This window comes from Rathayibacter sp. AY1C9 (genome assembly GCF_002932315.1).
Lineage (GTDB): Bacteria > Actinomycetota > Actinomycetes > Actinomycetales > Microbacteriaceae > Rathayibacter.
On the sequence record NZ_PSVZ01000017.1, the window covers coordinates 1 to 55750 of the forward strand.

Below are 55750 nucleotides of genomic sequence, written 5' to 3' on the forward strand. Positions count from 1 at the left end.
CGCTCTCGTCGCGGATGTTCCGCGAGATCAGGCGGCGTGGGGCCTGCAGAGGGCGGGGCCGGGTCCCGCAGGCGCTTGGTGCGACCCAGTGAGAGTCGACGTCACGCTCCAGGGGCTGCCGCGGCTACCGGCGCCGTGGGCGCCGGGGCCGGCCGCCTTGCGTGACGCTCCGCGTCACGCGTCGTGGTCGGTGGTGAGGAAGGTCGCGAGCTCCTCGAGCACGGCCTGCTCGTTGTCGCCCTCGACGCTGACGGTGAGCTCGTCGCCGTGCTCGATGCCGAGCGAGATGATCCCGAGGATCGACGCGGCGTTGACCGGGGTCGCGTCGCCCTTGGCGACGAGGACCTTCTGACCCGACTTCGCCGCGGCCTGGCTGAAGAGCGAGGCGGGGCGGGCGTGGAGGCCCTTCGACGATGCAACCTGCACGGTGCGCTCGACCATGAACGTTTCTCCTTGATCCTGCAGTCGCGACTGCATCAGTGGTGCCCGGAGTCGGGCTCGCCCGGACGGACCGGGCGGGTGGAGGAGTCCCCGTCCGCGCCTGCGACGACCGCGCGAGCGGCGAAGAGGACGGGCAGGGTCTCGAGCACGGCATCGGCACCGTGCGCTCCGAAGACATCGGGCGGGAGGAGGGCGGCCGCGGCTCCCACGAGCTCCGCACGGTGGCGGAGTCCGTCGAACTGCGACTCGAGGTGCGGCCCCACGAGGAGGACGTCGGCCTCGGGGAGGGAGTGGTCGAGACCGGTGAGGGTCTCGGAGCGGAACACGGCATCCATGCCGCGCTCCTTCGCGCCCGCTCGCAGCCGGTGGGCCAGGAACGTGCTCGACGCGCCTGCACCGCAGACGATCAGGATCTTCCGCACCTCGTTCGCCTCCTCGCGTCCGGGTCGTGATTCATCCAAGCATCCCCTCGGAGGGGCGGCACCCTCCAGCAGACAATCTTCCGCGGGGGCGGAAGACGGCCCCTTCCACCCGCGGCGCGGGGGCTCCCGGGCGCGTCGCCGGGGTGATTGACTGACGGGACGTACGACTCGCCGCCCGCGTACTGCGGGCCCGCGGCAGGGTCGTGGCGCTCCCGGCGCCCGCCCCGACCGCACGCCTGGAGCCTGATGCTTGACAACCGCGAACGACTGCTGGAGTACCTCTCCCGCGCCGACGGCTGGGTGACGGCGCACGAGCTCGCCGACAGGCTCGGAGTCACCACCCGCAGCGTCCGGAGCTACGTCACCGCGGTGAAGGCGCAGGCCGCCCCGCTGGAGCCGGTCGAGTCCTCCGCGAACGGCTACCGCCTCGCGCGCGAGGCGTACGCGGCCTACCTGGAGGCGCAGCGCAGCCGCGACGTCGAGCCCGACACCCCGCGCGACCGGCTGTACAGCATCGTCCGCCGCCTGGTCGACTCCGACGAGGGCCTGGACGTCTTCGCCCTCGCCGACGCGCTGTCGGTGAGCGAGTCGACCGTCGACGCCGATCTGCGCCGGGTGAAGGCCCTCGCCGACGAGGCCGGCCTCGGGCTGGTCCGGCGCGGCCCGTCGGTGCGCCTCGAGGGCAGCGAGGAGGCCCGCCGCCGCCTGATCTCGCGGATGTTCCGCGACGAGAGCGCGCAGGGCGTCTTCACGCTCGACGACGTCCAGCGCGAGTTCGCCTCCCCCGGCCTCGGCGCCTTCAAGACCGAGCTGCTGGCCGAGCTCGAGACCCGCGGCTACTACATCAACGACTACGGCGTGAACAGCGTCCTCCTCCACATCGCGATCGCCGTCGACCGCGTCGCCCGGGGCATCGGGGACCCCGCCGGCTCCCGCCCCTCCCCCGCGATCCACGGCGAGCTCGCGGCCCTGCTGGCGGAGCTGGTGGAGCGGCACTTCGCGACGCGCCTGACCGACGCCGAGCTCGCCCAGCTAGCGATCCTGATGACGACGCGGGTGGCGACGCCCGGGCAGAACGAGCCGGTCGCCGCCGTGGTCGAGAACTACCTCGACCCGGAGGACCTCGCCGTCGTCCGCGAGCTCGTCGCCGACGTCAACCGCGAGTACCTGGTCGACCTCGACGACGAGGGCTTCATCGTCCGCCTCGCCCTGCACGTGCGGAACCTGATCGCCCGGGCCGCCGAGGGCGGCTACTCCCGCAACCCGCTCACCCGCTCGATCAAGACCAGCTACCCGATGACCTACGAGATCGCCGTGTTCCTGGCGAGCGGGTTGCAACGCCGGCGGGGCGTCGTGGTCAACGAGGACGAGATCGCCTACATCGCCCTCCACGTCGGCTCGTTCCTCGAGCGGGTGTCCCGGCGGGAGGAGCGTCTGTCCTGCGTGATCGTCTGCCCCAACTACTACGACCTCGCTCACATGCTGCGCCTGCGCGTCGAGCGCTCGCTCGGCACCGAGGTGGAGGTGCGCTCGCTGATCACGCGGAGCGACGTCGACTGGGACCGGCTCACCGCCGACCTCGTGATCACCACGATCGACGAGCGCCCCGCGTCCGATGACGTCGTGGTCGTGCAGCCGTTCCTCACCGACCACGACGTCGAGACGGTGCGCCGGGCCATCGCCCGCGTCCGCCGGCACCGCCGCCGCGCGCAGATCAAGGACGAGCTGCTGCAGTTCTTCGACGAGGAGCTGTTCTTCCGCAACGTGCACGCGCGCGACGAGGCGGCGATGATCCGGATGCTGGGCGAGCGGATGATCGCCGGCGGCATCATCGACGAGGACTACGTCGACGGCGCCATCGAGCGCGAGCGGATGAGCTCCACGGCGTTCACCGACAACCTCGCGGTCCCGCACGCGATGGCGATGAGCGCCCGCCGCACCTCCATCGCGATCGTCGTGAACGACACCGCGATGGAGTGGGGCGAGCAGCGGGTGAACGTGATCGCGATGATCGCGTTCGCCTCGGCCGGCCGCAGCACCTTCCAGTCGGTGTTCGACCAGTTCGTCGAGGTGTTCGCCGACCGGGCGGAGGTGCAGCGACTCATCCGGCGCTCCACGGACTTCGGCGGCTTCATCGAGGAGCTGGTGCGGGTGATCGACAGCTAGCCGACTCCCGCACTCCGGGTGGAGCCGGAGGGCGCTGTCGTCCTCCCGCTCCCGCGCTTCGTGGGCGCCCGGCGGACCCCCGCCGGGCGCGAGAGGCCACGAGGAGCCTCCTCCGCATCGGATCGAAGGAGCTCCGCGTCGGGGCCTCTAGGCGAAGGGCGTCGGCACGATCCCGTAGGGGGCGAGGCCGGCCGCGCCGCCGTCGGCGAGCGTGGTGACCCAGATGCCGTCGTGGTGCACGGCGACGGAGTGCTCCCAGTGGGCGGCCATGCTGCTGTCCTCGGTCGCGACCGTCCACTCGTCCTCGCGGACGAAGGTCTCGGCGCTGCCCGCTGTGACCATCGGCTCGATCGCGACGACGAGTCCCGGCTTCACCTCGGGGCCGCGCTGGCGCACCCGGTAGTTGAAGACCGGCGGAGCCTCGTGCATGGTGCGCCCGATGCCGTGGCCGATGTAGTCGGTGAGGATGCCGTAGACGCGGCCCGAGCGCTCGGCCTCGTCCTCGATGTACTCCTCGATCGCCGCGCCGACCTCGTTGAGGTGTCGGGCGGAGGCGAGGGCGGCGATCCCCCGCCACAGGGATCCCTCGGTCACCCGCGAGAGCTCGGCGCGTGCCGCGACCTCCTCCGGGCGGGAGGGATCGGGCAGGACCACCGTCATCGCGGAGTCGCCGTTCCAGCCGTCGATCTCGGCGCCGCTGTCGATGGAGACCAGGTCGCCCGGCTCGAGCACGCGCCCGCCGGGGATGCCGTGGACCACCTCGTCGTTGACCGAGGCGCAGATCGTGTGCCGGTAGCCCGGGACGAGCTGGAAGTTCGAGTGGCCGCCGAGCGCGACGATCGCCGCCTCGGCGATCGCGTCGAGCTCGAGCGTGGTGACGCCCGGGCGGACCGCCGCGCGGACCGCGTCGAGCGAGGCGGCCGTGGCGAGGCCCGGAGCGAGCATCGACCGCAGCTGCGCGGGCGTCTTGTAGAGCGAGGAGCGGAACGCCACGGCTCAGGCGGCCGGGGTGTCGAGGCGGCCCACGCGGTGGCCCTCGAGGGCGACGACGATCCGCTCGGTCACCTCGTCGACCGGTCCGAGGCCGTCGACCACGACCACGAGCCCGCGGGCCGCGTAGACGTCGATGAGCGGAGCGGTCTGCTCCTCGTAGAGCGCGAGTCGGCGCCGGATGACGTCCTCGGTGTCGTCGCTGCGCCCCTGCTCGAGCGAGCGCTTGAGCAGGCGGCCGACGACCTCGTCGGGATCGGCCGTGAGCTGGACGACCGCGTCGAGCCGGTTGTCGTCCGCGGCGAGGATGCGGTCGAGCTCGTCGACCTGCTCCGTGGTGCGCGGATAGCCGTCGAGCAGGAACCCGGTCGACGCGTCCGCCTCCTGGAGGCGGTCGTGCACGATCGCGTTGGTCAGCTCGTCCGGCACGTAGCGCCCGTTGTCGAGGTAGGCCTTCGCCTGGAGACCGAGCTCGGTCTCGTTGGCGACGTTCGCGCGGAAGATGTCCCCGGTGGAGATGGCGGGCACCCGGAGGATGTCGCTCAGCCGAGCGGCCTGGGTCCCCTTGCCTGCGCCGGGAGGGCCTATCAGCAGGAGACGGAAGCCGATCGGGTGCGACGTCATCGGAGGAGTCCTTCGTAGTGGCGCTGCTGCAGCTGGGAGTCGATCTGCTTCACCGTCTCCAGGCCGACTCCGACGATGATCAGGATGGACGTGCCGCCGAAGGGGAAGTTCTGGTTCGCACCGACCAGCGCGAGAGCCACGAGGGGCACGAGCGCGATGAGGCCGAGGTAGACCGATCCGGGCAGCGTCACCCGGGTGAGCACGTAGTTGAGGTACTCGGCGGTCGGGCGGCCGGCGCGGATGCCGGGGATGAAGCCGCCGTAGCGCTTCATGTTGTCGGCGACCTCGTCCGGGTTGAAGGTGATCGCGACGTAGAAGTAGGTGAAGCCCACGATCAGGAGGAAGTACAGCGCCATGTAGAGCGGGTGATCGCCCTTGGTGAGGTAGTTCGTGATCCAGGTGACCCAGACCGGGGCCTCCTGGCCAGCGGCGGGCTGGTTGAACTGCGCGATGAGCGCGGGCAGGTACAGCAGCGACGAGGCGAAGATGACGGGCACGACGCCGGCCATGTTGACCTTGATCGGGATGTAGGTGTTGTTGCCGCCGTAGGTGCGGCGGCCGACCATCCGCTTGGCGTACTGCACGGGGATCCGCCGCTGAGACTGCTCCACGAAGACCACGGCGACCACGAGCACGAGGCCCACGCCGAGGACGAGGAGGAAGGTCTCGAAGCCGCGCGACTGCGCGATCGACCACAGGGAGGTGGGGAACTGGGCGGCGATCGAGGTGAAGATCAGCAGCGACATGCCGTTGCCGATGCCGCGCTCGGTGATGAGCTCGCCCATCCACATGATGATCCCGGTGCCCGCGGTCATGGTGATGACCATGAGGAGGATGGAGTACCACTCGTCGGTGATGATGAGCGCCGAGCACTCCGGGACGCCGGAGTTGCCGAAGAGGGCGCCCGAGCGGGCGACGGTGATCAGCGTCGTCGACTGGAGGACGCCGAGCGCGATGGTGAGGTACCGCGTGTACTGGGTGAGCTTGCCCTGACCGGACTGCCCCTCCTTGTACAGGGTCTCGAAGTGAGGGATGACCACGCGCAGCAGCTGCACGATGATCGACGCCGTGATGTACGGCATGATCCCGAGCGCGAAGATCGACAGCTGGAGCAGTGCTCCACCGCTGAAGAGGTTCACGAGCTCGTAGAGACCCGAGGTGCCCTGGTTGCCGGCGAGACAGGCCTGCACGGCGCTGAAGTCGACGAACGGAGCAGGGATGAAGGATCCCAGCCGGAAGATCGCCACGATCGCGAGGGTGAAGCCGATCTTGCGGCGGAGGTCGGGGGTGCGGAAGATCCGCGCAACGGCGCCAAACACTACCTAAGGTCTCCTGCTCAATTCTGTGGTGCGGGATACAGGTCGAGCTTGCCACGCGCTCCCGGAGGGAGTCGGCGTGACAAGCTCGACCGACAAGCTGCTGGTGCTACTTGATGGATCCGCCCGCAGCGACGATCTTCTGCTCGGCAGAGCTGGAGACCTTGTCGACCGCGACGTTCAGCTTAACCGCAATGTCGCCGTCCCCGAGGACTTTGACCTTCTCGTTCTTGCGGACAGCACCCTTGGCGACCAGGTCGCCGATGGTGACGTCGCCGCCCTGGGGGTAGAGCTCCGCGAGAGCGGACAGGTTCACGACCTGGTACTCGACCCGGAACGGGTTCTTGAAGCCGCGGAGCTTCGGGGTGCGCATGTGCAGCGGCATCTGCCCACCCTCGAAGCCGACGCGCACCTGGTAGCGGGCCTTGGTGCCCTTGGTGCCGCGACCGGCGGTCTTTCCCTTGGAGCCCTCACCGCGACCCACGCGGGTCTTGGCCTTCTTGGCTCCGGCAGCGGGGCGGAGGTGGTGGACCTTGAGCACGTGCTCCTTGGTCGCCGGCGCCGCCGCGCCCTTCGTGGTGGTCGCCTGCGCGGGAGTCGTGGACTCCGCGGCGGCGGCCTTCTTCGTCTCAGCCATTAGTCAATCTCCTCGACCTTCACCAGGTGGGCGACGGTCTTCACGTATCCGCGGTTCTGGGCGTTGTCCTCGCGGACGACGCTCTGACCGATCTTCCTGAGGCCGAGCGAGCGCAGCGTGTCGCGCTGGTACTGCTTCTCGCTGACCTTCGACTTGATCTGGGTCACCTTGAGCTGGGCCATCAGGCACCTGCCTTCGCGTTGGACGCGGCGGCGAGGGCGTCGGCCTCGGCACGGACGAGACGTGCCGGCGCGACCTGGTCGAAGTCGAGACCACGACGAGCGGCGACGGCGCGCGGCTCCTCGAGCTGCTTCAGAGCCTCGACGGTCGCGTGGACGATGTTGATGGTGTTCGACGAGCCGAGCGACTTGCTCAGGACGTCGTGGATGCCGGCGCACTCGAGGACGGCGCGGACGGGACCGCCGGCGATGACACCGGTACCCGCGGCGGCGGGGCGCAGGAGCACCACACCGGCGGCGGCCTCACCCTGGACGGGGTGCGGGATGGTCGAGGCGACGCGGGGGACGCGGAAGAAGTTCTTCTTCGCCTCCTCGACGCCCTTGGAGATGGCGGTCGGGACCTCGCGGGCCTTGCCGTAGCCGACGCCCACCAGTCCGTTGCCGTCTCCGACGACCACGAGCGCGGTGAAGCTGAAGCGACGGCCGCCCTTGACGACCTTCGACACGCGGTTGATGGTCACGACGCGCTCGAGGAACTGGCTCTTCTCGGCGTCACGGCCACCGCGGTCGCGGCCACCCTGGTTGCGGTCGCGGCCGCCGCGGCGGGGCTCACGAGCCTCCTGCTGCGGCTGCGTGGACGCAGCGGTCTCGACGGGGGCCTCCGACACAGCGGCGACCTCGGGTTCCTTGTTCTCTGCGGCGCTCACAGGTTGAGCCCTGCCTCTCGTGCTCCATCGGCGATCGCGGCGACGCGACCGGCGTACTTGTTGCCTCCGCGGTCGAAGACGACCGCCTCGACACCGGCGTTCTTGGCGCGCTCGGCGACGAGCTCGCCGACCTTGCGGGCCTTGGCGGTCTTGTCGCCGTCGAACACGCGCAGGTCGGCCTCGAGGGTCGACGCCGACGCGAGGGTGCGGCCCTGAGCGTCGTCGACGACCTGCACGAAGACGTGGCGGGCCGAGCGGTTGACGACGAGGCGGGGGCGCTCGGCGGATCCGACGACCTTCTTGCGCAGACGGTCGTGACGACGACCGCGCGCAGCGGACTTGCTCTTTCCTCTGGTTCCGAGTCCCATGATCACTTACCGCTCTTTCCGGCCTTGCGGCGAACGACCTCGCCGGCGTAGCGCACGCCCTTGCCCTTGTAGGGCTCGGGCTTGCGGATCTTACGAATGTTGGCGGCCACCTCACCGACGGCCTGCTTCGAGATGCCGTGCACGGTGAGCTTGTTGTTGCCCTCGACCGTGAACGAGATGCCCGCGGGCGGGGTGACGACGACGGGGTGCGAGAAGCCGAGCGCGAACTCGATGTCCGAGCCCTTCGCCAGCACGCGGTAACCGGTTCCGACGACCTCGAGGCCCTTGGAGTAGCCCTGCGTGACACCGATGATGTCGTTCGCGATGAGCGTGCGGGTGAGGCCGTGGAGCGAGCGCGACTCGCGCTCGTCATCGGGACGCGAGACCAGCACCTGGCCGTTCTCGACGGACACCTGGATGGGGCTGGCGACCGAGACGGTCAGCTCGCCCTTGGGGCCCTTGACGGTCACAGCGGATCCGGCGACGGAGACGTCGACGCCCGCCGGGATCTCGATGGGGAGTCTTCCAATACGCGACATGAGGGGTTACCACACGTAGGCGAGGACTTCCCCACCCACGCCCTTCTTCTCGGCCTGGCGGTCGGTCAGGAGACCGCTCGAGGTGGACAGGATGGCGACGCCGAGGCCGCCGAGCACGGTGGGGATCTCGGCCGACTTCGCGTACACGCGGAGTCCGGGCTTCGAGACCCGCTTGATGCCGGCGATCGAGCGCTCGCGGTTCGGGCCGTACTTGAGGGAGATGGAGAGCGTCGTGCCGACGCGCGCCTCCTCGACCTTCCAGTCCGCGATGTAGCCCTCGGTCTTGAGGATCTCAGCGATGTTGGCCTTGAGCTTCGAGCCCGGGAGGGTGATGGAGTCGTGGTGCGCGGAGTTCGCGTTACGGATTCTGGTCAGCAGATCTGCGACCGGATCAGTCATGGTCATGGCTGATGGTGCCTTTCTCGCCTGGTTTCGGCACCCTTTACAAGAGTGACGACCTGTGGTGTGGGACGGCGCCGACGACGTCGACGCCCATGCGGCCGCGCGAACGCAGGCCAACGAGCCATGCTACATGGCCGAGGTCCTGCGGTCGAGGGCCGATCGTGCACGGGATCCGGGGATCCCGCGTGGCGCCCGCCGCCGGCTCCGGACGGACCGGTCCGGCGGCGGACGCACGACGAGGCCGGAGGGCGGTTCTCACCGTCCCCCGGCCTCGAGGCTTGCTGCTTACGCGTTGTCCGACGACTTGAACGGGAAGCCGAGCTGCTTGAGCAGCGCGCGACCCTCGTCGTCGGTCTTGGCGGTGGTCACGACGGTCACGTCGAAGCCGCGGACGCGGTCGATGCGGTCCTGGTCGATCTCATGGAAGATCGACTGCTCCGTGATGCCGAAGGTGTAATTGCCGTTGCCGTCGAACTGGCGGTCCGACAGCCCGCGGAAGTCGCGGATGCGGGGCAGCGCCACCGAGAGCAGGCGGTCCAGGAACTCCCAGGCGCGGTCGCCCCGGAGGGTGACGTGAGCGCCGATGGCCTGGCCCTCGCGCAGCTTGAACTGCGCGATGGACTTGCGGGCCTTGGTGACCTGCGGCTTCTGACCGGTGATAGCGGTGAGGTCCTTGACCGCACCGTCGATGATCTTGCCATCGCGGGCGGCCTCACCGACACCGGTGTTGACGACGACCTTGACCAGGCCGGGGACCTGGTGGACGTTGCCGAAGCCGAACTGCTCCTTGAGAGCGGGGATGATGTCGGCCTGGTACTTGGCCTTGAGCCGCGGCTGAACCTTCGCAGCCACTGCGGTGGTGTCAGTCATTACAGTTCCTCACCCGACGCCTTCGCGTAGCGCACGCGAACGGTCTTGGTCACGCCGTCCTTGGTGACGGCCACGTTGCGGTGGCCGACCCGGGTCGGCTTCTTGGTCTTCGGGTCGACGAGCGCGACGTTGGAGATGTGGATCGAGGCCTCGACGGTCTCGATGCCGCCCTCCTTCGAGCCGCGCTGCGTCTGGCCGACGCGGACGTGCTTCTTGACGAAGTTCACGCCCTCGACGACGACGCGGTTGCGCTCGACCAGCACCTCGAGGACCTTGCCCTGCTTGCCGCGGTCTCCACCGCGGGCCTGGGTAGCGCCCGAGATGACCTGGACGAGGTCACCCTTCTTGATCTTGGCCATGACTAGATAACCTCCGGTGCCAGCGAGACGATCTTCATGAACTTCTTGTCGCGGAGCTCGCGACCGACCGGTCCGAAGATGCGGGTGCCACGGGGGTCCCCGTCGTTCTTGAGGATGACGGCGGCGTTCTCGTCGAACTTGATGTACGAGCCGTCGGCGCGACGGGTCTGCTTGATGGTGCGGACGATGACGGCCTTGACCACGTCGCCCTTCTTCACGTTGCCACCGGGGATCGCGTCCTTGACGGTGGCGACGATGATGTCACCGAGGCCCGCGTAGCGGCGGCCGGAGCCTCCGAGGACGCGGATGGTGAGGAGCATCTTGGCGCCGGTGTTGTCGGCGACCTTGACTCGGGATTCTTGCTGAAGCATGTGTCTCTCCTGCTAACTCAAGTAGGCCGCGGCCTACTTGGCCTTCTCGAGGATCTCGACCAGGCGCCAGCGCTTGGTGGCGCTGAGGGGACGGGTCTCGCTGATGACGACGGAGTCGCCGATGCCGGCGGAGTTCAGCTCGTCGTGGACCTTGACCTTGGACGTACGGCGGATGACCTTGCCGTACAGCGGGTGCTTCACCCGGTCCTCGACCTCGACGACGATGGTCTTGTCCATCTTGTCGCTGGTGACGTAGCCGCGACGGGTCTTGCGGTATCCGCGAGCGCCCGCCTCCTTCACGTCGTGGGCGGCCGACTCGTGGCCGGCGCTGTCATTGACGGTTGCCATTACTTGGCCTCCTCGTTCGACTCGGTCGCCTCGACCTCGGCCTTGGCGGCCTTCTTGGTCTTGGGCTTCTTCTCCGCCTTGGCCGGGGCCTCGACGGGTGCGGGGGTGGCGCGGATGCCCAGCTCGCGCTCACGGATGACCGTGTAGATGCGGGCGATGTCGCGCTTGACGGCACGCAGGCGGCCGTTGGTGTCCAGCTGACCGGTGGCCGACTGGAAGCGGAGGTTGAACAGCTCCTCCTTGGCCTTCTTCAGCTCGGTGACGAGACGCTCGTCCTCGTAGGTGTCGAGCTCGGCGGGGGCGAGCTCCTTGGATCCGATCGCCATTACGCGTCTCCCTCCTCGCGCTTGATGATGCGTGCCTTGAGGGGCAGCTTGTGGATGGCACGGGTCATGGCCTCACGAGCGAGCTGCTCGTCGACGCCGGCGACCTCGAAGAGGACGCGACCCGGCTTGACGTTCGCGACCCACCACTCCGGCGAGCCCTTACCGGAACCCATGCGGGTCTCGGCGGGCTTCTTGGTGAGCGGACGGTCGGGGTAGATGTTGATCCACACCTTTCCGCCGCGCTTGATGTGACGCGTCATCGCGATACGAGCGGACTCGATCTGACGGTTGGTCACGTAGGCGGGGGTGAGGGCCTGGATGCCGAACTCACCGAACGACACCTTGGTGCCACCGGTGGCCTGGCCGGACCGGCCCGGGTGGTGCTGCTTGCGGTGCTTGACTCGACGCGGAATCAACATGGTTATGCCTCAACTCCTGCTGCGACGGGCGCCTCGCTCTGCTGGCGGGGTGCACGGCGCGGACGGTCGCTGCGCTCCGGGCGCGACGACTTGCTGTTCGCCTGCTCGCGGGCGAGCTCCTTGTTGGTGATGTCGCCCTTGTAGATCCAGACCTTCACGCCGATGCGGCCGAAGGTGGTCTTCGCCTCGTAGAAGCCGTAGTCGATGTTCGCGCGGAGGGTGTGCAGCGGCACGCGTCCCTCGCGGTAGAACTCCGAGCGGCTCATCTCGGCGCCGCCGAGGCGGCCGGAGACCTGGATGCGGACGCCCTTGGCGCCGGCGCGCTGAGCACCCTGCAGGCCCTTGCGCATCGCGCGGCGGAAGGCCACGCGGGCGGAGAGCTGCTCGGCGATGCCCTGGGCGACCAGCTGAGCCTCGGCCTCGGGGTTCTTGACCTCGAGGATGTTCAGCTGGATCTGCTTGCCCGTGAGCTTCTCGAGGTCGGCACGGATGCGCTCGGCCTCGGCGCCGCGGCGGCCGATCACGATGCCCGGGCGGGCGGTGTGGATGTCGACGCGGACCCGGTCACGGGTGCGCTCGATCTCGATGCGGGCGACGCCCGCACGGTCGAGCTGCGTGGCGAGGAGTCGGCGGATCTTGACGTCCTCGGCGAGGTAGTCGCTGTACCGCTGGCCCTTCTTGGTGCTGTCGGAGAACCAGCGCGACACGTGGTCGGTGGTGATTCCCAGACGGAAACCGTAGGGGTTTACTTTCTGACCCATTACTTGGTCCCCTCCTCAGGAGTGGCCAGCACGACGGTGATGTGGCTGGTGCGCTTGTTGATGCGGAAGGCACGACCCTGAGCACGGGGCTGGAATCGCTTGAGGGTGGTTCCCTCATCGACGAAGGCGCGGGACACGATCAGGTCCTGGTCGTCGAGGTACTCGTTCGAGGCATCGGCCTTGACGCGAGCGTTGGCCATCGCCGAGGCGACGAGCTTGTAGACGGGCTCGGACGCACCCTGCGGCGCGAACTTCAGGATGGCCAGTGCCTCCTGAGCCTGCTTCCCGCGGATCAGGTTCACGACACGGCGAGCCTTCTGGGGGGTGACGCGGATGTGTCGCACGCGTGCGATCGACTCCACCATTTCTCTCCTCCTTCTCGTCGCCGCGTCAGCGGCGACGGCCCTTCTTGTCGTCCTTCTCGTGACCGCGGAAGGTCCGAGTGGGGGCGAACTCGCCGAGCTTGTGGCCGACCATGGTCTCGGTCACGAACACGGGGATGTGCTTGCGACCGTCGTGGACCGCGATGGTGTGACCCAGCATCGCCGGGATGATCATCGAACGGCGCGACCAGGTCTTGATGACGTTCTTGTTGCCGGCTTCGTTGGCCGTGAACACCTTGCGGAGCAGGTGGTCGTCAACGAAGGGGCCCTTCTTGAGACTGCGAGGCATCTTCTACAACTCCTACTTGCGCTTCTTACCGGCGGTGCGGCGGCGAACGATGAGCTTGTCGCTCTCCTTGTTGGGGCGACGGGTGCGTCCCTCGGACTGACCCCACGGGCTGACCGGGTGGCGTCCACCGGAGGTCTTGCCCTCTCCACCACCGTGCGGGTGGTCGACCGGGTTCATCGCGACACCGCGGACGGTCGGGCGGACGCCCTTCCAGCGCATGCGGCCGGCCTTGCCCCAGTTGATGTTCGACTGCTCGGCGTTGCCGACCTCGCCGATCGTGGCGCGGCAGCGCGCATCGACGTTGCGGATCTCGCCCGACGGCAGGCGGAGCTGCGCGTAGGGGCCGTCCTTGGCGACGAGGCGGACCGAGGTGCCGGCCGAGCGGGCGAGCTTGGCGCCGCCTCCCGGCTTGATCTCGATGGCGTGGATGACCGTACCGGTCGGGATGTTGCGCAGCGGCAGGTTGTTGCCGGGCTTGATGTCGGCGCCGGCGCCCGACTCCACGACGTCGCCCTGCGAGAGCTTGTTCGGGGCCAGGATGTAGCGCTTGGTGCCGTCCACGAAGTGGAGCAGCGCGATGCGCGCCGTGCGGTTAGGGTCGTACTCGATGTGAGCGACCTTGGCGTTGACGCCGTCCTTGTCGTTGCGACGGAAGTCGATCAGACGGTACTGGCGCTTGTGGCCACCACCGATGTGACGCGTCGTGATGCGGCCGGAGTTGTTGCGGCCACCGGTCTTGGACAGCGGGCGCAGGAGCGACTTCTCGGGCGTCGAGCGGGTGATCTCGGCGAAGTCGGCAACGCTGGAGCCGCGGCGACCGGGGGTCGTGGGCTTGTACTTACGAATAGCCATTGTCTGTTTCCTCTACGCTTCTTCGGCTCAGCCGACGCTCGTGAAGATGTCGATGGAGCCGGACTTCAGCGTGACGATCGCGCGCTTGGTGTCCTTGCGCTTGCCGGTGCCGAACTTCGTGCGGCGGGTCTTGCCCTGGCGGTTCAGCGTGTTGATCGACGCGACCTCGACGCCGAAGATCTTCTCGATGGCGAGCTTGATCTCGGTCTTGTTCGAACGCGGGTCGACCACGAAGGTGTACTTGCCCTCGTCGATCAGGCCGTAGGACTTCTCCGAGACCACCGGGGAGATGATGACGTCGCGGGGGTCCTTGTTGAACGCGGCGGACTGGCTCATGCGTTCACCTCTTCCTTGTTGGACTCGACGCCCGACTTGGCCGCGATGAACGCGTCGAGCGCGCCCTTCGAGAACACGATGTCGTCGGAGACGAGCACGTCGTACGCGTTGAGCTGGTCGGCCGGCAGGATGTGCACGAACGGCACGTTGCGGAGCGAGAGCTCGGCGATGTAGTCGTCGCGCTCGAGCACCACGAGGACGTTGCGCGACACCGAGAGGGCGTCGAGCAGGACGAGGACGTCCTTGGTCCGGGGGGTGTCGCCGAGGGCGAGGGACTCGACCACGTGGATGCGGGCACCGCGGGCGCGGTCCGAGAGAGCGCCGAGCAGAGCCGCGGCGATCATCTTCTTGGGGGTGCGCTGCGCGTAGCTGCGGGGGGTCGGTCCGTGGACCACGCCACCACCGGTCATGTGCGGGGCGCGGATCGAGCCCTGACGAGCGCGACCGGTTCCCTTCTGCTTGAACGGCTTGCGACCGGCTCCGGAGACCTCACCGCGGTTCTTCGTCTTGTGGGTTCCCTGGCGCGCCGCGGCGAGCTGGGCCACGACGACCTGGTGGATGAGGGGGATGTTGGTCTGGACGTCGAAGAGCGCGGCGGGGAGCTCGACCGAGCCCGCCTTCTGGCCCTTGACGTCGATGATGTCGACAGAGGTAGCCATGGAACTACGCTCCCTTCACGGCGTTGCGAACGAACACGAGGCGACCGCGGGCACCGGGGACGGCGCCCTTGACGAGCAGCAGGCCCTTCTCGGCGTCGACGGAGTGCACCTTGAGGTTGAGCACGGTGACGCGCTCGCCACCCATGCGACCGGCCATGCGCATGCCCTTGAAGACACGGCTGGGGGTCGAGGAGGCGCCGATGGAGCCGGGCTTGCGGTGGTTGCGGTGCGAACCGTGCGAAGCCGAGACGCCCTTGAAGTTGTGGCGCTTCATGACACCGGCGAAGCCCTTGCCCTTGCTGGTGCCGACGACGTCGACCTTGGTGCCGGCCTCGAAGACGGCGTCCACGGTCAGCTCCTGGCCTGCCGAGTAATCGGCGGCGTCGGAGGTGCGGACCTCGGTGAGGTGGCGGCGGGGGGTGACGCCCGCGGCGTCGAAGTGACCGGCGGCGGGCTTGTTCACCTTGCGCGGGTCGATCGCACCGGCGGCGAGCTGGACGGCGGTGTAGCCGTCCTTCTCCTCCGTGCGGACCTGGGTCACGACGTTGGGGCTGATCTCGATGACGGTGACCGGCACGAGCTTGTTGTTCTCGTCCCAGACCTGGGTCATTCCGAGCTTGGTGCCGAGGAGGCCCTTGCTGGTCTTCAGCGTGGGGGAAACAGTGACAGACATGGTGGCACTCCTCCTTAGAGCTTGATCTCGATGTTGACGTCGGCCGGCAGGTCGAGGCGCATGAGCGAGTCGACGGCCTTGGGCGTCGGGTCGATGATGTCGATGAGGCGCTTGTGGGTGCGCATCTCGAAGTGCTCGCGGCTGTCCTTGTACTTGTGGGGAGAACGGATCACGCAGACCACGTTCTTCTCGGTCGGCAGCGGCACGGGGCCGACCACCGTTGCACCGGCACGGGTGACCGTGTCGACGATCTTGCGCGCCGACGTGTCGATGACCTCGTGGTCGTACGACTTCAGTCGGATGCGGATCTTCTGTCCCGCCATGTGTGATCTCTCACTCTCTTGTTATTGCGTCGTACGCGACTCCCCCGGCCGGAGCCGGACTCGTCTCGCATTGGACGCGCTCGCGAAGGAACTCCGGTGACCCGGAAAAGTGCAACCAGTGTTCTTCTGTCAAAAGCACCGCACCCCTGGGGCGCTCCGATCGGCGTGCAGAACGCACGACGCACGGAGAGACCGTTGAGATGTCGGTTGTTGTCGTTCTGCTACCCGCCGCCTCGACGTCGCATCCGCGTGGCCGCCCTCTCGGGTCGAGCCTCCGCGATGCCGTCTCGGCACTGCCTGGCAGTGTCCCCCTCCGAGCAGCACGCCGCCCGAGAGGAAATTTTGAACTAGAAGAGTCTCCCACAGATGCCCCACCCCTGCAACCCGGGCGTGTCGCGCCGGAGGGCTCCTCCGCGAGCACGTCGTGACGGCCCTGGGGAGCCGGTCGCTCCGAGCAGCAGCGCGGGTCGGAGCGCCTCCCCCGCTACTCGAAGAGCAGCGCCCGGACGGCGGTCTCGGCCGACGCGGGGCGCGACGCGTCGATGGTCTCGCCGGCGCGGAAGTGGTCGAGCAGCCGCGGGTCGACGTAGCTGGCGCGGGCGACCGTCGGCGTGTTCCCGAGCACGTCCGAGGCGTCGCGCATCGCCTGGGCGATCGCGGAGTTCCGAGCGCGCTGCGTGGCCTGCGGTCCCGACTTCGCCAGGCTCAGCGCGGCCGCGACCGTGCCGTGCAGAGTGCGGAAGTCCTTCGCCGTGAAGTCGTCGCCGGCGCGCTCGCGCACGTAGTCGTTGATCTCGGGTGCCGAGATCGGCCGCCACTCCCGCCCGTCCTTCCAGGCGAGCAGGCGGGCGTTCGGCCCGCGACGCTTGAGTGCACGGACGACGCGCGAGAGGTCGTGGTCGAGGATCTCGCTCGTCCACGCCTGGTGGCTCTTCCCGGGGAAGGCGAGGGCGACCCGGTCCCCGTGGGTCGTGGCGTGCGCGCACAGGAGCGTCGAGAGGCCGATGCTGCCGTGCTCCTTCGCGTACCTCTCGCTGCCGACGCGGAGCGACCCGGTGTCGAGCATCCGGAAGGCGGTGGCCAGCGCGCGCTCGCGGCTGGGTCCGTCCGAGCGGAGGGCGATGGTCACGGCCCGGCGCGCCCCGGGCAGGGCCTCCGCGAGCCGCAGCGCCCGATCGAACTTGATCCGGTCCTTCTGCTCGCGCCAGGTCGGATGGTAGATGTACTGGCGGCGGCCGGCGGAGTCGACGCCGGTGGCCTGGATGTGCCCGTTGGGATACGGGGCGATCCAGACGTCCGTCCAGGCCGGCGGGATGCCGAGACGGTCGAAGCGCGCGCGCAGCTCCTTGTCGGCGACGGTCGCGCCCTTCGGGTCGCGGTAGCTGAAGCCGGAGCCCGCGCGCACCCGGGTGTAGCCGCGCCCGCTCGAATCGGTCCTGCGGAGTCGTTGCGCGCGAGTGTCAGCCATCGACCCGACGATAGGACGGCGGATCCGAGGCCCGCACCCGCTTGACGGCGGCGAGGAGCAGTCGGACGGCAGCCGCTACTCGTTGCCGATCCGCTTGTCGGCCTGGCGCTTCAGGTCCTCGATGCGGTCGTCGTACTTGCCGTTGGTGAGGCGGCTGGCGATCTCGCCCGCCTTCTCGAGGGTCTGGTCGGAGACCTGCTCGGCCTTCTCGCTCCGCAACGCGTCCTGGGCCTTCCGGCTGTTGAGCAGTTCGCCGGCCTGGCGTCCGAGTTTCCCGAGATCCACGATGATGCCTCCTTGTAAACGCGCACAGGGCGGCGCGTGCCTCAGTGTGGCGCTCCCGGCTGGGGGAACGGTGCGGGCGCGCCGGTCAGCCGGCCAGTGCGATCACCCGCTCCGCCGCGTCGGCCAGGGCCCGGCCGTAGGACGGACCGTGACCGGCGGCGTGGACGGCGAGCGGGTGCAGCTGGTGGAGCGGCACCCGCTCCTCGTAGCCGGCTTCCAGCGGATGCTGCTCGCGGTAGCCCTCGAGGACGGCGTCGAGGTGCGGAGCGCCGAAGAGTGCCAGCATCGCGAGATCGGTCTCGCGGTGGCCCCCGTGAGCGGCGGGGTCGATCAGGACGGCGCCGTCCGCCGACCAGAGCACGTTGCCGGTCCAGAGGTCCCCGTGGATCCTGGCGGGCCCCGCACCATCGTCGAAGGCTCCGGCCGCCACCCGGTCCAGAGCCTGCTCGACGAGCCGCGACTCGGCTGCCGTGAGGTTGCCCGCCTCCACGGCAGGGCCGAGGAACGGCCGCACCCGCTGCTCCGCGTAGAAGCGCCCCCACGAGTCGTCCGGGCGGCACGGCATCCCGCGGCGGCCGATGTACGCGGGGCCGGTCCATCCCGGGGGCGGCGCTCCGAACGCCGCGGCTCCGGCGTCGTGCGTCCGGGCGAGCGCGGCGCCGAAGGCCCGAGCCGACTCGGCGGAGGGTCGCACGGAGCGGATCTCCTCCAGCTCGATGCGCCCGGGCGAAACCCTCTCCACCCCGACACAGCGCGCACCGCCGTCCGCCTCGCGCAGCCAGTCCAGACCGGCCGCCTCCCACTCGAAGAACTGCGGGAGGGCACGGGGGTCGCTCTTCACGAAGGGCATGCCGCCACGCTAGCCGGGCGTCCCCGGGAACGACGAGAGGGGCCGCCCGCCGAAGCGGACGACCCCTCTCGAGAGATCGGTAGGACGGACCTACTTGATGATCTTGGTGACCGTACCGGCACCCACGGTGCGTCCACCCTCACGGATGGCGAAGCCGAGGCCCTCCTCCATGGCGATCGGCTGGATCAGCGCGACCGTCATGTCGGTGGTGTCGCCGGGCATGACCATCTCGGTGCCCTCGGGCAGCGTGATGACGCCGGTGACGTCGGTGGTGCGGAAGTAGAACTGCGGACGGTAGTTCGCGTAGAACGGGTTGTGACGCCCACCCTCATCCTTGGACAGGATGTACGCGGTGCCCTCGAAGTCCGTGTGCGGCGTGACCGAACCCGGCTTGACGACGACCTGGCCGCGCTCGACGTCCTCGCGCTTGGTGCCGCGGAGGAGCAGACCGCAGTTCTCGCCGGCCCAGGCCTCGTCGAGCTGCTTGTGGAACATCTCGATTCCGGTGACCGTGGTCTTCTGCGTCGGGCGGATGCCGACGATCTCGACCTCGGAGTTCAGAGCGAGGGTTCCACGCTCCGCACGGCCGGTGACGACGGTTCCACGACCGGTGATCGTGAAGACGTCCTCGATCGGCATGAGGAACGGCTTGTCCTTGTCGCGCACCGGGTCCGGGATGGACTCGTCGACCGCGTCCATCAGGTCGAGGATCGACTGGGTCCAGGTGTCGTCGCCCTCGAGGGCCTTGAGGCCGGAGACGCGCACCACGGGGGCGTCGTCGCCGGGGAAGCCCTGCGACGAGAGGAGCTCGCGGACCTCGAGCTCGACGAGCTCCAGGATCTCCTCGTCGTCCACCATGTCGGCCTTGTTCAGCGCGACGAGGAGGTAGGGGACGCCGACCTGCTTGGCGAGGAGGACGTGCTCACGGGTCTGAGCCATCGGGCCGTCGGTGGCGGCGACCACGAGGATCGCGCCGTCCATCTGGGCCGCGCCGGTGATCATGTTCTTGATGTAGTCGGCGTGACCCGGGGCGTCGACGTGCGCGTAGTGGCGCTTCGGCGTCTCGTACTCGACGTGCGAGATGTTGATCGTGATGCCGCGCTGGCGCTCCTCGGGAGCGGAGTCGATCGACGCGAAGTCACGCTGGACGTTGGTCGCGGACGGGAACTTGTCCGCCAGAACCTTCGAGATCGCCGCGGTGAGCGTGGTCTTTCCGTGGTCGACGTGACCGATGGTTCCGATGTTGACGTGCGGCTTGGTCCGCTCGAACTTGGCCTTAGCCACTGTGGGTCCTCCTCAGGACTTAGGTGCAAGCATCCGCATCCGGGCGGCCGCACGGGGCGGCACGAGGACAGGAGGACTTGCGGGGGTTTTGTGTACGTATGTTACCGGCAGTGGTCGTGCGGCCGTCCCGCTGCGACAGGGGGCGCGCTGCACTCGGCAGCAAACCCGCACGACACTACCAGGCCGCCGCCGTTCCGGGGAACGGCGACGGCCCAGGGGCGGAGCTACTCGCCCTTGTTCTTCTGGACGATCTCCTCGGCCACGGCCTTGGGGACCTCGGCGTAGGTCTCGAACGTCATCGAGTAGACGGCGCGGCCCGAGGTCTTCGAGCGCAGGTCTCCGATGTAGCCGAACATCTCGGACAGCGGGACGTTGGCCCGGATGACCTTGATGCCGGTGGCGTCCTCCATCGACTGGATCATCCCGCGACGCGAGTTGATGTCGCCGATGACGTCGCCCATGTACTCCTCGGGAGTACGGACCTCGACGGCCATGAGCGGCTCGAGGAGGACCGGCTGCGCCTTGCGCGAGGCCTCCTTGAACGCGATCGAGCCGGCGATCTTGAACGCCATCTCGGAGGAGTCGACGTCGTGCGCCGCTCCGTCGACCAGGGTCGCCTTCACGCCGACCATGGGGTAGCCGGCGAGCACGCCGACCTGCATGGCGTCGCGGATGCCCGCGTCGACGGAGGGGATGTACTCGCGCGGGACGCGGCCACCGGTGACGCCGTTGACGAACTCGTAGGTCTTGTCGGCCTCGACCTCCATCGGCTCGATGGTGATCTGGACCTTCGCGAACTGGCCGGAGCCACCCGTCTGCTTCTTGTGGGTGTAGTCGTACTTCTCGACCGTGCGGCGGATCGTCTCGCGGTACGCGACCTGGGGCTTGCCCACGTTGGCCTCGACGTTGAACTCGCGCTTCATGCGGTCGACCAGGATGTCGAGGTGCAGCTCGCCCATTCCCTTGATGACCGTCTGACCGGTCTCCTGGTTCTGCTCGGTGCGGAAGGTGGGGTCCTCCTCCGCGAGCTTCTGGATCGCGGTGCCGAGCTTCTCCTGGTCCGCCTTCGTCTTGGGCTCGATGGCGACCTCGATGACGGGCTCCGGGAAGGTCATCGACTCGAGCACGACCTGCGCGGCCGGGTCGCTCAGGGTGTCACCGGTGGTGGTGTCCTTGAGGCCGATGACGGCGTAGATGTGGCCGGCGGTGACCGAGTCGACCGGGTTCTCCTTGTTGGAGTGCATCTGGAAGATCTTGCCGATGCGCTCCTTCTTGCCCTTGGTCGAGTTGATGACCTGGGCGCCGGAGTCGAGCTTGCCCGAGTAGACGCGGACGTAGGTCAGGCGGCCGAAGAACGGGTGCACGGCGACCTTGAACGCGAGCGCCGAGAAGGGCTCGGTCGAGTCCGCGTGGCGCATGATGACCTTCTCCTCGTCGCGGACGTCGTGCGCCTCGATGGCGGGGACGTCGAGCGGGGAGGGGAGGTAGTCCACGACAGCGTCGAGCATCGGCTGGACGCCGCGGTTCTTGAACGCCGAGCCGCAGAGCACCGGGTAGATCTCGGAGTTGACGGTCATCTTGCGGATGGCGCCCTTGATCTCCGCGACGGTGAGCTCCTCGCCGCCGAAGTACTTCTCGAGCAGCTCGTCGGAGGTCTCCGCGACGGTCTCGAGGAGCTTCTCGCGGTACTCCGCCGCCTTGTCGGCGAGGTCGGCCGGGATCTCCTCGATCTCGTACTTCGCGCCGAGCGCGACGTCGCCCTTCGAGTCGCCGCGCCACGTGAGCGCGCGCATCTCGACCAGGTCGACGACGCCCTCGAAAGAGGACTCCGCGCCGATGGGCAGCTGGATGACCAGCGGCTTCGCGCCGAGGCGCTTGATGATCGTGTCGACCGTGTAGTAGAAGTCGGCGCCGAGCTTGTCCATCTTGTTGACGAAGCAGATGCGCGGGACGTCGTACTTGTCGGCCTGACGCCAGACGGTCTCGGACTGGGGCTCGACGCCCTCCTTGCCGTCGAAGACGGCGACGGCGCCGTCGAGGACGCGGAGCGAGCGCTCGACCTCGACCGTGAAGTCGACGTGACCGGGGGTGTCGATGATGTTGATCTGGTTCTTGTTCCAGAAGCAGGTCGTCGCGGCGGACGTGATCGTGATGCCGCGCTCCTGCTCCTGCGCCATCCAGTCCATCGTCGCGGCGCCGTCGTGGACCTCGCCGATCTTGTGCGTGATACCCGTGTAGAACAGGATGCGCTCGGTGGTGGTGGTCTTGCCGGCATCGATGTGGGCCATGATGCCGATGTTGCGGACCTTGTTCAGGTCGGTGAGCACATCTTGTGCCACGGAGTTCCTCCGATAGGTGATGGAGCCAGCGCACCGGGTTCATGGCCGAATGGCTGGGATTCTGGTGGTGGCGGTCGCCCGGTCGCGGGGATCGGGCGATCCGCCGCCGGGACCGGGCCCGCAGCGGTGACGCCGCGGGCCCGGTGGTCGCGGTCGCCCGGGGGCGGCCGCGGGGTGCGCTACCAGCGGTAGTGCGCGAAGGCCTTGTTCGACTCGGCCATCTTGTGGGTGTCCTCGCGACGCTTGACAGCGGCGCCCAGACCGTTCGACGCGTCGAGGATCTCGTTCATGAGACGCTCGGTCATCGTCTTCTCGCGACGGGCCTTCGCGTAGCTGGTGAGCCAGCGGAGCGCGAGGGTGTTGGCGCGGTGGGGCTTGACCTCGACCGGGACCTGGTAGGTCGAGCCGCCGACGCGGCGGCTGCGGACCTCGAGGGTCGGGCGGACGTTGTCGAGCGCCTTCTTGAGGGTGACGACCGCGTCCTGGCCGTTCTTGCCGGCGACGCCCTCGAGGGCACCGTAGACGATGCGCTCGGCGAGGCCCTTCTTGCCGTCCAGGAGGATCTTGTTGACGAGCTGGCTGACGATGGGGGCGCCGTAGACGGGGTCTGCGACGACGGGGCGCTTGGGAGCGGGGCCCTTACGAGGCATTACTTCTTCTCCATCTTCGCGCCGTACCGGCTGCGAGCCTGCTTGCGGTTCTTGACGGCCTGGGTGTCCAGGGCGCCGCGAACGATCTTGTAGCGGACACCGGGGAGGTCCTTGACGCGACCGCCGCGCACGAGCACCATCGAGTGCTCCTGCAGGTTGTGGCCCTCGCCGGGGATGTAGGCGGTGACCTCGGTGCCGTTGGAGAGCTTCACGCGGGCCACCTTGCGGAGGGCCGAGTTCGGCTTCTTGGGCGTGGTCGTGTAGACGCGCGTGCAGACGCCGCGCTGCTGGGGGTTGGCCTTCAGGGCGGGCGCCTTGGTCTTGGTGACCTTCGGCGTGCGTCCCTTGCGGACCAACTGCTGAATCGTTGGCACTGGTTTTGCTCCTTGAATGCTGCACGGTGACAGCGGATCGATGGTCGACATTCGGCCCTCCCGTCTCCGGGAACGGCCGAGTTCATCTGGACCCGACGCACCCCGCGGCCCCGCGAGCGGGACCGGGAGGGTGAGGGGTATGCCGTGGGGGCCGCCCGATCGGACGAACCCGCGGATCCTCGCGGACCCGGTGGAGCGAAGTGCGGCGACCGCATCGACCCGGAGGCACGACACGAGCGCACGGCAAAGCGCACACCCGAAGAATATTACGGGGAGTGACGGGGCCGGTCAACCGAGCGGCGTTCGCCCTGGGAGATGCCGCAGCGCCGCGACGAGCCGCGCCGGGACTCCGCCGTCACTCCCGCTCGTCGCCCTCCCAGCCCCAGTGGGGGCTGCGGCCGCCGGCGTCGCGACGGGCCAGGAGCAGGAGGAACAGGAGCTGGACGGCGGCCGCGAGCACGCCGGTCGCGATCGCGAAGACAGTGGGGGCGTGGTCGAGGATCCAGCCGAGGATCTCCCCCGGCTCCTGGCGGCCGAGCCCGTAGAGCGCTCCGCCCGTGACGAGGAAGAGCAGGTAGACGACGACCCCGGTCAGCAGCGACGGGCCGAGGACGCGGTGGACGGCGGGACGGGCGGCGAGGGTCACCATCGCGACCAGCACGGCGACGACGCAGACCGCCACCGACACCGGCCCCAGCAGCGGGCCGGCGTCGCGCTCGGGCACGACGTCCTGGTCCAGCAGGAGGCTGAGGACCCCGAACGCGCAGACGACCAGGGCGAGGTAGAGGAACGCGGCGAAGCCGGCCAGCGCGAGGCCGTAGCCCAGGCCGGCTCCGCGGCCCTGCCCCTGCCCCTCCGGAGTCACGACTGCGCGGCCGCTTCGCGCTCGGCGTTGCGGCGCTTGACGCCCCGGGCGCGGCCGGCGATCGCGGCGCCGCCCCAGACGCTCGCCTCCCGGCCGAGGACGCCGGCGGCGAGGACCGCCGCGAGGACTGCGGGATCGCGGACGTAGTCGAGCGCGAGGGAGCGGTCGATCGGCAGGGCGAGCGGTCCGACGGCGCTCCAGCCGCCGACCAGCGCGGCCGCGGCCGTGAGGAGGGCGACGAGGAAGCCGCCGAGGATGTAGGCCCACCAGCCCGCGCGGTTCACGACCAGCACGATCAGCGCCAGGCCGACCAGGAACGCGGCCACCGGGGCGAGGAAGAGCGCGGTCGGCGCAGCGTCGAGAGCGAGGGCGACCGGGTCGCCGCCGACGCGGTCGACGAGGAGGCGGATCGCCGTCAGGGCGACGAGGTACAGGACGGCGAAGACCGCGGTCGTCAGGAGGGCGAGCGCGAGGCCCGCGAGGCGGTTGCCGGAGCGCCGGACCGGCTCGGGCTCGGCCTCGACCGGCCCGAGGGCGCTGGGGGCGGACGCGGCGGCGGCCGGGGCGGCGGGCTCGACGGTCGGCTGCCGACCCGTCACGGGCTCGGGCCAGACGTACTCCCGGGTCGGCTGGGGTCCGGTTCCGCCGGACGTCTCGGTCGCGGAGGGGATCCGCGTGGTCTCGGCGTCGCTGCTCCAGGTCACCCGGACAGCATAGGCACGCCTTCCGCCGCGCCCGGTGCGCCGCGCGGCTCCCCGTCGACGGGGGACAGCGCCGACCGTCTACTCGAGCGGGTGGAGGAGGCGGTGCAGGAACTGCCGTGTGCGCGGCTCGCGCGGCTCCCGGAGGATCTCCGCAGGGGCGCCCCGCTCGACGACCACGCCGTCGGCCATGAAGACGACCTCCGAGGCCACCTGCCGGGCGAACTCGAGCTCGTGCGTCACGACGAGCATGGTCCAGCCCTCCCCCGCCAGCTCCCGCATCAGCGAGAGCACGTCGCCGACCAGCTCCGGGTCCAGCGCCGAGGTGGGCTCGTCGAAGAGGAGCAGATCGGGCCGCAGCGCGAGCGCCCGGACGATGCCCACGCGCTGCTGCTGACCGCCGGAGAGCTCGAAGGGGTAGGCGCTCCCCCGGCCGCCGAGGCCGACGCGCTCGAGCAGGCGCTCCGCCTCCGGGACCACCTCGGACGCGGGACGGCGCTGCACTCGCAGCGGCCCCTCCGTCACGTTCTGGAGGACGGTCAGGTGCGGGAAGAGGTTGAAGTGCTGGAAGACCATCGCGGAGTGGTCGCGCAGCCCGGTCAGCGCCTTCCGTCCGACGCCGCGGTCGAAGTCGAGGACACTGCCGTCGGCGAGCTCGACCACCCCGCCGTCCGGCACCTCGAGGCTGTTCAGCGAGCGCAGGACGGTGGTCTTGCCCGAGCCGGACGGCCCGATCAGGGCGACGACCTCGCCGCGGTGGACCTCCAGGTCGATGCCGCGCAGCACCTCCACCCCGCCGAACGACTTGCGGAGGCCGCGGGCCGTGAGCACGGGCCGGGCGTCGGTCGGAGTGTCAGCGGGCGACATAGCGGTCCAATCGCTTCTCGAGCAGGCCCTGGCCGCTGGAGAGCACCAGGCAGATGAGCCAGTAGATCAGAGCGGCCTCGAGGTAGAGGAGCATGAACTCGCTCGACGCGGTGGCGATCTTCTGCGCCTGCCGGAAGAGCTCGGTCACCAGGATGAGGGAGGCCAGCGAGGTGTCCTTCACCAGCGAGATGAAGGTGTTCGACAGCGGGGGGACGGAGACGCGCGCGGCCTGCGGGAGGATGATGCGCCGCAGCGAGAGCGAGCGGCTCATGCCGATCGTGTGCGCCGCCTCCCACTGCCCCTTCGGGACGCTGAGGATCGCCGCGCGGATCACCTCCGCCGCGTAGCCGCCCACGTTGAGGGCGAACGCGATGGTGGCGCTGGGCCAGGGGTCGATCTTCAGTCCGAGGCTCGGCAGCCCGTAGAAGATCACGAACAGCTGCACCAGGAGCGGCGTGCCCCGGATGACGGAGATGTAGGCACGCGCGATCCAGGAGAGGATCCGCACCCGGGAGAGCCTCATCAGGGCGACCGCCAGCGCGAGCACGAGCCCGATGGCGAAGCTCGCCAGCGCGAGCGGGATCGTCCCGACGATGCCCCCGGAGAGGATCGGCCAGAACGACCGGAGGACGAGGTCCATTGTGTTCTCCCGCCTTCGCGGGAGGATCCGCGGTCGGCTCGATCGGGTGGTGGCGTCGGGGGCGGATCGTCTCCGCCTCCTGGGGAATGCTGGCACGCTTCGCGCCGGGGCGGGCGCCCTTGCGGGCGGACCCGCTGCCTGAGCCGCTCCGCCGCTCCCCCGCGCCGGAGCCGCTCACGCACGAGACGGCCCCTCCCGGAAGGGGAGGAGCCGCCTCGGGGTGGGGCTACTGGGAGACGTCGGCTCCGAAGTAGCGCTCGGAGATGGAGGCGAGGGTGCCGTCCTCGCGCAGCTCGTCGAGGGCGGAGTCGACGGCCTCGACGAGGTCGTCCGAGCCCTTCGGGAAGGTGAAGGCGCTCTCGGAGGTGTCGTCGGTGGTGACGGCGACCTTGAGGCCCGCGGCCTGGTCGGGGTAGGTCGTGGACCAGTCGAGCCAGGTGAGGCGGTCGTTCACGGTCGCGTCGACGCGGCCCTGCTCGACGAGGGCGATGGCCTGCGCCCAGCCCTCGACGCCCTCGACCTCGGCGCCGTTCTCCTGCGCGACGGTGTACCAGTTGCTCGAGAGCGACTGCGCGGTGGTCTTGCCGGAGAGGCCGGCGAGGTCGATGATCGAGGTGTCGCTCGAGGGGACGATCACGACGCCGGGGCTGACCGAGTACGGCTCCGAGAAGTCGTACTTCGCCTCGCGCTCGTCGTTGATCGAGACCTGGTTCGCGATCACGTCGAAGCGCGCTCCGTCCAGGCCCGCGAACATCGCGTCCCACTGCGTCTCCTGGAAGTCGGGCTCGACGCCCAGCTTCTCGGCCACGGCGGTGATCACGTCGACGTCGTAGCCGGTGAGGGCTCCCGTCCCGCCGTCGGCGTGGAAGGAGAAGGGCGGGTAGGTGCCCTCGGTGCCGATGGTGAGCTTCCCCGAGTCCTCGACCTCGGCCAGAGTCAGGCCGGAGCTGGCGGAGGCGGTGCCCTCGCCGCTCGAGCCGGAGACCACGTCGTCGGTCGAGGCGGGCGCGCAGCCGGCGAGGACCAGGGCGGCGGCGGCGGCGGTCGTGCCGAGCAGGACGCGCAGGGAGGTGCGGGCGGAGAGGGTCACGGTGTTGTCCTTCGGTGCATCACGGAGTCGTGGCGGTCCCGCTGCGCCGGATGCGGCGCGGGGATCGACGAGGGGACGGGTCGTCCCGGGGCGGACCGCTGCTCGGCGGAACCGCCCGGAGTGACGATAACCAGTGGAGGGGGCGGCCCTATTCCCGGATGTCGCCGTGTGACGCCGGGAGTCCGGCCAGGAAGTGCTCGGCACCGGCGACCTCGTCGCTCGTGAGGCCCGTCGCCGACTCCGGACGCACCAGGTGGAAGGGGGTGCTCTGCTCGCGGGCCCAGTCGTACGCGTCCTCGTGGAGGTTGTCGTCGATCCACACCACGGCGCCGATCGCGCCGCGCTCGGCGGCCGCCTCCAGCCACACCGCGACGGGCTGGAGCTTGCCCGTCCGGCCCGGGAACCGCGGGTCGCGCGGGAGGCCGCCGTCGAAGACGATCGCCTCCGTGCCCGCCGGCAGCCCGAGGTCCTGGGCGAGGACCCGCGTCAAGCGCGGCGGCCAGGTCGTGGCCCACACGATCGTGCCGACCGCGGCCAGACGGGCGACGAGCGCCGCCCGCTCCGGCTCGAGCTCCAGGCGGTGCGAGCCCGAGGCGCGATCGCTGCGGACGGAGGGGTTCAGGACGCCGTCGACGTCGAGCAGGATCAGGGCGGCCATGCCTGTCACCGTAGCGGCGGCGGGGCGGATCGCGCGAGGAGCGCTAGCGTGACGGGATGCCTCCGTCCCTCCTGCTGCCGGGAGGCCGCACAGCCGTGCTGGGGCCGGATCCCGTGCGGCCGGAGGCGCTGCTGCTCACGGTCGACGGCGCGGAGCAGTCGCTGATCGATCCGGGCGATCCCCGGGCTCTGCACCTCGAGTACCTCGCGCGCCTCGGCGCGGTGGTCGACGCCGCCGCCCCTCCCGGCGAGCCGCTGCGCGTGCTGCACCTCGGAGCCGGAGCCCTGGCCCTGGCCCGGTACGTCGCCGCGACCCGGCCGGGCTCCGAGCAGCTCGCGGTGGAGAGCGCGGCAGGACTCGTGGAGTTCGTGCTCGAGCACGCGCCGCTCCCCCGCGGCGCGCGCGTCCGATTCCTCACGGCCGACGCCGCAGGGCCCCTGCCGCCCTGGAGCGCCGACCTCGTCGTGCTCGACGTCTACGACGGGGACGAGATCCCGGAGCCGTTCTACCGCGCGTCCGTCCTCGCTCCGCTCGCCGCCCGCGTCGGCGCCGACGGGCTCCTCGCGGTCAACGTCGCCGACGACGCCGACCACCGGAGGCTGGACCGCCTGCGCGGGGTCGTCCGGGAGCTGCTCCCGGTCACCGCAGCGGTCGGATCGACGGCCTTCGTCGAGGGGCGCACCGGCGGGAACGCGATCCTGCTCGCCTCAGGCTCGGCGCTCGCCGACCACGTCGCCGGCCGCCTGCTGCGCGCCGGCCCGCACCCGGTCTCCGCCGCGGCGGATGGCGACGTCGTGGTCGCCGAGGTGGCGGTAGAAGTCGACCCGTGAGTCGAGAGTGACGCCGGTCTCGAGGTACTTGGCGCGGATCCGCTTGATGTAGGTGCGGACGGTGTGCTCGGCGACGCTGAGGTCGACCGCGACGGTGCGGACCGCGGCACCCGCTCCGTAGGCGCGCATCACCCGGCTCTCCTGCGGGCTCAGCACCGGGCGGCGCTCCTCGCGCCCGTGCACGAGCCGGTGGCGGGCGGTGTCCGAGATCCAGGTGCGGCCGGAGGCGACCGAGACGACCGCCGCCGCGAGCTCGCTGGGGTCGTCGCCCTTCCAGACGTACGCCGCTCTCTCCCGTCGCAGCACGGCCCGCACCGGCTCCAGGGAGTCGGAGGAGGAGAGCACGACGAGGCCGACGGTCCAAGCCGCCGCACGCTCGAGGGCGTCGGCCACCTCCTCGCCGGGCACGCCGTCCAGGTCGAGGACCGCGATGCGGTCGACGCCCTCCTCGTCGTGCGAGAACTGCGGCAGCAGCTGCGCGAGCAGCGCCTGCAGCGCGGCACGCTCGATTGCTGGTCCGTCGACGACGGCCAGCGTGAACCGATCGAATCCGGTCACGGGGGTCCCCTAGCAGGGGCAGGTTCGGGTCCGCCCCGGCTGCACCGTAGCGGTCCGCGACGTCGTCGTGCACGTGATGGGACATTCCGTCTCAGTGGGAGGACGCCCCAGAGCACTCCGGATCGGCTCACGGAGCGCGTGGAGGACCACCCGCGGCACCGTCTCCGGCTAGTGTCCCTCTCCATGGACGACAGCGCAGAGGGCTCCCGGCGGGCCCGGAGGATCCCCGCGGAGCAGGTCCGCAGCCGCATGATCGCCACGGCGCGCGACGTCGTCTCGAACCACGGCCTCACGGTGAGCTTCGCGCACCTGCCCATGGAGGAGTACATCCGCCTGGCCGGCGTGCCGCGCAGCTCCGTCTACCGGATCTGGAGCACGCGCGAGGAGTTCGTGGCCGACCTGGTCGGCGAGGTCTTCGTGCGGGACCGGTACGCGGAGGGCGCCGATCCCGAGGCCCAGCAGGAGATGCGCGAAGTCTACGAGCGCTCCACCGATCTGCTCTCCACGGCCGCCGGCCGCCGCCGGGTCGCCTGGGAGACCATCCGCATCGGCGCGCGGGCCAATGCCGAATCGCTCCGCCGCTCCGCCGACTGGTCGTCGTACAACGCGCTGCTCGCCTGCACCTTCTCGATGGAGGAGGGGCCTGCACGCGACGCCGTGCGCGCCACGGCGAAGCGGATCGAGGGCATGCTCACGCGCCGGATGCGCGACTTCTACGAGGAGACGCTGCAGGTCTTCGGCGGGACGATGCGCCCGGGATTCACGACGCTCCAGCTCGCCCACCTCACCGCGATCGTGATCGACGGGCTCGCCCACCGCGGCCGGCTCCTCGACGACGACCTCGACGCTCCGGTGACCGCCCCCGGCCTCGACGGCGAGCCGGTCGAGTGGACCCTGGCGGCCTGGACGATCCGCTCGATCGTCGACGGGATGCTGGAGCCGGTCGCGGAGGACTGAGCGGACCCCGCGACCCGGATCACTCGTCCGGTTCGGTGAACCCGTCGATCAGCAGCAGCACCGACACCACCGCCAGTGACGGCCCCTCGGGATCGGCCGGGTCGAGCGGGCCGGTCACCAGCTCCGGTGCCGCGATCCGCGCGATGCACAGCCCCTCGATCAGGGCCGAGACGGCGGAGGCGAGAGCGGCGGAGCCGCGGTCCGGGCGCAGCCGGAGCCCCGCCTCGGCGAGGGTGTGCTCGTAGTACTTCGCCATGTTGTCGATGAAGTGCAGCTGGCGGGCGCGCAGAGCGGATCCGATGGCGGTCCGCGCCGGCTCCTCGTGCGAGCCCACCGCGCCGGCGAGAGCGATGAAGTTGCGCCAGTGCTGCGACGAGAAGACGTTGTCGACGTTCGCATCGACGGCGACCCGGACGGAGGCGATCAGGGCCTCGCGGCGCTGCGCCGGGGTCGGCTCGGGGTCGAGGCTGTGGTGGAGGTGGGAGTTCCCGGCCCGCAGGGACGGCTGGTCGAGGCGGGTGGCGAGGACCCGCTCCGGGATCGCGGCGATCAGCTCGTCGTAGAACGCCTGGCGAGTGGGCCAGATCCGGTACACGGTGCTGCGCGGAACACCCGCCGAGCGGATGACGTCCTCGAGGGGCAGGTGGGCGACTCCGACGCGCAGGCCCTCGGCGCGGACGACCGCGAGAGCGGCGTCCAGCAGGCGGGTGCGGACCTGCTCGCGGGTCAGTCGGGGAGGACGCGCCGGCTCCTCCGCATCGAGGGGGTCGTCGCTCATCAGGCCTCCGGCGCCGGGATGCACGGAGGAGCCTCCGACATCTACTGTCCAGCCGAGCGTACCCGGAGGGAGCGCGGAACGTGAGAGGAGATCGGAGACGGGCGCGGCCCGCGCATGCGGCTCGGGTGCCGCGCGGGCCGCGCTGCCTGTCCCCCAGGCGGCCTCCCCATGGGCCGGTCCGACCGTATGCTTCCCGACAGACGTCCGTCAACTGACGCGACATGGTGTCTCCTCGGCGGTGTCCGCCGACCGGTCACGAGGACCGCCTCCGGGACTCCTCCGCCGCCGGGAGCGCCCTCGCCGCGGTCTGCGCTCGAGAGGCGTGCGGAGCGGACAGCTCGCCCGCGACGACGTCCGACACGACGCCGGTGGCGTGCTCGACGAGGTCGACGTTCCGGGTCAGCCGCGCGTGGTGGCACGGGCTCGCGTCGACGTCGACCACGAGCTTCGCGAAGCGCAGAGCATCGCCGAGCCGCGCGAACGGCGAGAGCTCGGCGACGAGGGACGGCACGTCCGCCGCGGCGAGGTAGGTGTAGCGGCAGGTCGAGACCACGTAGTCGTCGACTCCGGCCGTCGCCGATCCGGTTGCGACCATGATGTCGCCGAGGTCGACCGGCGCGGTGGCGAGGCCGAGCGCCACCGCGGCGGTCACCTGGATGTCACCCACCAGTGCCGTCACGCGCACGCCGGCGGGCCAGGGCGGCAGGGAGCCGAGCTCGGTCGATCCCGTCCGCAGGCCCTTGCCCGCCGCCGAGGCGAGGGCGTCGATCATCGGCACTCCCGTGCACTCCCCCGCGTGCTCGGCGTCCTCCGAGACGGCGTCCCCGCAGGAGGCGAGCATCGCCGAGACGCTCAGCCGGCTGTGCGGGTCCAGTCCTGCGATCACCGCGGGGCTGACCTGGCCGGAGTCGTCGACCATTCGTCCGAGGCGCTCCGCGACGTCGGATCCCGTGTTCGGGGTGCCGAAGGTGAGGACGGACGAGACCATCGAGGCGACGGCGGTCCCGTCGACCGAGCCGCTCAGCGCCTGGCGGGCGGCGAGCCCTCCCATCGAGTGCGCGACGACGACGGCGCGGTGCCCGGTCGCGGAGACGAGGCAGGCGATCGAGGAGGCGAGCGCGTCGCTGATCCCCGGGTCGGTGACCCAGCGCGCGGCGAGCCGGCGGTAGTCGAAGGTGTAGACCGCGGCGCCGTCGATCTGCTGCAGCCGGCCGAGGAGGGACGGCTCGGGAGCGTCGAGCGGAGCGGTCGCCGACTCCGACGACACCATGTCGACGAGATGGGAGAAGGCCCCTGTGCGGTCGGCGTCGTGCGTCGCCGTGCCCAGCCAGCCGTGCAGCATCACGATGGGGACCAGCGCGGCGGCGGAGCGCGGCCGGACGTCGTCGCCCGCGAGCACGGGAGCCAGCTCCGCGACGCCGCAGGACGAGGGTGCGACCGCCTCTGCCGCCTCCGCCCGCCCCGCGGGCACCACGACGACGCCGACCACCACGAGCAGTGCGGCCAGCACGACGATCACGAGTCTCATCCGCGCATTTCCTCACGTGCCGCGACCAGGACGGGGAACGGGTACAGGCTCGACCCGACGAGCACCCATCGAGTCAATCACCCCGCTCCTGCGGGGAAGGCCGCTCGTCGCGAACGGGCGGCCCCCCGTGCGGGTGACCGCGGGTCGGGGACGACGAAGGCCCCGCCGGTGTCCCGACGGGGCCTTCGATCGTTCAGCTCACCTGGATCAGCTGTAGTTGCCCGGCTCGTAGCCGTCGCTCGAGAACGAGTCGAAGTCGACGAACGAGAGGTCGGCGTCGCTGAACGCGGCGTCGTCGGCGAAGATGCGGTTGGGGTACCGCTCGGCCTTCGCCTCCTCGGTCGCCTCGACCGACACGTTCCGGTACTTGGGCAGACCGGTTCCCGCCGGGATCAGCTTTCCGATGATCACGTTCTCCTTCAGGCCCATCAGCGGGTCGCGCTTGCCCTCCATGGCCGCCTGCGTCAGGACGCGGGTGGTCTCCTGGAAGGACGCGGCCGACAGCCACGACTCGGTCGCGAGCGAGGCCTTGGTGATGCCCATGACCTCCTGGCGGGCGGACGCGGTCCGCTTGCCCTCGGTCAGAGCCGCACGGTTGACCTCGCTGTAGCGCGAGCGGTCGACGAGCTCGCCCGGCAGCAGCTCCGTGTCGCCGTGGTCGACCACGGTGACCTTGCGGAGCATCTGACGCACGATGACCTCGATGTGCTTGTCGTGGATCGGCACACCCTGCGAGCGGTAGACGCCCTGGACGCCGCCCACCAGGTGCTTCTGGACCTCGCGGACGCCCAGCACGCGCAGGACCTCCTTGGGGTCGACCGTTCCGACGTGCAGCTGCTGCCCGAGCTCGACGTGCTGGCCGTCCTCGATGAGGAGCTGCGAGCGCTTGAGCACCGGGTAGATGACCGCCTCGTCGCCGTTGTCCGGCTGGAGGATGACGCGGCGGGCACGGTCGGTGTCCTCGATGGTGATCCGGCCGGCGGCCTCCGCGATCGGCGACGCGCCCTTGGGGGTGCGGGCCTCGAAGAGCTCCTGCACGCGGGGAAGACCCTGCGTGATGTCGTCGGCCGAGGCCGATCCACCGGTGTGGAAGGTGCGCATCGTGAGCTGCGTGCCGGGCTCGCCGATCGACTGGGCCGCGATGATGCCGACGGCCTCTCCGATGTCGACGAGCTTGCCGGTGGCGAGCGAGCGGCCGTAGCAGGCCGCGCAGACGCCGACGGCGGACTCGCAGGTCAGGACGGAGCGCACCTTGATGTGGCGCACGCCCGCTCCGACCAGCTTCTCGATGAGCACGTCGCCCACGTCCTCGCCGGCCTCGGCGACGAGCTCGCCGGCCTCGTTCGACGCCGGGGTGGCGAGCGAACGGGCGTAGACGGAGTTCTCGACGTTGGAGTCCTTGATCCAGGCGCCGGTGGCGTCCTGGAGCATGATCGGCAGGTCGAGGCCCTTCGAGGTGCCGCAGTCCTCCTCGCGGATGATGACGTCCTGCGAGACGTCGACGAGTCGACGCGTCAGGTAGCCCGAGTCCGCGGTGCGGAGCGCGGTGTCGGCCAGGCCCTTGCGGGCACCGTGCGTGGCGATGAAGTACTCGGCGACCGACAGGCCCTCGCGGTACGAGGAGATGATCGGTCGGGCGATGATCTCGCCCTTCGGGTTGTTCACCAGGCCTCGCATGCCGGCGATGTTGCGCACCTGCAGCCAGTTGCCGCGGGCACCGGAGGTGACCATGCGGTTGATGGTGTTGTCCGTCGGGAAGTTCGCGCGCATGGCCTTGGCGACCTCGTCGGTCGCCTCGGTCCAGATCTTCACGAGCTCCTGGCGGCGCTCGGCCTGAGTGGTCAGACCCTTGTCGTACTCGGACTCGACCTTCGCGGCCTTCTTCTCGTAGCCCGCGATGATCTCGGGCTTCGACGGAGGCGTGAGGATGTCGGACAGCGCCACGGTGACACCCGAGCGGGTGGCCCAGTAGAAGCCGGCGTCCTTGATCCGGTCGAGGGAGGCGGCGACCTCCACCTTCGGGTAGCGCTCCGCGAGGTCGTTGACGATCCCGGAGATGGTCGTCTTGTCGGCGACCTGCTCGAAGTAGGGGTAGTCGACCGGCAGCGCCTCGTTGAAGAGGGCGCGGCCGAGCGTGGTCTCGAGGAGGACCGGCGCGGTGACCTTGCCGTTCTCGTCGATCTCGACGCCCTCGGGTGCCTGACCCTGCGCGAAGTACACGTCCGACATGCGGATCCGGACCTTCGAGTTCAGGTGCAGCGAGCCCTGGTCCTTCGCGAGGATCGCCTCCGAGACGGAGGAGAACGCGCGGCCCTCGCCGGCGGCGCCCTCGCGGATCGTCGTCAGGTGGTGGAGGCCGATGATCATGTCCTGCGTGGGCAGGGTGACCGGACGGCCGTCCGAGGGCTTGAGGATGTTGTTCGACGCGAGCATCAGGATGCGCGCCTCGGCCTGGGCCTCGACGGACAGCGGCAGGTGGACGGCCATCTGGTCGCCGTCGAAGTCCGCGTTGAACGCGGCGCAGACGAGCGGGTGCAGCTGGATCGCCTTGCCCTCGACCAGCTGGGGCTCGAACGCCTGGATGCCGAGACGGTGCAGCGTGGGCGCACGGTTCAGCAGGACGGGGCGCTCGCGGATGATCTCCTCGAGCACGTCCCACACCTGCGGGCGCGAGCGCTCCACCATGCGCTTGGCGGCCTTGATGTTCTGCGCGTGCGACAGGTCGATCAGGCGCTTGATCACGAACGGCTTGAACAGCTCCAGCGCCATCTGCTTGGGCAGACCGCACTGGTGCAGCTTGAGCTGCGGGCCGACGATGATGACCGAGCGTCCCGAGTAGTCGACGCGCTTGCCCAGCAGGTTCTGGCGGAAGCGACCCTGCTTTCCCTTGAGCATGTCGCTCAGGGACTTGAGGGCGCGGTTGCCGGTTCCGGTGACGGGGCGGCCGCGGCGGCCGTTGTCGAAGAGGGCGTCGACCGCCTCCTGGAGCATGCGCTTCTCGTTGTTCACGATGATCTCGGGGGCACCGAGGTCGAGCAGGCGGCGGAGTCGGTTGTTGCGGTTGATCACGCGACGGTAGAGGTCGTTCAGGTCGCTGGTCGCGAACCGGCCTCCGTCGAGCTGCACCATCGGGCGCAGCTCCGGCGGGATGACCGGGACGACGTCGAGGACCATCGCGGCCGGCGAGTTGCCGGTGGCGAGGAACGAGTTGACGACGCGCAGGCGCTTGATGGCGCGGATCTTCTTCTGACCCTTGCCCTCGGCGATCTGCAGGTGCAGCGTCTCGGCCTCGGCCTGGAGGTCGAACTGCTCGAGGCGCTTCTTGATCGCCTCGGCGCCCATGTAGGCCTCGAAGTAGACGCCGTACCGGTCGACGAGCTCGTTGAAGACCGCGTCCTCGGGCTTGAGGTCGCCGACCTTGAGGGTGCGGAACTGCTCCCACACGCTCTCGAGCCGCGCGATGTCCTCGTCGAAGGACTTGCGGATCTGGCCCATCTCCTTCTCGGCGCCGTCCTTGGTGCGGCGCTTCTGGTCGCTCTTGGCGCCCTCCGCCTCCAGGGCGGCGAGGTCGGTCTCCAGGCGCGCCAGACGGTCCGCGATGCGGGAGTCGCGCTGGTCCGAGAGGGTCTTGATCTCGAGCCGGAGCTCGTTCTCGAGGCCGGGCATGTCGGCGTGACGGCCGTCGTCGTCCACGTCGATGATCATGTACGCCGCGAAGTAGATGACCTTCTCGAGGTCCTTCGGCGCCATGTCCAGCAGGTATCCGAGGCGCGAGGGGACGCCCTTGAAGTACCAGATGTGGGTGACGGGGGCGGCGAGCTCGATGTGGCCCATCCGCTCGCGGCGGACCGAGGACTTGGTGACCTCGACGCCGCAGCGCTCGCAGACGATGCCCTTGAAGCGGACTCGCTTGTACTTGCCGCAGGAGCACTCCCAGTCGCGAGAGGGACCGAAGATCTGCTCGCCGAACAGGCCGTCCTTCTCGGGCTTCAGGGTGCGGTAGTTGATGGTCTCGGGCTTCTTCACTTCACCGTGCGACCAGCGACGGATGTCATCGGCCGTTGCGAGGCCGATGCGCAGCTCATCGAAAGTGGTTACGTCGAGCAATGTTTTCTCCTTGTCGGAAAACAGGGTGTCTCGTCAGAGACGGGAGGTCGTCAGATGCTGGCGCGGATCAGATGTCGTCGACGGAGGACGACTCGAACCGGGAGGAGATGTTGATGCCGAGCTCTTCCGCGGCGCGGTAGACCTCGTCATCGGTGTCGCGCAGGCTGACCGCGGTGCCGTCGGCCGAGAGGACCTCGACGTTCAGGCACAGGGACTGCATCTCCTTGATGAGGACCTTGAAGGACTCCGGGATGCCGGGCTCCTGGATGTTCTCGCCCTTGACGATGGCCTCGTACACCTTCACGCGGCCGAGGATGTCGTCCGACTTGATGGTGAGGAGCTCCTGGAGGGCGTAGGCGGCGCCGTAGGCCTCGAGGGCCCACACCTCCATCTCGCCGAAGCGCTGGCCGCCGAACTGCGCCTTACCACCGAGCGGCTGCTGGGTGATCATCGAGTACGGGCCCGTCGAGCGCGCGTGGATCTTGTCGTCGACGAGGTGGTGCAGCTTCAGGATGTACATGTAGCCGACCGAGACCGGGTCCGGGAAGGGCTCCCCGGAGCGGCCGTCGAACAGCTGCGTCTTGCCGGACGAGCCGATCAGGCGCTCTCCGTCGCGGGTCGGGGTGGTGGAGTCGAGGAGCCCTGCGAGCTCCTCCTCCGCCGCGCCGTCGAAGACGGGGGTCGCGACCTTGGTGCCGGGCGCCGCCTCACGGGCGTGCTCGGGCAGGCGCGCGGCCCACTCCGGCTGGCCCTCGACCTTCCAGCCCTGCTTCGCGATCCAGCCGAGGTGGATCTCGAGGACCTGGCCGAAGTTCATGCGGCCGGGGACGCCGAGCGGGTTGAGGACGATGTCGACCGGGGTGCCGTCGGCGAGGAACGGCATGTCCTCGACCGGCAGGATCTTCGAGATGACGCCCTTGTTGCCGTGGCGGCCGGCGAGCTTGTCGCCCTCGGTGATCTTGCGCTTCTGGGCGATGTAGACGACCACGCGCTGGTTGACGCCCGAGCCGAGCTCGTCGTCGCCGTCCTGCGCGTCGAACACCTTGACGCCGATGATCGTGCCCTGCTCGCCGTGGGGCACCTTCAGCGACGTGTCGCGGACCTCGCGGCTCTTCTCGTTGAAGATCGCGCGGAGCAGGCGCTCCTCGGCCGAGAGCTCGGTCTCGCCCTTGGGCGTGACCTTGCCGACGAGGATGTCGCCGGGGCGGACCTCGGCGCCGATGCGGATGATGCCGCGCTCGTCCAGGTCGGCCAGGAGCTCCGGGCTGACGTTGGGGAGGTCGCGGGTGATCTCCTCCTTGCCGAGCTTGGTGTCGCGGGCGTCGACCTCGTACTCCTCGATGTGGATCGAGGAGAGGACGTCGTCCTTCACCAGGTTCTGGCTGAGGATGATCGCGTCCTCGAAGTTGTGGCCCTCCCACGGCATGAACGCGACGAGCAGGTTCTTGCCCAGCGCGAGCTCGCCGTTCTCGGTGGCGGGGCCGTCGGCGACGACCTCGCCGACCTCGATGCGCTCGCCGGCAGAGACGACCACGCGGTTGTTGTACGAGGTGCCCTGGTTGGAGCGGTCGAACTTGCGGAGGAAGTAGGTCTGCGTGCCGCCCTCGTCCAGCTGGACGGTGACGGAGTCGGCGGAGACCTCCTGGACGACACCGGCCTTGTCGGCGGTGATGACGTCGCCGGCGTCGATGGCCGCGAAGCCCTCCATGCCGGTTCCGACGACGGGCGACTCGCTGCGCAGCAGCGGGACGGCCTGACGCTGCATGTTCGCGCCCATGAGCGCGCGGTTCGCGTCGTCGTGCTCGAGGAACGGGATCAGCGAGGTCGCGACCGAGACCATCTGGCGCGGCGAGACGTCCATGTAGTGGACGCGCTCGGCGTCGACGAGCTCGACCTCTCCGCCCTTGGGGCGGACCAGGACCTTGCCCTCCGCGAAGCGGAAGTCCTTCGTGAGGGGGGCGTTCGCCTGGGCGACCAGGTACTCGTCCTCCTCGGACGCGGTGAGGTAGTCGATCTGCGAGGTGACGGTGCCGTCGACGACCTTGCGGTACGGGGTCTCGATGAAGCCGAACGAGTTGATGCGCGCGAAGGACGCGAGCGATCCGATCAGGCCAATGTTCGGGCCTTCCGGGGTCTCGATCGGGCACATGCGGCCGTAGTGCGAGGGGTGGACGTCGCGGACCTCGACGCCGGCGCGCTCGCGGGAGAGTCCGCCGGGGCCGAGCGCCGACAGGCGGCGCTTGTGGGTCAGACCCGCGAGCGGGTTGTTCTGGTCCATGAACTGCGACAGCTGGCTGGTCCCGAAGAACTCCTTGATCGCGGCGACGACGGGGCGCACGTTGATCAGGGTCTGCGGGGTGATCGCCTCGATGTCCTGCGTGGTCATGCGCTCGCGGACGACGCGCTCCATGCGGGACAGTCCGGTGCGGACCTGGTTCTGGATCAGCTCGCCGACCGCGCGGATTCGGCGGTTGCCGAAGTGGTCGATGTCGTCGACGTCGAGACGCAGCTCGACCGACTCGCCGTCGCGCACGCCGGGGAGGGCGGTGCGGCCGTCGTGCAGGGCGACCAGGTACTTGATGGTCGCGATGATGTCCTCGACCGTGAGCACCGAGTCGGACAGCGCCTTGTCGATGCCGAGCTTGCGGTTGATCTTGTAGCGGCCGACCTTCGCGAGGTCGTAGCGCTTGGAGTTGAAGTAGAAGTTGTCCAGCAGCGCGCGGGCGGCCTCGGCGGCGACCTGCTCGCCCGGACGGAGCTTGCGGTAGATGTCGCGGAGGGCGTCCTCCTTGGTGAGGATGTTGTCCTTCTCGAGGGTCAGCTCGATCGACTCGTAGCCGGCGAACTGCTCGAGGATCTCCTCGCTCGTCAGGCCGAGGGCCTTGAGGAACACGGTGACCGACTGCTTGCGCTTGCGGTCGATGCGCACGCCGACCTGGTCGCGCTTGTCGATCTCGAACTCGAGCCAGGCGCCGCGGCTCGGGATGACGCGGGCGGAGTAGATGTCCTTGTCGGACGTCTTCTCCTGCTGGCGCTCGAAGTAGACGCCGGGGCTGCGCACGAGCTGGGACACGACGACACGCTCGGTGCCGTTGATGATGAACGTGCCCTTCTCGGTCATCAGCGGGAAGTCGCCCATGAAGACCGTCTGGGTCTTGATCTCACCCGTGAGGTGGTTCATGAACTCGGCCTCGACGTACAGCGGAGCGGCGTAGGTCTTGCCGCGCTCCTTGCACTCCTCGATCGTGTACTTCTCGGGCTCGAGGTACGGGTTCGTGAAGCTCAGCTGCATCGTCTCGCTGAGGTCCTCGATCGGGGAGATCTCCTCGAAGATCTCGTCGAGGCCGGAGTTGGCGGGGAGGTCCTCCCGGCCGGCGGCCTTCGCCTCGGCGACGCGGGTCTTCCACGCCTCCGAGCCGACGAGCCAGTCGAAGCTCTCGGTCTGCAGCGCGAGCAGATCCGGAACGGTCAGGGTGTCGCTGATCTTGGCGAACGAGAGACGCGAAGCTCCGCGTCCGTTCTTGGGTGAGGTGGTGGTCGCGGTGGACGCAGCAGCCAAGGAAGGAACCTCCGTAGACCCTCGCGGGTCTCAATCTGTGGGATGTGTGGAGTGGGCTCCCGCCGGACGGGCCGCCACCCCTGCCCGCACGCCGTGCGGACCGAGGCGACTCGGTCTTGGGGGCGGGGCTAGAGTGTGGCAACGGCATCCACCATCTGATGCCGGGTTCCGGTGACCTGCCGACCGCGATATGAGGGCATGGGTACTCGGGAGCGCAAAGTACGAATATAGCCGCATCGCGCCACGCCGCGCAAGTGCGGATGCTTGCGCCGCCCCGCGGGGTCCGGTATACGAGGCCACGGCCTCCCGGATCGATCCGACCGGGCCGGGCGCGGAGCCCCGCCGTCCCGCCGCCGCGGCAGACTGGTCGGATGCAGGAACGCACCGGCCGCCGACGCGGAGACGACTCCGAGCACCCCCGCGCCGTGCTCGCCAGCGGGTACACCGCGCGGATCGAGCCCGACCGCCACTCGCCCGACGCGGCGACCCTGGTCGTCGACGGCACTCCGCAGTCGCACGTCGACCTCGCGGATCCGACGCACCTCTCGTTCGAGTACGTCCGCCGGATCGGCCACGCGATCGACCTCGTCGCCCCCGAGGGCGAGAGCGTCACGGCGCTCCACCTGGGCGCCGGAGCGCTGACCCTCCCCCGCTACGTCGCCGCGACCCGGCCGGGCTCGCGCCAGCAGGTCGTCGAGATCGAGGGCGCTCTGGTCGAGCTGGTGCGCGAGGCGCTCCCGCTCCCCCGCGGGGCGCAGATCCGCATCCGCCAGGGCGACGCCCGCGAGGTGCTCGGCAAGCTGCCGCCCGGGCTGCGCGGCACGGTCGACGTGGTCGTCGTCGACATCTTCTCGGGCGCGCGCACTCCCGCGCACGTGACCAGCGCCGAGTTCTACGGGGCGATCGCGCCGCTGCTCGCCCCCGGCGGCCTGGTCGCGGTGAACGTGGCCGACGGCGGCGCGCTCGCCTTCGCCCGCGCCCAGGCCGCGACGCTCGCCTCCGTCTTCGCGCACACCGCGATCATGACCGACACCCAGATGCTCAAGGCCAAGCGCTTCGGGAACGTGGTGATGCTCGCCTCGGCCGATCCGCTGCCGCTCGACGGCCTGCCGCGGCGCCTCGCCTCCGACCCCGCGCCCTCCAAGCTGGTGCAGGGGCGGGAGCTCGAGAACTTCATCGCCGGCGCCCTCGTCGTCACGGACGAGACCGCCACCCCGTCGCCGCTGCCGGCGCGGAGCATCTTCCAGGTGCGACGGGGCTGACCCGGGCCGCGCGTCGGGGCGCCGTCCGGGGACCCGCCGGTACACTCGACGCCGGGGTCAGCGACCCCGACCGTCCTCTCGTCCGCCGCGCGCGACGATCCGGATCCGCACTCCACGAGGAAGCATCGCCCTGAGCATCATCATCCGCCACGACCCCGCGACCCTCCACGAGGAGATCGACGTCGACGCCGCCCAGGAGCGCCTGGAGGAGATCGGCGCGCTGCGCAGCCTCGCCGCGCTCACCGAGAAGGCGGAGCTGCTGCGCCTGCTCGGGCGCGTCGACGAGGCGTGGGACCTCGCGAACGAGGCCGTCCGCCGCACCCGCTTCTCCGGCGACCGCGCCGAGCTGCTCACCGCCCGCGTCCGCCGCGCCCGCCTCATGCAGCTGCGGGGCCGCACCGACGAGGCCCTCTCGGAGCTCGCGCTCTGCGTCGAGGAGGCCCGCACGCACGAGTGGCACCTCGAGCACTCCTTCGCGCTCAAGCACCGCGGCCTCACCTTCTTCGAGCTGGGCGAGTACGGCCGGGCGATGCGCGACTTCGACGCCGCGACCGCCCTCGGCGAGCGCGTCGGGGTCCCCGAGGAGGAGCTCGAGGTCGCCCGCCTGGGCTACGCCGCCGCCTCCGAGTTCCAGGACGGGACCGACCGCGAAGCCCGCACCGACGGCACCGCCCGCGGCCGCCGCCGCGCCGACGGCGACGAGTCCTAGGCAGCGCCACCGTTGGCCGACCTCGAGGACGTGGCCCGCTGGGCCGACGCGCTGATCGAGGAGCACCTCGACCCCTCCTGGTCCTTCGCGCTCGACCACGCGCGCACCCGCGGCGGCGCCTGCCACTGGACGCGCCGCCGGATCACGGTCTCGCGCCACCTCGCCGCCCGCTGGAGCGACGAGGAGGTCCGGCAGACCCTCCTGCACGAGGTCGCTCACGCGCTCGCGGGGCCCGACGCCGGGCACGGACCGCAGTGGCGGCGGATCGCGGCGCGGCTCGGCTACACGGGATCGCGCACCCACAGCAACCCGACCGCGGACGAGCTCGCACCGTGGGTCGGCACCTGCCCGGGCGGACACCTCTTCTACCGCCATCGCCGGCCCACCCGGCCCCTGGCCTGCGGCCGCTGCGCGCGCCGGTTCGAGCCCGCGAACGCGATCCAGTGGCGGCGCCGACCGGTCCCGGCGCCGTGACCCCGGACGAGGCCCCGCACGGCGGGCGCACGCCGGTCACCGGGCAGTGGCTCCCCGAGGCCGACGGCCGGCGCTGGTGGTTCGACTCCGGGAGCCTCGCACTCGACTTCGCCACGACCGGAGCACTGCCTCCGGGAGCGGCCGAGCACCTCGACTCCGATGCCGCCCTGGCCGCCTGGCTCGCCGAGCGCTTCGAGGCGGTCGTCCCCGAGAGCCGGGACGCGCGCCTCGACGACGCGCTGATGCTCCGAGGCGCTATCGCCCGGCTGGCCGTCGCGGCCGAGGCGGGCACCGCGCTCGACCCGCGCGACGTCGACGTGGTCAACCTGGTCGCGGCGATGCCCGACATCCCACCGGTGCTGGGCGGAGGGTCGCGGCAGGCAGGACGGCTCCATGCGGCGGGCAGGCAGGCGCTCGCGTCCATCGCCCGGGAGGCCGTGGGGCTGCTGGGCCCGGCCGTGGCCGGACGGCTGAGGCGCTGCGCGGATCCGGAGTGCCGGATGCTCTACCTCGACACGTCCCGCGCCGGCTCGCGCCGCTGGTGCTCGATGCAGCGCTGCGGGAACCGGTCGAAGGTCCGGGCCTACCGGGCGCGCGCCGCAACCCCGCGCGGCTGACGCACCGCCGCGGCACCGGGAGCGGCGCCGCGGCGGGACGGGTCAGTCGGAGACGCGGACCGAGCGGTCGAAGGCGACGTAGCCCGAGAAGTCCTTGCCGACGCGGTCGAACGCCGTCGGGTAGGGGTGCGGGTACGACCAGGCCTTGTCCTTCTGCAGGCCGTCGCCGGTCTGCACCGAGAAGTACTGGCACTCGCCCTTCCACGGGCAGGTGTAGGGCGTGGGGCTCTCGACGAGCACGCCCTCGGCGATGCTCGACGGCGGGAAGTACCAGTTGCCCTCGATCGAGATCAGGTCGGAGTCGGGGGCGTCGGCGAGGACGACGTCGTTGAGGACGGCTTTCATGCGGGCCAGCTTTCGGTCGGGGCGGGGGGGCGGAGGGACCGCCTCCGCCGAACGCTACGCCGGGGGCGGGCGAGTGGTCGAGGCGGCGGCTCGGATCCGCAGGGGCTTGTGCGCTCCGCGGACGCCCTGCACCTCTCGGAGGCCGCGCCCGCCGGAGCGGCGGGTCAGCGGAGGACCGCCACCTCGTCGACGGTGTCGACCCGGGCGGCGGCGCGGACCTCGTCCGCCCGCCCCTCGGCGGCGAGCAGGCGGCCGGACTCGGACGCGGTGAGCAGATGCGCGCACGCCCGGCGCAGGCCCTCGTAGGACGCGCAGGCCACCGCGGCCTCGGGCGAGACGTGGTCGATGCCCAGCCCGATGAGCGCGTCGACGACGGCGCCGGCCGCCAGCTGGTCCTCCATCGCGAACCGCGCCGCTCCGCTGTCGTCGACGTCGCCGAGTGCGATCACGTTGACGCTGGTGCGCCCGCCGTTCTCGTGCTGGCGCTCCAGGATCCAGCGGGCGACGGCCGAGCGGTCGGCCAGGCCCGCGCGGACGACGCGGCCCTCCACTCCCCCGAGGTCGGGGCTCTCGCCTCCGGGCAGAGCGTCGACGAGCACCGTGACGTGGGCTGGGGCGAGCACGCGGAGGGCGCGGGCCCCCCACTCGAAGCGGATCTGGTAGGTCGACTGGTCGACGGAGGCGGCGGGAGCGGTCACCCTGACACGGTAGCGAGCCCCGGAGGCGCATACACGTCCGGGGCTCCGCGCGCACCCGGTTCCCGCGCAGGGGCGGGCGGAGGAGGATGTCCCTCGTGAAGGTGATGCTCAAGCACGTGCTCGACACCGACGCCGACTCCGCCTGGCGCGCCCTGCAGAGTCCGGCCGTGTTCCGGGAGGTGATGTCCCCGCTCCTGACCGCCGCGTCGCTGGACGAGGGCGGCTTCCGCCCGACCTGGGGGCTCGGCTCCCACGAGGTCGCGATGGACGCCCTCGGGATCGTGCCGATGGGCGCGCAGGAGATCGACCTCTCCTACCGCCGCGTCCCCTCGATGCCCGACGTGCGGATCCTGCGCGACAGCGGCGGGCCCCTCACGGGCTCCCTCCGCCTCATCACCGCGTGGGACCACCGCATGGCCGTGGCCCCGCTCCCTGACGGGCGCACGCTCTTCCGCGACCGCCTCGAGTTCTCGGCGGGTCTCGCCTCGGCCGCGCTCTGGCCTTCGATGTGGGCGTTCTGGCAGTGGCGCGGCATCCGCATCCGCTCCCTCGCCCCGTCCTGGCGCCACGATCTCGGTGCCGACACCCGCCCGCGCGGGGAGTCCGCCGCATGAGCCCCGACGGCGTCGCCGAGGAGGAGACCGAGCTGTCGCGCTCGGAGCTCCTGCGCCTCCAGTGGCCCTCCGCCGACGAGGAGGAGCAGGACGACGACGGCGTCTCGCCCCGCCGCCGCCTCACGACGGCGGTCGAGGTGTCGGACTGGCGCCGCCATGTCCAGGCCCTCTACGCGGAGGTGCGCCGGCTCTCGAACGTGGACCTGCTCGCCGCGCACGCGTCCTGGATCCGCGGACGCAACGCGCTCTTCGCGCAGCACCCCTCCACCCCTCTCCTCCCGGCCGACCGCGCGCACTTCCGCTCGCTGCCGATCGCGCCCTACGACGCGGCCTGGCGCTTCGAGCTCGAGGTGGCTCCGGCCGAGGAGGCGCGGCGGATGGACGTGGAGACCGGCACCGACGGCACCGTCCCCTTCGAGCTGATCGGCACGGTCGAGGTGCCGGACGCCGGCAGCCTCGACGTCTGGCGCCTCGCGTCCTACGGCGGAGGCCTGTTCCTGCCGGTCAAGGACGCCCTCGCGGGGACACCCGGCGGCACCTACGGCGGTGGCCGCTACCTCCTGGACACCGTGAAGGGCGCCGACCTCGGTCCGGGCTCCGCCCCGGGGACGCTGGTCCTCGACTTCAACTTCGCCTACAACCCCTCCTGCGCCTACGACCCGGCCTGGGCCTGCCCGCTCGCCCAGGCGGGCAACCGGCTGCCGGTCGAGGTGCCGGTCGGCGAGCGCTACCGGGGCTGACACCGACCCTGGACGTACTCGGAGGGGCGGCCGATAGCCTCCGGGCGGCGCCGTCGTGCGCCGGAAAGCAGGAAAGCCGCATGCCCCGTCCCGTCCTCCTCGTCACCGGAACCTCCACCGGCATCGGCCGCGCCACCGCGATCGAGGCCGCGCGCGCGGGCTGGCGGGTGGTCGCCACCGTGCGGGATCCGGAGCGGGCGGAGGGCCTGCGCGCCGCCGCCGCCGAGGCACGCGTCGAGCTCGACCTGCGGGCGCTCGACGTGACCGACGCGGACTCCGTCGCCGGCTGCCTCCGCGCCGTGGAGGAGGAGCTCGGCGGTCTCGACGCCCTCGTGAACAACGCCGGAGCCGGCCATCTCGGCACCCTCGAGCTGGAGGATCCGGAGGAGCTGCGCCGCGTGATGGAGGTCAACTTCTTCGGCACCGTCGCGGTCACCCGCGCCGCGATGCCGATGCTGCGCTCGTCCCGCGGTCGCATCGTCACCGTCTCGAGCGTCGGCGGCGCGATCGGGCAGCCGTTCAACGAGGACTACTGCGCGGCGAAGTTCGCGGTCGAGGGGTTCTTCGAGGCGCTCGCCCCGGTCGCCGCCTCCGTCGGCGTCCACGTGTCGCTGATCGAGCCGGGAGCGGTCCGCAGCAGCTTCGTCGAGAACGTCGGCATCGACGCGGCGGCGATGCTCGCGCAGGCCGGCCCCTACGCGCCGGCGCTCGGCGCCTACCTCGACCGCGCCGCGTCGTCCTTCTCCTCGACCCACGCGCAGGACCCGTCCGACGTCGCCGCCGTCATCCTGAAGACCCTGCGCGACCCGGAGCCGGCCTTCCGCGTGCAGACCTCGGACTGGGCGGGCGACTTCGTCGGGACCAAGCTGAGCGACCGCGACGGCTCCCGCGTGCAGGCCGCGATGCGCGGATGGATCGGCATCCACTAGAGTGGGATGGTGCGAGCGCAGCGACTGCGCTCCCCCGCGTCGTAGAACGCCCCTTGTCCCCTAGGACTCTGACCGTCGAGGATCCGTCCCGACCATCTGGCGCACGTGCATGAGGCCCCCGGCCGCGCGCACCGAATCGTACGGCGAACGGATGTGACCACCGTCACCTTCGCCCGAACGCCGATCACCCGCGCCCCGGCCACCGCCCGCGCGTCCTCGATCGGCATGATGCCCCCGAAAGGCACCACTCCATGTCGAACACCCCCCTCTCCTTCAGCGCCCTCGGCGTGCCGGCCCCCCTCGTGGCCGCGCTCACCGCGAGCGGCATCACCGAGCCCTTCCCGATCCAGGTCGACACGCTGCCCGACACCCTCGGCGGACGCGACGTCCTCGGCCGCGGCAAGACCGGCTCCGGCAAGACCCTCGCCTTCTCCATCCCGATGATCGCCCGACTCGGCGGCTCGCTCGCCGGCGGACGCCGCCGCCCCGGCCGCCCGCTCGGACTCGTCCTCGCGCCGACCCGCGAGCTCGCCACGCAGATCACCGCCGCGATGCAGCCCCTCGCCGACGCGTACGGCATCGTCACCACCACGATCTTCGGAGGCGTCTCGCAGCAGCGCCAGGTCGCCGCGCTCAAGCAGGGCGTCGACATCGTCGTGGCCTGCCCGGGCCGCCTCGAGGACCTGATGAAGCAGGGCTTCGTGAACCTCGACGCCGTCGAGATCACCGTCCTCGACGAGGCCGACCACATGGCCGACCTCGGCTTCCTGCCGGTCGTCACGCGCATCCTCGACAAGACCCCCCGCGGCGGCCAGCGCCTGCTGTTCTCCGCGACGCTCGACAACGGCGTGGACAAGCTGGTCAAGAAGTACCTCCAGAACGAGGTGCTCCACTCGGTCGACGAGGCCAACTCCCCCGTCGCGCTGATGACCCACCACGTGTTCGAGGTCGACGGCCTCGACGCCAAGAACGCGCTCGTGAAGACCCTCGCGTCCGGCACCGGCCGCCGCATCCTCTTCATGCGCACCAAGCACCACGCGAAGAAGCTCGCCAAGCAGCTCACCGGCCAGGGCATCCCCGCGGTCGACCTGCACGGCAACCTCTCGCAGGTCGCCCGCGACCGGAACCTCGCCGCGTTCGGCGCCGGCACCGTCAAGGTCCTCGTCGCCACCGACGTCGCAGCCCGCGGCGTGCACGTCGACGACGTCGAGCTCGTCATCCACGTCGACCCGCCGATGGAGCACAAGGCGTACCTGCACCGCTCGGGCCGCACCGCCCGCGCCGGCAGCGAGGGAGACGTCGTCACCGTCGTCCTGCCCACGCAGCGCAGCGACGTGAAGACCCTCCTCCGCAAGGCCGCGATCCAGGTCGCGCCCCAGCAGGTGACGGCCGACTCGGCCGCCGTCGCGAAGCTCGTCGGCGACGTCGCTCCGTACGTCACCCCCAGCGCCGTCGTCGAGCCCGTCCGCGGCCAGTCGCAGGGCGGGCGCTCGCAGGGCGCCAACGCGCAGCGCAAGCGCGCGGCCCGCACCGAGGGCACCGCCGCGCCCCGCGGCGGACGCTCGACGGGTGCCGCGACCGGCGGAGGCGACCGCCCCCGCCGCGACCGCACCGCCGCCGAGGGACCCGCCCGCGGCGGCGCCCGCGGAGGCCGCAGCCGCTCGGCCGCCGGCGCCCCCTCGACCTCGGGCGGATCGCGCTCGTTCTACAGCACCGCGACCGGCGGAGCGGCCTCGGCCGCTCCCGCCCGCGAGTCCGCCGGCGGCGGCGCCCGCCGCGGCGGCCGCCGCGCGCAGGGCTGAGTCCGATTGTGCGCCGCGGAGCGGCGCACCGCGGTCGGCTTCAAGGACGGTCGCGACGCGCAGAGCGTGTCGCGACCGGCTAGGCCGATCCGCTCGCACGCGGATCGACCGTTCGCCTCGCGGGGAGCCGCGGAGCGGCGCACCGCGGTCGGCTTCAAGGACGGTTGCGATACGCAGAGCATGTCGCGACCGGGGGCTGAGCGTTCGGTGATCGCACGTCAACGCTCGTCCTGATCAGGGCGCCGACATCACGAAGGGCCGGGGCCCGCGACTACTGGTCGCGGGCCCCGGCCCTTCGTCGTTCACGCTTCACCTCTTCGAGCGGAGTCCCGCGCAGGGAGCTCCGGAAGTCCTCACCGCGTCCTGATCAGGCGATTCCCTGCTGCGCCGTCGTCGGGCAGGGGCGCCGCCTCTCCTCGCCCGGTCACAGAGGTCCCGTGGACGCCGGATCCACGAGCCGAACGGCCGAGTCGCGTGCCGGCGGATCGGTCCAGGCGGACGCCCGACACTCCAGCCGGCCCGCCATCCTTGCGAGCCGACCGCGGCGCGCCGCTATCGGTGCGCAGAAGGGAGCGCCGCGGCCGATCCGCGCCGCTAGGACAGGCGGCCGACGGAAGCGAGCGCGGCGCGGATCAGCGCGCCCCGCCCGCCCTCCATCTCGGCGGAGATCGCGTCGGAGCAGGCCTCGTCGGGGGTCATCCAGGTGAGCTCGAGGGCGTCCTGGCGGGGGTCGCAGGTGCCGGTGACGGGGACGACGTAGGCGAGGGAGACCGCGTGCTGGCGGTCGTCGGTGAACGGTCCCATGCCGGGCATCGGGAAGTACTCGGCGACGTGGAAGGGGAGCGGGCTCGCCGGGAGGAGGGGGAAGGCCATGGGACCGAGATCCTTCTCGAGGTGGCGGAACAGCGCGTCGCGCAGCTTCTCGCCGTACATCACGCGGCCCGAGACGATCGTGCGGGTGATCTGGCCGGAGGGGGTCGCGCGCAGGAGCACGCCGACCTCGGTGACCTGCCCGAGCCCGTCGACCCGGACGGGCACGGCCTCCACGTACAGCAGCGGGAGCCGCCGGCGGATCTCGGCGAGTTCGTCGTCGGACAGCCACCCGGAGTTCGGGTCAGGGGTGCGCACGCTCATGCAGCCATTCTCACCCTTCGCGGCTGGTGTTCCGACCGGCGGCGGCGATCCCGCACTCAGGGGGATGATGGTGCGATGGGAATCGACGCGAACGCGGTGCTGTGGTCCTCCTCCGAGCGCGACCGCGTCGGCAGGCCCCTCCTGGTGCTGCTGCACGGCTACGGCTCGCACGAGGGGGACCTGTTCTCGCTCGGCGCCTACCTGCCGCTGGAGCCGGTCCTCGCGTCCCTCCGGGCGCCTCTCGCCCTGGGCGGCGGGGCGAACGCGTGGTGGCCTCTCCGGGTGCCGCTGGTGCCTGACGAGCCGCGGGCCGATCCCGAGGCCGTCGAGGCGGCGGCGGCGGGTGTGATCGAGTGGCTCGACGCTTTGGAGCACCCGGGTCCGGTGGGGCTGCTGGGCTTCTCCCAGGGCGCCGCGCTGGCGGTGCAGCTGCTGCGGCGCGCGCCGGGCCGCTTCGCCTTCGCGGTCGCCCTGTCCGGGTTCGTGGTCCCGCTCGCCGAGGGCGACGACGCAGACGAGCGGCTCGCCCGCGAGCGTCCGCCGGTGTTCTGGGGCCGCGGGACGCTCGACACGGTGATCCCGGAGGAGCTCGTGCGGGACGCGGCGGCCTGGTTCCCGGAGCACACGGCGCTCGACGCCCGGGTCTACGAGGGCGTCGCCCACGGAGTCGGGCAGGCCGAGCTCGCCGACATCGGCACGTTCGTGCGTCTCGGCTTCGCCTGACGGGCGGGCTCCCCCGCGTCAAGGGCTCGCCCCCGGGCCGCGGCCCCGGCAATGTCGGAGGTGGCAGGGAGGATGGGTGCATGCCGGACGTCCTCGAGCGCTTCTCCCCCGCCACGCGCGCGTGGTTCGAGGGCGCGTTCCCGGCGCCGACCGCCGCCCAGGAGGGCGCCTGGTCGGCCATCTCGAGCGGAGCGCACGCCCTCGTGGTCGCTCCCACCGGCTCCGGCAAGACGCTCTCGGCCTTCCTCTGGGCGATCGACCGGCTCGTGCAGGGCCCGCCGCCGGAGGATCCGCAGCACCGCACGCGCGTGCTCTACGTCTCGCCGCTGAAGGCTCTCGGCGTCGACGTCGAGCGCAACCTCCGCTCGCCGCTCGTCGGCGTCACCCAGACGGCGCTGCGGCTGAGCGCCGAGGGCATCGGCAGCGTGCCGGCCACGGTCACCGTCGGGGTGCGGTCGGGAGACACGCCCGCCGCCGAGCGGCGCGTGCTGCAGAAGACGCCGCCGGACATCCTGATCACGACCCCCGAGTCGCTCTACCTCATGCTCACCTCGGCGGCGCGCGAGTCGCTCCGCGGCGTCGAGACGGTCATCGTCGACGAGGTCCACGCGGTCGCGTCGACCAAGCGCGGGGCGCACCTCGCCGTCTCCCTCGAGCGGCTCGACGCCCTGCTCCCGAAGCCGGTGCAGCGCATCGGCCTCTCGGCGACGGTGCGCCCGCGCGAGGAGGTGGCCCGGTTCCTCGCCGGCCGCTCCCCGGTCGCGATCGTGGCTCCGGCGTCCGAGAAGCAGTGGGACCTCAGCGTCGTCGTCCCGGTCGAGGACATGTCCGAGCTGGGGACGGCGGCTCCGCAGGACGGATCGACGATGGGGGCCACCGGTCCGCAGAGCGGGTCGATCTGGCCGCACGTCGAGGAGTCGATCGTCGACCGGGTCCTCGCGCACACCTCCTCCATCGTCTTCGCGAACTCCCGCCGTCTCGCCGAGCGGCTGACCGCCCGGCTCAACGAGATTTACGCCGAGCGCCGCGAGCTCGCCGCGGAGCGGGCGCGCGAGGCGGGCGAGCCCGTCGCCGTCGGGGCCCTGCTCGCCGAGACGGCCTCCTCCTCCGTCCGCCGCTCCCCGGCCGAGGCGATGGGAGCGGCCGGGGGCACGAGCGGCAGCGGGCAGTCCGCGCCCGACGAGGAGCCGCTGCTCGCCCGCGCCCACCACGGCTCGGTGAGCAAGGAGCAGCGCGCGATCATCGAGGACGACCTGAAGTCCGGCCGCCTGCGCTGCGTGGTCGCGACCTCGAGCCTCGAGCTGGGGATCGACATGGGCGCGGTCGACCTCGTCGTCCAGGTCGAGACGCCGCCCTCGGTCGCGAGCGCCCTGCAGCGCGTGGGTCGAGCCGGCCACCAGGTCGGCGAGGTCTCGCGCGGGTCCTTCTACCCCAAGCACCGGGCCGACCTTCTCCACTCCGCCGTGACGACGGAGCGGATGCGCTCGGGCCTGATCGAGGCGATCGCCGTCCCCGCGAACCCGCTCGACATCCTCGCGCAGCAGACCGTCGCCGCGACGGCCCTCGAGAGCCTCGACGTGGACGACTGGTTCGACACCGTCCGCCGCAGCGCCCCCTTCGTGTCCCTGCCCCGCTCCGCCTACGAGGCGACCCTCGACCTGCTCTCGGGCCGCTACCCCTCCGACCAGTTCGCGGAGCTGCGGCCGCGCCTCGTCTGGGACCGCGACGCGAACACGCTCACCGGCCGGCCCGGCGCCCAGCGCCTCGCCGTCACCAGCGGCGGCACCATCCCCGACCGCGGGCTCTTCGGCGTGTTCATGGTCGGCGAGCCGGGCTCGACCGGCAACCGCGTCGGCGAGCTCGACGAGGAGATGGTCTACGAGTCCCGCGTCGGCGACGTCTTCGCGCTCGGAGCCACCAGCTGGCGCATCCAGGAGATCACCTACGACCGCGTGATCGTGACGCCGGCGTTCGGCGAGCCCGGGCGCCTCCCGTTCTGGAAGGGCGACTCGCAGGGGCGCCCCGCCGAGCTCGGCGAGGCGATCGGGGCGTTCACCCGCGAGGTGGGCGCCGCCGCCCCCGAGACGGCGCGCGAGCGCTGCACGGCGGCCGGGCTCGACGAGTACGCGACCAACAACCTCCTCTCCTTCCTCGACGAGCAGCGCCTGGCCACCGGGCAGATCCCGGACGACCGCACCCTCGTGCTCGAGCGCTTCCGCGACGAGCTGGGCGACTGGCGGCTGGTGCTGCACTCCCCGTACGGGATGCAGGTGCACTCGCCGTGGGCGCTCGCCATCGGCGCCCGCGTCCGCGAGCGGCACGGCGTCGACGGAGCGGCGATGGCCGGGGACGACGGCATCGTCGTGCGGATCCCCGACACGGAGTCGGAGCCGCCGGGCTCCGAGCTGTTCCTGTTCGAGCGCGAGGAGCTGGAGCAGCTGGTCACGAGCGAGGTCGGCGGCTCAGCCCTCTTCGCCGCCCGGTTCCGCGAGTGCGCGGCGCGGGCGCTCCTGCTCCCGAGGTACAACCCGGGCAAGCGCTCCCCGCTCTGGCAGCAGCGGCAGCGGGCGGCGCAGCTGCTCGACGTCGCCCGCACCTACCCGACCTTCCCGATCATCCTCGAGACCGTCCGCGAGTGCCTCCAGGACGTCTACGACCTGCCCGCGCTGCTCCGGCTCGCCGCGCGGCTGGACGGGCGCGAGCTGCGGATCCTCGAGGTCGAGACGCCGACCGCCAGTCCGTTCGCGCGGTCCATGCTCTTCGGCTACGTCGCGGCCTTCATGTACGAGGGCGACAGCCCGCTCGCCGAGCGCCGTGCCGCGGCGCTCTCGGTCGACGCGACGCTCCTCGGCGAGCTGCTCGGCCGGGCGGAGCTGCGCGAGCTGCTCGACCCGGCCGTCCTCGCGCAGATCGAGCGCGAGCTGCAGCGCGTCGAGCCCGAGCGCCGCCTCCGCGGGCTCGAGGGCGCCGCCGACCTGCTCCGGCTGCTCGGCCCGCTGACGCTCGACGAGCTCGGGGAGCGCCTGGTCGACGAGTCGGTCGCCTCGGCGGACGTCGCGAAGGCGCCCGCGATCGAGCGCGCGGTGCTCGAGGCCGACGTGGCCGCGCTCGTGAAGGCCAAGCGCGTCCTGCCCGTGGGCCTCGGCGGTGAGCAGCGGTACGCCGCGATGGAGGACGCCTCCCGGCTCCGCGACGCTCTCGGCGTGCCCCTGCCGATCGGCGTCCCCGTCGCCTTCATCGACCCGGTCCGCGATCCGCTCGGCGACCTCGTCGCCCGCTACGCGCGCACCCACGGCCCCTTCACCGCCGCCGCCGTCGCCACCCGCCTGGGCCTCGGAGTCGCGGTCGTCACCGACACCCTGCGCCGCCTCGCGGGCGAGCGCCGCGTCTCGGAGGGCGAGTTCCGCCCCACCGGCACCGGGACCGAGTGGTGCGACGCCGAGGTGCTGCGCCGCCTGCGCAGCCGCTCTCTCGCCGCGCTCCGCAAGGAGGTGGAGCCGGTGGACGCGGCCGCGTACGCCCGCTTCCTCCCCGCCTGGCAGCACGTCGGCGGCTCGCTCCGCGGTATCGACGGCGTGGCCTCCGTGATCGACCAGCTGGCCGGCGCGCCCATCCCCGCGTCCGCCTGGGAGTCGCTGATCCTGCCCGCCCGGGTGCGCGACTACTCCCCCGCGATGCTCGACGAGCTCACCGCGACCGGCGAGGTCCTCTGGGCCGGCGCGGGCACCCTGCCCGGCAACGACGGCTGGGTGAGCCTCCATCTCGCCGACACGGCAGGGCTGACCCTCCCCGTCCCCGCCGCCGAGTCCGTGACCCTGACCGAGCTCCAGCAGGAGATCGTCGGCGTGCTCGGCTCGGGCGGCGGCTACTTCTTCCGCCAGCTCTCCGACGCGGTCGGCTCCACCGACGACGCGGGCCTCGTCGAGGCCCTGTGGGAGCTGGTCTGGGCCGGGCTCGTCACGAACGACACCCTGGCGCCGCTGCGCACCCTCGTCGGCTCGACCGGCGGCGCCCACCGCCAGCCGCGCGCCCCCGCCCGCGCCCGCGCGCCCCGGGGCCGGATGACCGCCCGCCCCACGATGGCCACCCGCGTGGGGCCGCCGACCGCCGGCGGCCGCTGGTCGATCGTGCCGCTCGCGGAGTCGGACGCGACGATCCGCGGGCACGCGCTCGGCGAGACGCTGCTCGAGCGGTACGGGATCGTCACCCGCGGCTCCGTGCAGGCCGAGGGCGTCCTGGGCGGCTTCGCCCTCGCCTACAAGGTGCTGAGCGGCTTCGAGCAGCAGGGCCGCGCCCGGAGGGGCTACTTCATCGAGAAGCTGGGAGCAGCGCAGTTCGGCACAGCCGGCAGCGTCGACCGGCTCCGCACGTTCGCCCCGCAGGACGAGGCGCAGGAGCGCTCACGCCCGGTGCTCGCGCTGGCGGCGACCGACCCCGCCAATCCGTTCGGCGCCGCTCTGCCGTGGCCGCAGGGCGAGGGGCACCGCCCCGGTCGGAAGGCCGGCGCGCTGGTCGCCGTCGTCGACGGAGCGCTCGCGGTCTACCTCGAGCGCGGCGGCAAGACCGCCCTCACCTTCACCGCCGACGAGGCGGCCCTCGCCGACGCGGCCGCCTCCCTCTCGCAGCTGGTCCGCTCCCGCGGGGTCGAGAAGCTGACCGTCGAGAAGATCGACGGCGTCTTCGCGCTCGGCACGCCCTTCGGCGACGCCCTCGTCGCCGCCGGCTTCGTCGCGAATCCCCGCGGCCTGAGGATGCGCTCGTGAGCGCCGGAGGGAGCCCGCGTGCCCGAGGGTGACACCGTCTACCGATCCGCCCACAACCTCGCCGAGGCGCTGGACGGCGAGGTCCTGACCCGATGCGACGTCCGCGTGCCGAAGTACGCGACGGTCGACCTCACCGGCGAGACGGTCGACGAGGTCGTCCCCCGCGGCAAGCACCTGCTGATGCGGGTCGGCGACGCGCTGATCCACTCCCACCTCAAGATGGAGGGGAGCTGGCACCTCTACGCCCGCGGCGAGGGCGAGCGGCCGAAGTGGCACCGGCCGGCGTTCCAGGCCCGGATCGTCCTCGAGACCGAGGACTGGCAGGCGGTCGGCTTCGAGCTCGGGCTCCTCGAGATCGTCCCGCGCTCGGCCGAGGAGGACGTGGTCGGCTATCTCGGCCCCGATCTGCTCGGCGCCGACTGGGACGCGCACGAGGCGCTGCGACGCCTGTCCGCCGATCCGGAGCGGCCGATCGGGCTCGCGCTGCTCGACCAGCGGATCATGGCCGGACTCGGCAACGTCTACCGCGCCGAGCTGTGCTTCCTGCGCGGCGTGCTGCCCACGCGCCCGGTCGGCGGGAGCGGCGACCTCGTGCGCACCATCGCGCTCGCGAAGCGGCTCATCACCGTGAACCGCGAGCGGATCGAGCGCACGACGACCGGCAACCTGCGCCCGGGCCAGCAGCTCTGGGTCTACGGCCGCGACCGCAAGCCGTGTCGGCGCTGCGGCACTCCGATCGAGCGCGGTGAGCTCGGCGACGACGAGCTGCAGCTGCGGGTCACCTACTGGTGC

General features: G+C 71.1%; 59 protein-coding genes (1 of these 59 cut by a window edge). 13 read left to right on the plus strand and 46 right to left on the minus strand.

From position 1 onward, the window contains the following. Positions 1 to 174: 174 nt before the first annotated feature. Both C5D09_RS11750 and C5D09_RS11755 read right to left on the minus strand, forming a co-directional pair. Positions 175 to 441 carry an HPr family phosphocarrier protein gene (locus C5D09_RS11750; RefSeq protein ID WP_104224553.1) on the minus strand — a complete coding sequence of 89 codons (267 nt, stop codon included), beginning with the start codon at positions 439 to 441 and terminating at the stop codon, positions 175 to 177. A gap of 35 nt (positions 442 to 476) precedes the next feature. Then, entirely contained in the window at positions 477 to 902 is a 426-nt protein-coding gene (locus C5D09_RS11755) for a PTS sugar transporter subunit IIB (protein WP_181065531.1), read from the minus strand. Positions 903 to 1109: 207 nt separating this feature from the next. On the opposite strand from C5D09_RS11755, the gene C5D09_RS11760 reads away from it, so the two are divergent. After that, positions 1110 to 3029 carry a BglG family transcription antiterminator gene (locus tag C5D09_RS11760; protein WP_104269383.1) on the plus strand — a complete coding sequence of 640 codons (1920 nt, stop codon included), beginning with the start codon at positions 1110 to 1112 and terminating at the stop codon, positions 3027 to 3029. 147 nt (positions 3030 to 3176) lie between these two features. Here the strand turns inward: C5D09_RS11760 and map are convergent, their stop codons facing one another. The 37 genes from map to C5D09_RS11945 all read right to left on the minus strand — a co-directional run bounded on the left by map (position 3177) and on the right by C5D09_RS11945 (position 29219). Further along, positions 3177 to 4022, minus strand: coding sequence for a type I methionyl aminopeptidase (gene map, locus C5D09_RS11765; RefSeq protein ID WP_104226753.1), 846 nt, complete (start codon positions 4020 to 4022; stop codon positions 3177 to 3179). Positions 4023 to 4025: 3 nt separating this feature from the next. After that, a complete protein-coding gene (locus C5D09_RS11770; protein WP_181028829.1) occupies positions 4026 to 4643 on the minus strand; it encodes an adenylate kinase in 618 nt (205 codons plus the stop codon). Further along, positions 4640 to 5962 carry a preprotein translocase subunit SecY gene (gene secY / locus C5D09_RS11775; RefSeq protein WP_104224557.1) on the minus strand — a complete coding sequence of 441 codons (1323 nt, stop codon included), beginning with the start codon at positions 5960 to 5962 and terminating at the stop codon, positions 4640 to 4642. Before secY ends, C5D09_RS11770 begins: the two co-directional genes overlap by 4 nt. A 106-nt stretch (positions 5963 to 6068) precedes the next feature. Continuing rightward, positions 6069 to 6596 (minus strand): 50S ribosomal protein L15, encoded by a 528-nt coding sequence (gene rplO / locus C5D09_RS11780; RefSeq protein WP_104226755.1) that lies wholly within the window; start codon positions 6594 to 6596, stop codon positions 6069 to 6071. Continuing rightward, on the minus strand, positions 6596 to 6778 hold the full coding sequence (gene rpmD, locus C5D09_RS11785) for a 50S ribosomal protein L30 (RefSeq protein ID WP_181024623.1): 183 nt from the start codon (positions 6776 to 6778) through the stop codon (positions 6596 to 6598). Before rpmD ends, rplO begins: the two co-directional genes overlap by 1 nt. Further along, positions 6778 to 7482, minus strand: coding sequence for a 30S ribosomal protein S5 (gene rpsE, locus C5D09_RS11790; RefSeq protein WP_104224559.1), 705 nt, complete (start codon positions 7480 to 7482; stop codon positions 6778 to 6780). The genes rpmD and rpsE overlap by 1 nt, the downstream gene beginning before the upstream one ends. Continuing rightward, positions 7479 to 7850, minus strand: coding sequence for a 50S ribosomal protein L18 (rplR, locus tag C5D09_RS11795; RefSeq protein ID WP_056037296.1), 372 nt, complete (start codon positions 7848 to 7850; stop codon positions 7479 to 7481). Before rplR ends, rpsE begins: the two co-directional genes overlap by 4 nt. A 2-nt stretch (positions 7851 to 7852) precedes the next feature. Continuing rightward, on the minus strand, positions 7853 to 8389 hold the full coding sequence (rplF, locus tag C5D09_RS11800) for a 50S ribosomal protein L6 (protein WP_104224560.1): 537 nt from the start codon (positions 8387 to 8389) through the stop codon (positions 7853 to 7855). A 6-nt stretch (positions 8390 to 8395) separates the two neighbouring features. Continuing rightward, positions 8396 to 8794 carry a 30S ribosomal protein S8 gene (gene rpsH, locus C5D09_RS11805; protein WP_068209423.1) on the minus strand — a complete coding sequence of 133 codons (399 nt, stop codon included), beginning with the start codon at positions 8792 to 8794 and terminating at the stop codon, positions 8396 to 8398. Positions 8795 to 9076: 282 nt separating this feature from the next. Further along, complete coding sequence (rplE, locus tag C5D09_RS11810) at positions 9077 to 9661, minus strand: 50S ribosomal protein L5 (RefSeq protein ID WP_068209425.1); 585 nt, start codon at positions 9659 to 9661, stop codon at positions 9077 to 9079. Next, complete coding sequence (rplX, locus tag C5D09_RS11815) at positions 9661 to 10020, minus strand: 50S ribosomal protein L24 (RefSeq protein WP_104224561.1); 360 nt, start codon at positions 10018 to 10020, stop codon at positions 9661 to 9663. The genes rplE and rplX overlap by 1 nt, the downstream gene beginning before the upstream one ends. Positions 10021 to 10022: 2 nt before the next feature. Further along, positions 10023 to 10391, minus strand: coding sequence for a 50S ribosomal protein L14 (gene rplN, locus C5D09_RS11820; protein ID WP_104224562.1), 369 nt, complete (start codon positions 10389 to 10391; stop codon positions 10023 to 10025). 33 nt (positions 10392 to 10424) lie between these two features. Beyond that, positions 10425 to 10739, minus strand: coding sequence for a 30S ribosomal protein S17 (gene rpsQ, locus C5D09_RS11825; RefSeq protein ID WP_104224563.1), 315 nt, complete (start codon positions 10737 to 10739; stop codon positions 10425 to 10427). Further along, positions 10739 to 11065, minus strand: coding sequence for a 50S ribosomal protein L29 (rpmC, locus tag C5D09_RS11830; RefSeq protein WP_104224564.1), 327 nt, complete (start codon positions 11063 to 11065; stop codon positions 10739 to 10741). Before rpmC ends, rpsQ begins: the two co-directional genes overlap by 1 nt. Next, complete coding sequence (gene rplP / locus C5D09_RS11835; protein WP_068209436.1) at positions 11065 to 11484, minus strand: 50S ribosomal protein L16; 420 nt, start codon at positions 11482 to 11484, stop codon at positions 11065 to 11067. The genes rpmC and rplP overlap by 1 nt, the downstream gene beginning before the upstream one ends. A 2-nt stretch (positions 11485 to 11486) precedes the next feature. Then, the gene (gene rpsC, locus C5D09_RS11840; protein WP_068209439.1) at positions 11487 to 12245 is read right to left on the minus strand and encodes a 30S ribosomal protein S3; all 759 of its coding nucleotides are present in this window, start codon (positions 12243 to 12245) and stop codon (positions 11487 to 11489) included. Next, on the minus strand, positions 12245 to 12610 hold the full coding sequence (gene rplV, locus C5D09_RS11845; protein WP_077221988.1) for a 50S ribosomal protein L22: 366 nt from the start codon (positions 12608 to 12610) through the stop codon (positions 12245 to 12247). The genes rpsC and rplV overlap by 1 nt, the downstream gene beginning before the upstream one ends. A 25-nt stretch (positions 12611 to 12635) precedes the next feature. Beyond that, positions 12636 to 12917: a 30S ribosomal protein S19 gene (gene rpsS / locus C5D09_RS11850; protein ID WP_055787078.1), complete on the minus strand. Its 282-nt coding sequence runs from the start codon at positions 12915 to 12917 to the stop codon at positions 12636 to 12638. Between the two features lie 12 nt (positions 12918 to 12929). Then, positions 12930 to 13769 carry a 50S ribosomal protein L2 gene (rplB, locus tag C5D09_RS11855; RefSeq protein ID WP_068251462.1) on the minus strand — a complete coding sequence of 280 codons (840 nt, stop codon included), beginning with the start codon at positions 13767 to 13769 and terminating at the stop codon, positions 12930 to 12932. A gap of 27 nt (positions 13770 to 13796) precedes the next feature. Continuing rightward, complete coding sequence (gene rplW / locus C5D09_RS11860; RefSeq protein ID WP_068209445.1) at positions 13797 to 14105, minus strand: 50S ribosomal protein L23; 309 nt, start codon at positions 14103 to 14105, stop codon at positions 13797 to 13799. Beyond that, positions 14102 to 14764: a 50S ribosomal protein L4 gene (gene rplD, locus C5D09_RS11865; protein WP_104224565.1), complete on the minus strand. Its 663-nt coding sequence runs from the start codon at positions 14762 to 14764 to the stop codon at positions 14102 to 14104. Before rplD ends, rplW begins: the two co-directional genes overlap by 4 nt. Before the next feature lie 4 nt (positions 14765 to 14768). Continuing rightward, complete coding sequence (gene rplC / locus C5D09_RS11870) at positions 14769 to 15437, minus strand: 50S ribosomal protein L3 (RefSeq protein WP_104224566.1); 669 nt, start codon at positions 15435 to 15437, stop codon at positions 14769 to 14771. A 14-nt stretch (positions 15438 to 15451) separates the two neighbouring features. Then, entirely contained in the window at positions 15452 to 15760 is a 309-nt protein-coding gene (gene rpsJ / locus C5D09_RS11875) for a 30S ribosomal protein S10 (RefSeq protein WP_005050520.1), read from the minus strand. A 484-nt stretch (positions 15761 to 16244) separates the two neighbouring features. Further along, positions 16245 to 17228, minus strand: coding sequence for a DNA topoisomerase IB (locus tag C5D09_RS11880; protein ID WP_104247600.1), 984 nt, complete (start codon positions 17226 to 17228; stop codon positions 16245 to 16247). A 75-nt stretch (positions 17229 to 17303) separates the two neighbouring features. Further along, the gene (locus C5D09_RS11885) at positions 17304 to 17513 is read right to left on the minus strand and encodes an antitoxin (protein WP_159939075.1); all 210 of its coding nucleotides are present in this window, start codon (positions 17511 to 17513) and stop codon (positions 17304 to 17306) included. Positions 17514 to 17598: 85 nt separating this feature from the next. Continuing rightward, the gene (locus tag C5D09_RS11890) at positions 17599 to 18363 is read right to left on the minus strand and encodes a fructosamine kinase family protein (protein WP_104269384.1); all 765 of its coding nucleotides are present in this window, start codon (positions 18361 to 18363) and stop codon (positions 17599 to 17601) included. Between the two features lie 90 nt (positions 18364 to 18453). After that, a complete protein-coding gene (gene tuf, locus C5D09_RS11895; protein WP_104224570.1) occupies positions 18454 to 19647 on the minus strand; it encodes an elongation factor Tu in 1194 nt (397 codons plus the stop codon). A gap of 224 nt (positions 19648 to 19871) precedes the next feature. Then, positions 19872 to 21986: an elongation factor G gene (gene fusA, locus C5D09_RS11900; protein WP_104224571.1), complete on the minus strand. Its 2115-nt coding sequence runs from the start codon at positions 21984 to 21986 to the stop codon at positions 19872 to 19874. A gap of 179 nt (positions 21987 to 22165) precedes the next feature. Next, complete coding sequence (rpsG, locus tag C5D09_RS11905; protein ID WP_068251443.1) at positions 22166 to 22636, minus strand: 30S ribosomal protein S7; 471 nt, start codon at positions 22634 to 22636, stop codon at positions 22166 to 22168. Continuing rightward, positions 22636 to 23010 carry a 30S ribosomal protein S12 gene (rpsL, locus tag C5D09_RS11910; RefSeq protein WP_011186743.1) on the minus strand — a complete coding sequence of 125 codons (375 nt, stop codon included), beginning with the start codon at positions 23008 to 23010 and terminating at the stop codon, positions 22636 to 22638. Before rpsL ends, rpsG begins: the two co-directional genes overlap by 1 nt. 355 nt (positions 23011 to 23365) lie before the next feature. Then, complete coding sequence (locus C5D09_RS11915; RefSeq protein ID WP_104247596.1) at positions 23366 to 23875, minus strand: DUF6121 family protein; 510 nt, start codon at positions 23873 to 23875, stop codon at positions 23366 to 23368. Then, on the minus strand, positions 23872 to 24579 hold the full coding sequence (locus C5D09_RS11920; protein WP_104269385.1) for a hypothetical protein: 708 nt from the start codon (positions 24577 to 24579) through the stop codon (positions 23872 to 23874). Before C5D09_RS11920 ends, C5D09_RS11915 begins: the two co-directional genes overlap by 4 nt. A gap of 78 nt (positions 24580 to 24657) precedes the next feature. Further along, positions 24658 to 25443 (minus strand): amino acid ABC transporter ATP-binding protein, encoded by a 786-nt coding sequence (locus C5D09_RS11925; protein ID WP_104269386.1) that lies wholly within the window; start codon positions 25441 to 25443, stop codon positions 24658 to 24660. Beyond that, positions 25430 to 26083, minus strand: a complete 654-nt coding sequence (locus C5D09_RS11930) for an amino acid ABC transporter permease (RefSeq protein WP_104224574.1) — start codon at positions 26081 to 26083, stop codon at positions 25430 to 25432. Before C5D09_RS11930 ends, C5D09_RS11925 begins: the two co-directional genes overlap by 14 nt. A 226-nt stretch (positions 26084 to 26309) precedes the next feature. Next, a complete protein-coding gene (locus C5D09_RS11935; RefSeq protein WP_374953810.1) occupies positions 26310 to 27173 on the minus strand; it encodes an amino acid ABC transporter substrate-binding protein in 864 nt (287 codons plus the stop codon). 148 nt (positions 27174 to 27321) lie between these two features. Continuing rightward, positions 27322 to 27831: an HAD domain-containing protein gene (locus C5D09_RS11940; RefSeq protein WP_104269387.1), complete on the minus strand. Its 510-nt coding sequence runs from the start codon at positions 27829 to 27831 to the stop codon at positions 27322 to 27324. A 707-nt stretch (positions 27832 to 28538) separates the two neighbouring features. Then, positions 28539 to 29219 (minus strand): LuxR C-terminal-related transcriptional regulator, encoded by a 681-nt coding sequence (locus tag C5D09_RS11945; protein WP_104247592.1) that lies wholly within the window; start codon positions 29217 to 29219, stop codon positions 28539 to 28541. A gap of 183 nt (positions 29220 to 29402) precedes the next feature. On the opposite strand from C5D09_RS11945, the gene C5D09_RS11950 reads away from it, so the two are divergent. After that, the gene (locus tag C5D09_RS11950) at positions 29403 to 30176 is read left to right on the plus strand and encodes a hypothetical protein (protein ID WP_146076607.1); all 774 of its coding nucleotides are present in this window, start codon (positions 29403 to 29405) and stop codon (positions 30174 to 30176) included. Positions 30177 to 30195: 19 nt separating this feature from the next. On the opposite strand, the gene C5D09_RS11955 is transcribed toward C5D09_RS11950, so the two are convergent. The 4 genes from C5D09_RS11955 to rpoB form a co-directional block, all read right to left on the minus strand. Next, positions 30196 to 30954, minus strand: coding sequence for a TetR/AcrR family transcriptional regulator (locus C5D09_RS11955; protein ID WP_104269388.1), 759 nt, complete (start codon positions 30952 to 30954; stop codon positions 30196 to 30198). A gap of 253 nt (positions 30955 to 31207) precedes the next feature. Continuing rightward, positions 31208 to 32482, minus strand: coding sequence for a triacylglycerol lipase (locus C5D09_RS11960; protein ID WP_104269389.1), 1275 nt, complete (start codon positions 32480 to 32482; stop codon positions 31208 to 31210). A 207-nt stretch (positions 32483 to 32689) separates the two neighbouring features. After that, positions 32690 to 36589, minus strand: a complete 3900-nt coding sequence (locus C5D09_RS11965; protein ID WP_104224580.1) for a DNA-directed RNA polymerase subunit beta' — start codon at positions 36587 to 36589, stop codon at positions 32690 to 32692. Between the two features lie 67 nt (positions 36590 to 36656). Then, positions 36657 to 40148 (minus strand): DNA-directed RNA polymerase subunit beta, encoded by a 3492-nt coding sequence (rpoB, locus tag C5D09_RS11970; protein ID WP_104260909.1) that lies wholly within the window; start codon positions 40146 to 40148, stop codon positions 36657 to 36659. A 371-nt stretch (positions 40149 to 40519) separates the two neighbouring features. Here rpoB and C5D09_RS11975 point away from each other — a divergent pair, with 371 nt between their 5' ends. The 4 genes from C5D09_RS11975 (at position 40520) to C5D09_RS11990 (ending at position 43210) form a co-directional block, all read left to right on the plus strand. Continuing rightward, positions 40520 to 41410, plus strand: coding sequence for a spermidine synthase (locus C5D09_RS11975; RefSeq protein ID WP_104269390.1), 891 nt, complete (start codon positions 40520 to 40522; stop codon positions 41408 to 41410). A 379-nt stretch (positions 41411 to 41789) separates the two neighbouring features. Then, complete coding sequence (locus C5D09_RS17540) at positions 41790 to 42119, plus strand: hypothetical protein (RefSeq protein WP_181027192.1); 330 nt, start codon at positions 41790 to 41792, stop codon at positions 42117 to 42119. A 12-nt stretch (positions 42120 to 42131) separates the two neighbouring features. Then, a complete protein-coding gene (locus C5D09_RS11985) occupies positions 42132 to 42593 on the plus strand; it encodes a SprT-like domain-containing protein (protein WP_104250885.1) in 462 nt (153 codons plus the stop codon). Beyond that, on the plus strand, positions 42590 to 43210 hold the full coding sequence (locus C5D09_RS11990) for a CGNR zinc finger domain-containing protein (RefSeq protein WP_104260918.1): 621 nt from the start codon (positions 42590 to 42592) through the stop codon (positions 43208 to 43210). The genes C5D09_RS11985 and C5D09_RS11990 overlap by 4 nt, the downstream gene beginning before the upstream one ends. A gap of 42 nt (positions 43211 to 43252) precedes the next feature. Here C5D09_RS11990 and C5D09_RS11995 read toward each other — a convergent pair whose 3' ends face one another. Next, positions 43253 to 43555 carry a DUF427 domain-containing protein gene (locus tag C5D09_RS11995; protein ID WP_104224584.1) on the minus strand — a complete coding sequence of 101 codons (303 nt, stop codon included), beginning with the start codon at positions 43553 to 43555 and terminating at the stop codon, positions 43253 to 43255. Between the two features lie 164 nt (positions 43556 to 43719). Beyond that, positions 43720 to 44253, minus strand: coding sequence for a 2-phosphosulfolactate phosphatase (locus C5D09_RS12000; protein WP_104233930.1), 534 nt, complete (start codon positions 44251 to 44253; stop codon positions 43720 to 43722). Positions 44254 to 44339: 86 nt separating this feature from the next. Between C5D09_RS12000 and C5D09_RS12005 the strand changes: the two genes are divergently transcribed. From C5D09_RS12005 to C5D09_RS12020, 4 genes are all read left to right on the plus strand, one after another. Continuing rightward, entirely contained in the window at positions 44340 to 44867 is a 528-nt protein-coding gene (locus C5D09_RS12005) for a hypothetical protein (RefSeq protein ID WP_244248113.1), read from the plus strand. Continuing rightward, positions 44864 to 45607: a DUF1684 domain-containing protein gene (locus C5D09_RS12010; protein ID WP_104260906.1), complete on the plus strand. Its 744-nt coding sequence runs from the start codon at positions 44864 to 44866 to the stop codon at positions 45605 to 45607. Before C5D09_RS12005 ends, C5D09_RS12010 begins: the two co-directional genes overlap by 4 nt. An 80-nt stretch (positions 45608 to 45687) precedes the next feature. Continuing rightward, positions 45688 to 46536: an SDR family oxidoreductase gene (locus C5D09_RS12015; protein WP_104269391.1), complete on the plus strand. Its 849-nt coding sequence runs from the start codon at positions 45688 to 45690 to the stop codon at positions 46534 to 46536. A gap of 251 nt (positions 46537 to 46787) precedes the next feature. Next, positions 46788 to 48338, plus strand: a complete 1551-nt coding sequence (locus C5D09_RS12020; protein ID WP_104225114.1) for a DEAD/DEAH box helicase — start codon at positions 46788 to 46790, stop codon at positions 48336 to 48338. Between the two features lie 594 nt (positions 48339 to 48932). Here C5D09_RS12020 and C5D09_RS12025 read toward each other — a convergent pair. Continuing rightward, positions 48933 to 49472 (minus strand): NUDIX hydrolase family protein, encoded by a 540-nt coding sequence (locus C5D09_RS12025; protein ID WP_104269392.1) that lies wholly within the window; start codon positions 49470 to 49472, stop codon positions 48933 to 48935. A gap of 75 nt (positions 49473 to 49547) precedes the next feature. Here C5D09_RS12025 and C5D09_RS12030 point away from each other — a divergent pair, with 75 nt between their 5' ends. The 3 genes from C5D09_RS12030 to C5D09_RS12040 all read left to right on the plus strand — a co-directional run. Continuing rightward, positions 49548 to 50195: an alpha/beta hydrolase gene (locus C5D09_RS12030; RefSeq protein WP_104250889.1), complete on the plus strand. Its 648-nt coding sequence runs from the start codon at positions 49548 to 49550 to the stop codon at positions 50193 to 50195. A gap of 80 nt (positions 50196 to 50275) precedes the next feature. After that, entirely contained in the window at positions 50276 to 54958 is a 4683-nt protein-coding gene (locus C5D09_RS12035) for an ATP-dependent helicase (protein ID WP_104269393.1), read from the plus strand. 18 nt (positions 54959 to 54976) lie between these two features. Beyond that, positions 54977 to 55750, plus strand: the 5' portion of a protein-coding gene (locus C5D09_RS12040; RefSeq protein ID WP_104269394.1) for a DNA-formamidopyrimidine glycosylase family protein. Its footprint extends 18 nt past the window's final position; 774 of the gene's 792 nt are visible here — the first part of the coding sequence; its start codon is at positions 54977 to 54979; the stop codon falls past the right edge of the window.

Coding starts and splice junctions, on each gene's coding strand:
- rpsH (WP_068209423.1), bottom strand. CDS start 8,794: ATGACCATGACTGATCCGGTCGCAGATCTGCTGACCAGAATCCGTAAC.
- C5D09_RS11960 (WP_104269389.1), bottom strand. CDS start 32,482: ATGAGACTCGTGATCGTCGTGCTGGCCGCACTGCTCGTGGTGGTCGGC.
- rpsC (WP_068209439.1), bottom strand. CDS start 12,245: ATGGGTCAGAAAGTAAACCCCTACGGTTTCCGTCTGGGAATCACCACC.
- rpmC (WP_104224564.1), bottom strand. CDS start 11,065: ATGGCGATCGGATCCAAGGAGCTCGCCCCCGCCGAGCTCGACACCTAC.
- C5D09_RS11940 (WP_104269387.1), bottom strand. CDS start 27,831: ATGGCCGCCCTGATCCTGCTCGACGTCGACGGCGTCCTGAACCCCTCC.
- C5D09_RS17540 (WP_181027192.1), top strand. CDS start 41,790: ATGCAGCTGCGGGGCCGCACCGACGAGGCCCTCTCGGAGCTCGCGCTC.
- rplP (WP_068209436.1), bottom strand. CDS start 11,484: ATGTTGATTCCGCGTCGAGTCAAGCACCGCAAGCAGCACCACCCGGGC.
- C5D09_RS12010 (WP_104260906.1), top strand. CDS start 44,864: ATGAGCCCCGACGGCGTCGCCGAGGAGGAGACCGAGCTGTCGCGCTCG.
- rplC (WP_104224566.1), bottom strand. CDS start 15,437: ATGTCTGTCACTGTTTCCCCCACGCTGAAGACCAGCAAGGGCCTCCTC.
- rpsJ (WP_005050520.1), bottom strand. CDS start 15,760: ATGGCGGGACAGAAGATCCGCATCCGACTGAAGTCGTACGACCACGAG.
- C5D09_RS12020 (WP_104225114.1), top strand. CDS start 46,788: ATGTCGAACACCCCCCTCTCCTTCAGCGCCCTCGGCGTGCCGGCCCCC.
- rplV (WP_077221988.1), bottom strand. CDS start 12,610: ATGGTGGAGTCGATCGCACGCGTGCGACACATCCGCGTCACCCCCCAG.
- rplN (WP_104224562.1), bottom strand. CDS start 10,391: ATGCTTCAGCAAGAATCCCGAGTCAAGGTCGCCGACAACACCGGCGCC.
- rpsG (WP_068251443.1), bottom strand. CDS start 22,636: ATGCCTCGTAAGGGCCCCGCTCCCAAGCGCCCCGTCGTCGCAGACCCC.
- C5D09_RS11925 (WP_104269386.1), bottom strand. CDS start 25,443: ATGTCGCCCGCTGACACTCCGACCGACGCCCGGCCCGTGCTCACGGCC.
- C5D09_RS11880 (WP_104247600.1), bottom strand. CDS start 17,228: ATGGCTGACACTCGCGCGCAACGACTCCGCAGGACCGATTCGAGCGGG.
- C5D09_RS11955 (WP_104269388.1), bottom strand. CDS start 30,954: ATGAGCGACGACCCCCTCGATGCGGAGGAGCCGGCGCGTCCTCCCCGA.
- C5D09_RS11930 (WP_104224574.1), bottom strand. CDS start 26,083: ATGGACCTCGTCCTCCGGTCGTTCTGGCCGATCCTCTCCGGGGGCATC.
- C5D09_RS11950 (WP_146076607.1), top strand. CDS start 29,403: ATGGACGACAGCGCAGAGGGCTCCCGGCGGGCCCGGAGGATCCCCGCG.
- rplW (WP_068209445.1), bottom strand. CDS start 14,105: ATGAGCCAGTCCGCCGCGTTCAACAAGGACCCCCGCGACGTCATCATC.
- rplE (WP_068209425.1), bottom strand. CDS start 9,661: ATGACTGACACCACCGCAGTGGCTGCGAAGGTTCAGCCGCGGCTCAAG.
- rpsQ (WP_104224563.1), bottom strand. CDS start 10,739: ATGGCAACCGTCAATGACAGCGCCGGCCACGAGTCGGCCGCCCACGAC.
- C5D09_RS12030 (WP_104250889.1), top strand. CDS start 49,548: ATGGGAATCGACGCGAACGCGGTGCTGTGGTCCTCCTCCGAGCGCGAC.
- C5D09_RS11760 (WP_104269383.1), top strand. CDS start 1,110: ATGCTTGACAACCGCGAACGACTGCTGGAGTACCTCTCCCGCGCCGAC.
- rpsS (WP_055787078.1), bottom strand. CDS start 12,917: ATGCCTCGCAGTCTCAAGAAGGGCCCCTTCGTTGACGACCACCTGCTC.
- rplF (WP_104224560.1), bottom strand. CDS start 8,389: ATGTCGCGTATTGGAAGACTCCCCATCGAGATCCCGGCGGGCGTCGAC.
- C5D09_RS11995 (WP_104224584.1), bottom strand. CDS start 43,555: ATGAAAGCCGTCCTCAACGACGTCGTCCTCGCCGACGCCCCCGACTCC.
- C5D09_RS11975 (WP_104269390.1), top strand. CDS start 40,520: ATGCAGGAACGCACCGGCCGCCGACGCGGAGACGACTCCGAGCACCCC.
- C5D09_RS12035 (WP_104269393.1), top strand. CDS start 50,276: ATGCCGGACGTCCTCGAGCGCTTCTCCCCCGCCACGCGCGCGTGGTTC.
- C5D09_RS12025 (WP_104269392.1), bottom strand. CDS start 49,472: ATGAGCGTGCGCACCCCTGACCCGAACTCCGGGTGGCTGTCCGACGAC.
- rplO (WP_104226755.1), bottom strand. CDS start 6,596: ATGGCTGAGACGAAGAAGGCCGCCGCCGCGGAGTCCACGACTCCCGCG.
- rplD (WP_104224565.1), bottom strand. CDS start 14,764: ATGGCTACCTCTGTCGACATCATCGACGTCAAGGGCCAGAAGGCGGGC.
- C5D09_RS11890 (WP_104269384.1), bottom strand. CDS start 18,363: ATGCCCTTCGTGAAGAGCGACCCCCGTGCCCTCCCGCAGTTCTTCGAG.
- C5D09_RS12015 (WP_104269391.1), top strand. CDS start 45,688: ATGCCCCGTCCCGTCCTCCTCGTCACCGGAACCTCCACCGGCATCGGC.
- C5D09_RS11750 (WP_104224553.1), bottom strand. CDS start 441: ATGGTCGAGCGCACCGTGCAGGTTGCATCGTCGAAGGGCCTCCACGCC.
- rplX (WP_104224561.1), bottom strand. CDS start 10,020: ATGGCCAAGATCAAGAAGGGTGACCTCGTCCAGGTCATCTCGGGCGCT.
- C5D09_RS12005 (WP_244248113.1), top strand. CDS start 44,340: ATGTCCCTCGTGAAGGTGATGCTCAAGCACGTGCTCGACACCGACGCC.
- rplB (WP_068251462.1), bottom strand. CDS start 13,769: ATGGCTATTCGTAAGTACAAGCCCACGACCCCCGGTCGCCGCGGCTCC.
- rpmD (WP_181024623.1), bottom strand. CDS start 6,778: ATGGCCCAGCTCAAGGTGACCCAGATCAAGTCGAAGGTCAGCGAGAAG.
- rplR (WP_056037296.1), bottom strand. CDS start 7,850: ATGGGACTCGGAACCAGAGGAAAGAGCAAGTCCGCTGCGCGCGGTCGT.
- C5D09_RS11770 (WP_181028829.1), bottom strand. CDS start 4,643: ATGACGTCGCACCCGATCGGCTTCCGTCTCCTGCTGATAGGCCCTCCC.